Raw genomic sequence first — 57,671 nt, 5'->3', positions numbered from 1 at the left:
GCCTTTCAGGGCGACGCGCTCCGAGGCGATCTGTTTGCCGAGTTCGACCTCGCGGTAGGCGACCTTGTTGTCGCCCTCGACCACATAGACGAATTTCTTGCTCTGATCGAACCCCAGCGCGCGGGCCGGGATCAGCAGCTCGCTGCTTTCCCCGCCATTGGCCAGCTTGACCGAGACGAACATGCCGGGAACCAGCGCTCCGTCCGCATTATCGAATTTGGCCCGCGCCCGGATGGTGCCGCTGGCCGGATCGAGCCGATTGTCGAAACTGTCGATGGTGCCCTGGTAGAGATGTCCCTTGTCCCCCTGCACGGAGAGCTGCACGGGGATGCGTCGTTCCTGATCGCGGCCGCTGGCATAGTCCCGGACGCTTTGCATGTAGGTCTGCTCGTCGACGTCGAAATCGGCGTAGATGCTCTGGTTGCCGACGACCGTGGTCAGCAGGGGCGCGCCCGGACCGGCCTGGACGAGGTTGCCCAGGGTGATTTCGGCCCGGCTGGCCCGGCCGGCGATCGGCGCGCGGACATAGGCATGTTCGAGATCGAGGGAGGCCTGCTTGAGAGTGGCCTCGGCGGCCTGAACGTCGGCATTGGCGACGCGGGCGGCGTTCGCCCGCTCGTCATAGACCCGCTGAGCGATGGCCTGGGTTTCCTGAAGACCGTGGGCGCGGTCCAGTTCCAGCTTGGCGAAGGCGGCGTTGGTCCTGGCCGAAGCCAGGTTGGCTTCGGCCTTGGCCACGGCGGCCTCGTAGGGCCGGGGGTCGATGATGAACAGGACATCGCCGGCCTTGACGTTCTGGCCGTCCTCGAATTTCAAGGCGATGATGCGTCCGCCGACTTCCGGGCGAATTTCGGCGGAATCGACGGCGTGCAACCGACCCGAGAATTCGGACCAGGCACGGATTTTCTGTTCGGCCAGGGTCCGGACCACCACGGGAACGGCGGGGGAGCCCGCCGCCGTTCCGGGGCTGGCGCCGGTGCTTTGCGCCGAATAAACGCCGACGCCGATGACCGCGGCGACGATCGCGCTGGTCAGCAACAGGCGGCTACGAAAATAGATCCTTGTCTTCATGTGATATTCCTGTCGATCTGCGGCGGGATGTCCCGGCGACGCGGGTCATGATTTCCCGAAATATCGGACTTGATTTCAAATCGACAAGTACCTACCTTTTTGTAAGTGAAAAGAGCGTGGGTCGACGGCCAGGAAAACACCATGAAGAGAAAAACCTATAGTTGTGGTCTTGAGGCGGCTCTCGACGTCGTCGGCGGTAAATGGAAAGTGCTGATTCTTTGGGCCTTGCATGACGAGCGGCGCCGGTTTGGCGATCTGCGGCGGACGGTTTCGGGAATCAGCGAGAAAATGCTGATTCAAAACCTCAAGGAGATGGAGGCCGACGGCATCGTCATTCGCCATGATTTCAGGGAAATCCCGCCCCGGGTCGAATATGCCCTGACGTCCTTCGGCATTTCGCTGTCGGCGGCGCTCTCTCCCTTGTGCGAATGGGGGCAGTTGCACATGGCCCGGATCGGCGCGGTAAAGGAGGAAGAAGAAGAGGCTCGAGGTCGAATCGAGGCCTGACGAAGCATCAAGCCAATTTTATTATGTTTCTGTCGTCATAAAAAAGATGAATGTTTTTGCATATATCAATATATCAATCTAAAATAAGACGAATTCATATATAAATATCGACCGATTATCAGTCTATCGCTATCATCCGGTGCTTAACAGCGATATGAGCCCACCGGTATGACCGAACGGATGGCGAAAGCCTGGGATAATTCGGTGTGCGATGGCCTCTACCGTATAGGCGTCGGCATCGTCATTACTTTGACGGCTTTTGGGCTACAGGCGGCTTTTTGGGCCGATCTTTCGCCTTACGTTTGGCTGCCCCTCTATCCGGCGATTTTTTTCAGTTCGCGATTCGGCGGCTTCCTGGGCGGCATGACCTCGACCACGCTGGCCACGCTGCTCGGATGGTATTTTTTCGTGCCGGTGCGATTTTCCTTCGCTCTGGCCTCTCCCTCCGGACTGGTTTCGATCCTTCTGTTCTTCATCATGGGCGTGCTGCTCAGCCTGACCCATGAGCAATTGCGGCGTGCCAATCGCCGGACGGCCGACGAAAAAACCTCCCGCCAGACCCATGAGCGGACGCATCTCTTCATCGAGCAGGCGCCGCATTGCATCGCCCTGCTTGACCGCGATCTCCGCTATCTCGCGGTCAGCCGGCGCTGGCGTCTCGAATTGGGCCGCGGCTGCGACGACCTCGTCGGCCGCCGGCATTATGATGTGCATCCCGACATCCCGGAGGACTGGAAGCGGGGGCACCGCGCCGCCCTGGCGGGCGAGAGCCTGTCCAAGGACGAGGCGCGGTGGGTTCAGGCGGATGGTACGGAGCATGTCTACAGATGGGTGAGCTGTCCTTGGACCGAACAGAACGGGACGGTCGGCGGAATCATCTTGTCGGTCGAGGATATCACCGCCGATGACCGAGCCGAAAAAGAGGCGCGTTTGACCGCCACCATGTTCGACCACAGTATCGAAGGCATCACCATTACCGATGCCGAGGGTACCATCCTGGCGGTCAATCCGGCCTTTACCGCGATCACCGGCTATTCCGCCGAGGAACTGATCGGGAAAAATCCCCGCCTTCTGAAATCCGACCGGCACGACACCGCCTTTTACACACAGATGTTCAAAACGATCCTGAGCGAGGGCTATTGGCGGGGCGAGATCTGGAACCGGCGGAAAAGCGGCGCCATCTATCCGGAATGGATGACCATCAGCGTGGTGCGCGACGCCAAAGGCGATGTGGTCAATTACATCGGCACCTTCATCGACATTTCCCGCGCCAAGGAATCCGAGGAGCAGCTTTTCCATCTCGCCCACCACGATCCGCTGACCGGATTGCCAAACCGCCTCCTGCTGCTGTCACGGGTTCATCACGCCATGGCCTGCGCCGACCGCGATGGAGGCAAGGGCGCGCTGCTGTTTCTCGACCTCGACCATTTCAAGAACGTCAACGACAGCCTTGGCCATGCGGCGGGCGACGAGCTTCTGCAGGCGGTGGCCCAGCGCTATTCCAACCGCTTGCGCGAGGCCGATACCCTTTGCCGGATGGGTGGCGACGAGTTCATCGTTCTGTTGGAAAATCTTCGGGAGGCGGACCGCGCGGCCGATGTCGCCCGGTCCCTGATCGAGGAATTGAAGGTGCCTTTCCGGCTTTCCAGCGGCCGCGACGTCTTCATCGGCACCAGCGTCGGCATCAGCATCTTTCCCGACGACGGCAAGGATGCCGGCAAGGTTCTGAGCTGTGCCGACGCCGCGATGTATCAGGCCAAGAAGGGAGGCAGGAACACCTATCGCTTTTATACCGAATCCCTGACCGAGGTGGCCAATCAGCGGGTGGCGATGGAAGTCGCCCTGCGCCAGGGACTGGAGCGGGGGGAATTCCTGCTGCATTACCAGCCCCTGATCGACATGAGCAGCATGCGGCCGGTGGGGGTCGAGGCCTTGCTGCGCTGGCAGCGTCCCGGAGCGGGTCTGGTTCCCCCCGGTCAGTTCATCCCGTTGGCCGAGGAAACCGGCCTGATTCTTCCCTTGGGAGAGTTCGTCCTCGGCGCCGCCTGTTCGCAAATGAAGCGCTGGCTGGAGGCCGGGGCGGATATCGAGACGGTGGCGGTCAATCTGTCGGCCCACCAATTCCACCAGGCCGACATCGCCCAAAGGGTCGCCGCGATCCTGGAGGAAACGGGGTTGCCGCCCGGTTATCTCGAACTGGAAATCACCGAAAGCGCGCTGATGGATTTCGGCGAGGAGGCGGAAACCAGGCTGAGGGCCCTGAAAGATCTGGGCTTGCGCCTGGCCATCGACGATTTCGGCACCGGCTATTCCTCGCTCGCCTATCTGAAACGGTTCCCCATCGACAAGATCAAGGTCGATCAGAGTTTCGTCCGCGACATTCCCCACGATACCGCCGACATGGAAATTGTCGCGACGGTGGTGGCGATGGCCAAGAATCTGAATTTACAGGTTCTCGCCGAGGGCGTGGAGACGGAAGCGCAATTGGCCTATTTGCGGCATTTGAAATGCGATGCCGCGCAGGGCTATCTGTTCAGCCGTCCGGTGCCGCCCCTGGAATTTCCGCCGCTCTGGAATGCGGTCTTAGGGTTTGGGGTGGTTTAAATCCGAACCGACGCCCGGCCGCAAAGCCTGGTTGAGCAGTCGCTCCAGTTCCTTGAGGATGACTTCGTGATCGAAGAGCGGGTTCACCGCGCTTTGCACGGTGATGCCGTCGAAGATCAGCATCATCATGGTGCAGGCCACTTCGATCCGTGCGTCCGGGGCAATCACCCCCCGCTTGCGACCTGTTTCCAGGGCTTCGATGAAACTTCGGCGGATCGACGTCTCGCAGTCGTCCATGATGGCCGAGATCGCCGGATTGCGCGACGCCTCGGCCAGGATTTCCAGGGTCAAGGCCGGTTCGCTCAGTTTGTTGCGGTCGACGATGCAGTCCTTGGCCCCGTCGACGAGCATCTGGACGATGTCGTCGGCCTCCTTGAGGGATTCCATGAAGGTCATCCCCTCCTGGAGATCGCGCTTGATGATGGCCTCGACGATGGCTTCCTTGTTCTTGAAATAATGATAGATGTGGCCGGTGCTCATGCCGGCCAGAGCGGAAATCTCCGACATGCTGGCGCCCCGGAAACCGTTGCGGCGAAAGCAGATCGCCGCGGCGTCCAAGACCTGCTGGCGCCTCGATTCGCCGCGCGCCTCCCGGACGGGCGGCGCCTTTATGTCAGTCGCGTGTTTCGGTGTCTGATCCATTAAGGGCCTTGACAGGTCACATCGTTTCCGTGTTTTAGATTGAACGTTCGAACTAAGTCAATCCCCTCTCGCGACCGCCGAACGGGCGCGGTGCTTTCGAACGGGGCGTTTGGAAGGAATGAGCGTGACGTTTCACAAGATCTCCGGCGTTCCGGCGACCATGGCCGCCCTGCTGTTTCTGGCCGGCTGCGCCGTGGGTCCGGACTTTCAGGCGCCGCCGCCCCCCGATGTCACCGGCTTCACCCCCGAGCCGCTGACCAAGCCCACGGGGGCCGCCGACACCGTGGGCGGTGCCGCTCAATATTTCAATGCCGGCCAGGATATTCCCGGCCAATGGTGGGCGTTGTTCCACGCCCCGGCGCTGGACCGCCTGGTCACTCAGGCGCTGGCCGCCAATCCCGATATCAAGGCGGCTCAGGCGGCGCTCCGTCAGGCCCGCGAATTGGCGCTGGCCCAGGGCGGCGCCTATTATCCGTCGGTCGATGCGAGCTTTTCGACGTCGCGTCAGCGGACATCGGGGGCGCAACAGGGGCAGTCCGGAACCTCCTCGATCTATAGCGTGGCCACCAGTTCCTTAAGCGTCTCCTATGATCTCGACGTGTTCGGGGCGACCCAGCGCAGCGTTGAATCGGCAGAGGCGGAGGCTGAATATCAGCGCTTCCAGCTTGAGGCGACGGCGCTCACATTGTCCTCCAACGTGGTGAACGCCGCCTTGCAGGATGCCTCGCTGCGCGGCCAGATCGAAGCGACGCGCGAGATTATCGAGGCGCAAAGCGAGCAGCTCGACGTGGTACGCCGGCAATTCACCCTGGGCGGCGTCTCGCAAGCCGACGTGCTGGCCCAGGAATCGACCCTGGCGCAGACCCGCGCGACCCTGCCGCCTCTCGAAAAGCAACTGGCGTTGCAGCGCAATCTGTTGACCGCCCTTGCAGGGCGGTTCCCCAGCCAGGAAGTGGCCGAGACTTTTTCCCTGGCGAGCATCGACCTGCCGCAGGATCTGCCGGTCAGCCTGCCGTCCCAACTGGTGCGCAACCGTCCCGACGTGCAGGCGGCCGAGGCCACCTTGCATCAGGCCAACGCGCAATTGGGCGTGGCGATCGCCAATCAATTTCCGAAGTTCACCCTGAGCGCCGGCTGGGGCAGCGCCGCCGACGGCGTCGATGGCCTGTTCGGCTCGGCCGCCTCGGGATTGTGGAGCCTCTCTGCCGGCATAACCCAGCCGATTTTCCACGGCGGCACGCTCGAACATCAGCGTCGCGCCGCCGAGGCGGGTCTCGACAAGAGCGCCGCTCAATATCAAAGCACGGTCCTGTCCGCCTTCCGCGACGTCGCTGACGCCCTGCGCGCCTTACAGGCCGACGCCGAGACGCTGAAGGCTCAATTGGCCGCCGAGCGGTCGGCGGGGGCCAGCCTGGAGCTGTCGCGCCGTCAGTTCGCCGCCGGCGCCATCAGCTATCTGACGCTGCTCAATGCCGAGCGGACCTACCAGCAAAGCCGCATCTCTCTCGTCCTGGCCCAGGCCGCCCGTTACACGGACACGGTCGCGTTGTTTCAGGCTCTTGGCGGCGGCTGGTGGAACCGGACGGACGATACGGCGAACGACACCCTTCGCAAATAACCCGCGTCCGCCAAGGCGCGGACCCTATTCTTCGTGTGGAGACGAACCCGATGGTCAAACGCATGATCCTCATGCTGGTCCTGGTTGGCCTGGTATTCGGCGGTATTTTCGGTTTTGAGGCGTTCCGGGGCATCATGATCCAGAAGTTCATGGCCTCGATGGGCGGACAACCGCAGACCGTCGCGACCACCAAGGCCGAGGTGCAGGAATGGCAGCCTCACCTTGAGGCTATCGGCAGCCTGCGGGCCGTCAAGGGAGCCGACCTTTCCCTGGAGACATCCGGCGTTGTCGATGTGATCACCTTCAATTCGGGTGACGACGTGCCCGCCGGGGCGGTTCTGCTGCGTCTGCGCGACGCCGACGACGTGGCCAAGCTGCAATCGTTGGAAGCCACCGCCGAACTTGCCCAGATCACCTATCGGCGCGACGAGCAGCAACTCCAGGCCCATGCCATCAGCCAGGCGACCCTCGATTCCGACGCCGCCGCCTTGAAGAGCGCCAGGGCGCAAGTGGCGGAACAGCGGGCGGTCGTCGACAAAAAGGTCCTCAAGGCGCCTTTCGCCGGCCACCTGGGCATTCGCTCGGTGGATCTCGGCCAGTATCTGACGGCCGGCACCGCCATTGTCACGCTCCAGGCGCTCGACCCGATCTTCGTCGACTTCACCATGCCGCAGCAGGCGCTGGCCCAGCTTTCCGTCGGGCTGCCGGTTTCCGTCGCCATCGACACCTATCCCGACAAGCGCTTCACCGGCAAGATCGCGGCGATCAACCCCAAGGTCGACACCGCCAGCCGCAATGTCCAGATCCGGGCCACCCTGGCCAATCCCGCCCATAAACTGCTGCCCGGCATGTTCGCCAAGGTGACGATCGATACCGGAGCGCCGGAGCGCTACGTCACCCTGCCGCAGACGGCGATTACCTTCAGCCCCTATGGCGACACCGCCTATCTTGTGGAGAACAAGGGCCAGGACGAGAAGGGCCAGCCGCAGTTGATCGCCCATCAGACCTTCATCACCACGGGGGCCAAACGCGGCGATCAGGTGGCGGTGGCCAAGGGAATCAAGGAAGGCGATACGGTCGTCGTCGCCGGCCAGATCAAATTGCGCAACGGCAGTCCGCTGTTGATCGACAATTCGGTGCGGCCGGCCAATGAGGCCAATCCGGTACCGGTGGATAAGTAAGGCGGAGCGCTAAACGATGAAATTCACCGATCTTTTCGTCCGCCGACCGGTGCTGGCCACGGTGGTCAGCCTGATGATCCTGGTGCTGGGCCTCAGGGCCGGCTTCTCTCTGCCGGTCCTGCAATATCCGCGCACCCAGAACGCCGTGGTCACGGTGACCACGACCTATTACGGCGCGGCGCCGGACGTGGTCGCCGGTTTCATCACGACACCGCTTGAAAACGCCATCGCCCAGGCCAACGGCATCGACTATATGACGTCGACCAGCCAGACATCCGTGTCGACCATCACCGCCAATCTGCGGCTTAACTACGACTCCGACAAGGCGCTGACCGAGATCAACACCAAGGTCAATTCGGTGTTGAACCAGCTTCCGTCCGGCTCGCAGCAGCCGGTGTTGACCGTGCAGGTCGGGCAAACCATCGACGCCATGTATCTGGGTTTCAATTCCGACGTCCTGCCCTCCAACCAGATCACCGATTATCTCGTCCGCGTCGTGCAGCCGAAGCTGCAGGCGGTCGAAGGCGTGCAGACCGCGGAGATCCTGGGAGCCCAGAATTTCGCGCTGCGCGCCTGGCTCGATCCGGACAAATTGGCGGCCTACGGGCTTACCGGCAGCGACGTGACCGCGGCGCTGGCCGCCAACGATTACATATCGGGACTCGGCAATACCAAGGGCCAGATGGTCCAGGTCAATCTGACCGCCTCGACCAGCATTCATTCGGTGGAGGAGTTCCGCAACCTCGTCTTGAAACAAGTCAATGGCGCCAATATCCGTCTGGGCGATGTGGCCAATGTCACCCTGGGCGCCGACAGCTATGAAACCGAGGTCGGGTTCGACGGCAAGAAGGCCGTCTACATCGGTATCCAGGTGGCGCCGGCGGCCAACCTGCTGGATGTGATCAAGGGGGTCCGCAAGATCTTCCCGGACATCCAGGCGCAGTTCCCGCAAGGCCTGGAAGGCAAGGTCGTCTACGATTCGACCGAATTCGTCAACAGCGCCATCAACGAGGTGATTCATACCCTGGTCGAGGCTCTGCTGATCGTCACCTTCGTCGTCTTCGCCTTCCTGGGCTCGCCCCGCTCGGTGCTGATTCCGGTGGTGGCCATTCCGCTGTCGCTGGTCGGCACCTTCACCATGATGCTGATGTTCGGCTTCTCGATCAATCTGCTGACCCTTCTGGCGTTGGTGCTGGCCATCGGATTGGTGGTCGACGACGCCATCATCGTCGTCGAAAACGTTAACCGTCATCTCGAGGAGGGCGCCAAGCCGGTGCATGCCGCCATGATGGCGGCGCGTGAACTGGCCGGGCCGATCATCGCGATGACCGTCGTTCTGGTCGCCGTCTATGTTCCGATCGGTTTCCAGAAGGGATTGACCGGCGCTCTCTTCACCGAATTCGCATTCACCCTGGTGGGAGCGGTGACTGTTTCGGCCATCGTGGCGCTGACCTTGTCGCCGATGATGTGCTCGCTCTTCCTGAAGCCGCACAGCAAGGATCGCAGCGGCCTGGAAGCCCATGTCGTGGACTTCATCGACCGGACCTTCGAGCGGGTATCGCGCCGTTACAATCGTCTGCTGCACGGCAGCCTGAACTATCGTCCGGTGACCATGGTCTTCGCGTTGATCATTCTCTCCAGCATTTATTTCCTCTATGCGGGGGCCAAAAGCGAGCTGGCCCCGCAGGAGGACGAGGGCGTCGTCATCACCATGTCGACGTCGGCACCCAACTCCACCTTGCAGCAACGGCAGCTCTATTCCCGCCAATTGTTCGATATTTTCGCCTCCTATCCCGAGGAGGATCACGTCTTCCAGATCGACGCGCCTGGCCAGTCCATCGCCGGTCTGGTCTTCAAGCCCTGGGACCAGCGTGAACGGACCAGCAATCAGTTGCAGCCGATCTTACAGCAGCGGCTGAACGGGATCGCCGGGGCGAAGGTGGTGGCCTTCCAGCCGCCGCCGCTGCCGGGCAGCAACGGTCTGCCGGTTCAGTTCGTCATCAGCACCACCCAGCCCTACGGACAGCTTTACGGCATCGCGCAAAAATTCCTGCAGGAGGCGGTGACGAGCGGCCGCTTCATCTTCCTCGATTCCGATCTGAAGATCGACCAGCCGCAGGCGACGGTCGATATCGACCGCGACAAGGCGGCGCAGCTCGGTCTCAAGATGAGCGACGTCGGTGGCGCCATGGCGGCCATGCTGGGGGGGGGATACGTCAATTACTTCAGCCTGGATGGGCGGTCCTACAAAGTCATTCCCCAGGTTCAGCAGCGTTTTCGGCTGAACACCGATCAATTGCTCGACTATTACATCCGGACGAGCGATGGATCCTCGGTGCCGCTTTCCACCGTGGCGAAGATCACCACCAGCACGGTTCCGCAATCGCTCAACCATTTCCAGCAGTTGAACAGCGCGGTGATTTCCGGTGTCGCGGTGCCGGGCGTGGCGATGAGCGACGCGCTGGAGTATCTGCAGGGATTGGCGGCCAAGGAGTTACCGCAGGGTTATTCCATCGATTACGGCGGGACGTCGCGCCAGTTCATCCAGGAATCGAGCGGCTTCGCCACCACCTTCGGCTTCGCCCTGATCATCATCTTCCTGGCTCTCGCGGCCCAGTTCGAAAGTTTCCGCGACCCGCTGATCATTCTGGTCTCGGTGCCCATGTCTATTGCCGGGGCCTTGATCTTCATCAGTTTGGGCGTGGGTGGGGCCAGCCTCAATATCTATACCCAGGTCGGACTGGTGACCTTGATGGGCCTGATCAGCAAGCACGGCATCCTGATCGTCGAGTTCGCCAACGAACAGCAGCGCCAGGGCAAAAGCAAACGCGAAGCCATCGAGACCGCCGCGGCGATCCGCTTGCGGCCGATCCTGATGACCACCGCCGCCATGGTCCTGGGCGTTTATCCGATGCTGGTGGCCGCCGGCGCCGGCGCCGTCTCCCGCTTCAACATGGGTTTGGTGATCGCCACCGGATTGCTCATCGGTACGGCGTTCACCCTGTTCGTCGTCCCGGCCGTCTATATGCTGATTGCCGCCGATCACGCGGCGGACGAACCCCTTGAAGAGGGGGCTGCTCCCGATTCTCCGACACTTTCGGCCTGAAAGACCTAAAAAAAGACCCTCGACTTTATCGAGGGTCTGAGTCTTTGGGGGGATATAGGGGAGATAAAATCAGGAATACGTTCAAGCCCAAGTTGAATTAAACTTATACTATATCGACAAATCAGGTGGAAGCAAATTTATGTGAATGAATTGATTCAATTCGCGTCCAGACACCGCTTATTGTTAAAGGATCATTTACATAGCGCCCGGGAATTCATGACGAATTATATATGACCATACCCCGGAATGTGGGAGTACAGGTCATAGGGCCGTCATTGCCGCCAAAAGAGCGGATCGGACAACCCGTCCTCAAACGAAAAGAGGGCGGGTAAAAGCCCTTTTCCCTTCCGAGGGGGAGGAGTTGGGATGAGGAGGGGATCCCCGCCGGCAGGAGGAGGAGAATGCTTGGCGGTCGAGCCCTTCCTCAGGATCATCCTCGTCATTCCCGCTTTCGCGGAAATGACGAAGTGATGCGGATTTAACGCTTTCTGTAAGCTTTGTGCGGCTTTCCCCCTCACACTTCCGCCAGCTAGCGGACGGGTGGCGGCGGAATGGGGACGACGGGCGCGGGCGCGGGCGCGGGTGAGGGGACGGGCGCTGGGGCCGTGGTTGCCGGCACCATCTGCCACCCCGTCAGACATTGTGGCACGGCCGGGTAATAGCCGGACGGATTGGGGCAGTAATAGTAATAACCGGCGGGGACCTGCGGCGGCGGCGTCACCACCACGGTCGGCGGTTGCGGGAAGGGATAAACGGGCGCCGTATAGAAGAACCACGCGCCATCGATGATCCACCACCAGCCGAAACGCCCCTCGTGCCAGCCGTTGACCCAGCCGCCGCGGCGCCAGCGTTCCCAGTCATATCCACGAGGATGCTCGGGACGCCAATGGTCCCGATAATCCGGTCCATGATCCGGCCCGCGGTCCGGTCCGTGCCAGCGTTCCTGGGCAAGGCCGGGTTGGGCGGCCGTCATGGCGAGCAGGGCGGCGGAGAGAATTGTAAAAGTCAGTTTACGCATAGCCAGGGGCTCATCGACGATTCCTAAGGAAGCGCCATTCCTCCCGGAATGGCGCCGTCCCAGAAAATTCGGCTTAATCCGATCCAAGTCAAGATGACATTGGAGCCGGACTCCCAAGATTCCATATGACGCCTGCGCTCCGCTACGGCGGGCTTAAGGGCCCGTTGATTCGATAATTTATCAACGGGCCCTTGGTCACTTCTGTCCGTGTTCCATCGTCATGGGGCCATCCATCGGCCCGCCCATCGGCTCTCCGTGCCCGCCCATCGGTCCATGATGACCGCCATGGGGAAGAAACTCCCGATCGAAGAGGGATTTCTGCTCCGCCGAAAGCGTATCGTAAAAGCCTTCCAGAGCCGGCCGTGTCGCCTGCAAGCCCTGCAACTGGAGGCTCAGAATCTTCTCAAGGCGCGCTTCGCGCTCGGGCAAGCCCGGCTTGGCGTCGGCCTTCGGCGTCGCCTCCAGACAGGAAGACCGTTCCTTGGCGCCCTGTTCGAGAACCGCCTGGCGCCATTTGTCGAAGGCCGGGGCCTGTTGGTCGGATAGCTCGAGTCTGGCCTGCAGATAACCGAGATGCTCAGCCATCCGGGCAAAATGTTCGGTGCACATTTCCTTGTGCCAGGCGGCGAAGTCGCCATGGTGCCGGTCCGCGCCGCCGGCCGGAGCGGGACCTTCCGGCGCGTTCGGCGGTGCCGCCAAGGCCGCCGAACTCCAGGCCAGCGGGAGGAGTGTGCAAAGCACCAAGCTGATTTTTCCCATGAAATACCTCGATGTTTGGATCGAACAGCAACGCTACACCCGCTCTATTTCATTGCTGTGACTGTAGGCGAGGCGATTCGTTACACCGTGTTTCAACCTTCGGATCTCAAGACGGCGATCAATAGATCAGGATGTTGCGGATCAGCACATCACCGGTCCAAGGGCGGCCGATCGTGTGTTCGGCGGCGGCGTGGATAACCTCCTTGGCGATCTGGTCGCCGTCCCGTGCCGACTGCAAGGCTTCGAAGCCGCGGGTTCCCGGAAAGGCGTCCTTGCTTCGTCTGACGATGGCCGTCTTCTTGTCGTCCATGTCGTGGGCGGTGGCGACATCCTTGGGCGCCAGCCAGGCGTTGATGCGGATGTGGTGCCAGCCTCCATCCTCCTTGCGGATGGCGATGACGATGATCGGCAGTTCGATGATATTGGGGGCCAGCTTCGCGGGTGGCGGCGGTGGTGGCGCCGGCGAGGCATTGGTGCCGCCCAGCCGAATATCCTTGGCGTCCGCCGGATGGAAAGACAAAACTATGATCACGGCGAGAGCCAGAACATGCAATAACGCCTGTCCGGGCATTGTAAGACTTGAATCCGTTCTCCGATGTCTCTTCACGGGGCAGCCTTAATTTTTGAATAAAAATCGTTACAATTGTAACGCTGCTTTTCCAGCGGACAATGTCAGGCGATTCGGCGTATTTTACTTGAACGCTCGGCGTCACGCAAACGCCGCTATAAACCACGAGTCGAGGATCATACGATGTTTTGGCGATCGGTCTTTACCGTAGCGATAGTCGTTTTACTGACGGGCACCGGACAGCTCCATGCCGAAGGCAAGGAAAAGGAGGCCGCCGGCACCGGCGGCAGCCGCGAAATCCAGGCGAAGCTCGGGCCCGCCTATGTCGCGGTGCCCCGCCTGCATGTGGCCGTGCAAGTCGACCAGAACCGGGAATATCGCTCTTTGGATTTGGAAGTCTGGCTGTTCCAGGCCGATCCGGAAAAACATCAGATCCTCAACAGCAAAAAGAAACAGATCGCCGCGCAGATGAAAGAGGATTTCGCCGCCTTTAACTGGGAGGCGTTCGAAAATTCCGCCGAGGGGCCGCGCGTCGCCAAGCGCATGACCGCCGCCAGTGTGGAAAAAGCCAGCGGCGTCACGGTCGAAGACGTCATGATCAAAACGCTCATCTTGAAATAGCCCGTCCGGGGACCGCGCGCATCACTGGTTCGATATCGTAATAAAACAGCCGGAAGCCGTCCGGCCGACCTTGCATTTTCATTTGGAAACGCCAGCTTGAAAGCCGTCGGCAGCAATGGCGTCGCAAGCGCAAGCGAGGGGGGGAAGAGGGCATGGCTCAGCCGATCGATCATCTGAAGGATCGTCTCGTCGAACAGGTCGCCGCCTTGATCAGCGAACGGCTGGAACCGGCGGAACACCCCCTGGCGGAACGTCTTTTGCGCAGCAGCTACGCCAACGTGGCGCCGGAGGACGTTCTCGCCCGGGAGCCCGACGCCCTTTACGGGGCCGTCCTCTCGATGCTGGCTTTGGCCCGGCAGCGGTTGCCCGGACAGGCGAAACTGCGCGTTTTCCAGCCGCGCGCCGACGAGGGCGGCTGGGACAGCGAGCACACCGTCATCGAGGTGGTCAACGACGACATGCCGTTTCTGGTCGATTCGCTGACCGCCGCCGTGCAAAGAAGCGAACTGGCCGTTCATCTGGTGCTTCATCCCGTCCTGCCGATGGTTCGCGACGAGGCGGGACGCCTGCAAGACATTCCCGGCGATGCCGGCGCCGGGGCGCCGTTTGAAAGTCTGATGCATATCGAGATCGACCGGCTGACCGATCCCGCCCGGCTGCTGGCCTTGTCCGATCGTTTGGCCGCCGTGTTGGCCGATGTCCGGGCCGCCGTCGAGGACTGGCGGGCGATGCGCGAGCGGGTTGCAGCCATCCTGGCCGAACTCGCAGCCCCGGCGGAAAGCGGGCGGGCCCGGGAGATCGCCGAGGTCCGGGACTTTCTCGACTGGATTCACCACGACAATTTCACCTTTCTGGGATATCGCGATCTCCGCTTCGATCTGGACGCCGCCGCCGATGGGGCGATCGCCGTCGAACCGGGAAGCGGCCTCGGCATTCTGCGGGATCCCGATTTCCGCATTTTCGATACCGAGCGCGATCTGGCGACGATGACGGCCGAGGTCGTGGCCTTCCTGCGCCGGCCGGCCGTGCTTTTGTTGACCAAGGCGGATCGGGTCGCCGCCGTGCATCGTCCGGTGCCGATGGATATCGTCGGCATCAAACGCTTCGATGTCGAGGGGCGGGTGGTCGGCCTGCATGTGCTGGTCGGCCTTTTCACCCATTCGGCCTATGCCTTGTCGCCTTTGCAGATTCCCTTGCTGCGGGGCAAGGTGGGCCGCATCGCCGAACGGGCGGGCTTTCGCCCGAACAGCCATGACGGCAAGGCATTACAGGCGATCCTGGAGACCTATCCGCGCGACGAATTGTTGCAGGCCGGAGAGGCCGATCTCTATGACACGGCGATCGCCATCCTGCGCTTGCAGGAGCGCCAGCGGGTCGCGGTCTTCCTGCGCAGAGACGAGTTCGAACGCTTCGTCTCCATTCTGGTCTTCATTCCGCGCGACCGATACGACACCCGATTGCGCCTGAAGATCCAGCAGCTTTTCGAGGACGGCTGCGCCGGCCGGGTGACGGCCTGGTACACCCAGGTGGCCGAGGCGCCGCTGGCCCGGCTGCAGTTCTTCGTCAAGACGATGCCCGGACAGGCGCCCCTCATCGACCGGGCGGCCCTCGAGTCGCGGTTGGCCGATATCACCCGGTCGTGGACCGATCGCTTGCAGGAAGCGCTGATCGAAAGCCATGGCGAGGAACGGGGCCTGGCCCTGCACCGCCGCTGGGCGGCGAGTTTCCCGCTGGCCTATCGCGAGGACGTGGCGCCGCGCGCCGCCTGTCTCGACATCGCCCGCATCGAGGCGGCGCGGGACGGTTTCGCCCTGCATCTCTATCGTCCGGTCGAGGCTGCGGACAGCGCCTTGCGTTTCAAGATCTATCGCCAGGGTCAGCCGGTCGCCCTCTCCGACGTATTGCCCCTGTTCGAGCATATGGGATTCCGCGTCATCTCCGAGCAGCCGTACGAATTGCGCCGGCCGGCCGAGGAGCCTTTGTGGATCCATGATTTCACCATGGTTTCGCAGGATGGGCGGGCCGTCGAGATCGAGCGCCTGCGAGGCGGATTCGAGGATGCCTTCCGTGCCGTCTGGCTGGGGGCGGCGGAGGACGACGGCTTCAACCGCCTGGTGGTCAACGCCGGATTGACGTGGCGTCAGGTCATGGTGCTTCGCGCTTATGCGAAATATTTGCGCCAGGCCGGGTCGACATTCAGCCAGAGCTACGTCGAGCGCAGCGTGACGGGCAATCCGGCGGTGGCGGCGCTTCTCGTCGCCTTGTTCGAGGCTCGCTTCGATCCCGACGGGCCTTGCGGCGACGGCGATGTACCGGCCCGCATCCAGAGCGCCCTGGAGGCCGTCGCCAGCGCCGACGAGGACCGCATCCTGCGCCGTTTCCTCAATCTGATCGAGGCGACGCTGAGAACCAACTTCTTCCAGACCGCCTCGGACGGCACGCCGAAATCCTATCTGTCCTTCAAGCTGGACAGCCATCGGGTCGAAGGGTTGCCGCTTCCCCGTCCGATGGCGGAGATCTTCGTCTACGCGCCTTTCACCGAAGGCATTCACCTGCGCGCCGGCAAAGTGGCGCGCGGGGGAATCCGCTGGTCGGACCGGCCGGAGGATTTTCGTACCGAAACACTGGGATTGATGAAGGCCCAGACGATGAAGAATTCCGTCATCGTGCCGGTCGGCGCCAAAGGCGGCTTCGTCGTCAAGCGGCCGCCCCGGACCGGAGGCCGCGAGGCCTTCCAGGAGGAAGGCATCCGCTGCTATCGGACATTGATGCGGGGCCTGCTCGATCTGACCGACAATCTGGCGGGCGGACAAGTGGTGGTGCCGTCCCGCGTGGTTCGCCGGGATGGCGACGATCCCTATCTGGTGGTGGCGGCCGACAAGGGAACGGCGACATTCTCGGATATCGCCAACGAGATCTCGGCCGAGTACGGCTTCTGGCTGGGTGACGCCTTCGCTTCCGGCGGCAGCCAGGGCTACGATCATAAGGGTATGGCGATCACCGCCCGTGGCGCCTGGGAATCGGTCAAGCGCCATTTCCGCGAGATGGGTCGTGATATCCAGAAGAACGACATGACCGTGGTCGGCGTCGGCGACATGTCGGGCGACGTCTTCGGCAACGGCATGTTGCGCTCGCCCCATTTGAAGCTGGTCGCCGCCTTCGATCATCGACACATCTTCCTCGATCCCGATCCGGATCCCGAACTCTCCTTCGCCGAACGCCGCCGTCTTTTCGACCTGCCGCGCTCCAGTTGGTCCGATTACGACCGTGGCAGACTTTCGGCGGGCGGCGGCGTGTTTGCCCGCGATGCCAAATCGATCGCCCTGTCTCCCGAGGTCAGAAAACTTTTCGATATCGAAATGGAGTCCCTGCCGCCCAGCGACCTGATCACCCGCCTTCTCGCCGCGCCGGTCGATCTGTTGTGGTTCGGCGGTATCGGAACTTATGTGAAGGCGGGCTTCGAGACCCATGCCGCGGTCGGCGACCGGGCCAATGACGCGCTGCGCATCGATGCCCGCATGCTTCGCTGCAAGGTGATCGGCGAAGGCGGCAATCTGGCGATGACGCAGCATGGCCGGGTCGAGGCGGCGCTCGCCGGCATTCGTCTCAACACCGACGCCATCGACAATTCAGCCGGGGTCGATTGTTCGGATCACGAGGTCAATATCAAGATCCTGCTCGACGGCGCGGTGCGGGACGGCGATCTGACCGTCAAGCAAAGAAATGAGCTGCTTTCCTCGATGACCGACGAGGTGGGCCATCTGGTGCTGCGCGACAATTATCTGCAGACCCAGGCCTTATCCATTTTCCAGGTTCAGGCGCCGCAGATGCTCGATCAGCAGGACCGCTTCATGCGTCTGCTTGAACGCCAGGGCCGTCTCGACCGGCGCATCGAATTCCTGCCCGACGACGATGAGATCGCCCGTCGCGCCCTGGATGAAAAGGGACTGACCCGGCCGGAAATCAGCATTCTGCTGGCTTATGGAAAACTCTGGCTCTATGACGCGATCCTGGACTCCGATCTGCCCGACGATCCTTTGCTGTTGGACGAGCTGGTCCGCTATTTCCCCACCCTCGTGCGGGGCGAGAGCTGGCGCGCCCGGATGGACGGACATCGCCTGCGGCGCGAGATCGTCGCCACCGTCTCGGCCAACAGCATGGTCAACCGGGTGGGCGGCAGCTTCATTGCGCGCCTGATGGAACGGACGGGCACGCCGCCGGCCGACCTTGCCCGCGCCTATCTGATCGTCCGCGACGGTTTTTCGCTGCGTGACGTCTGGGAGGGGATCGAGGGCCTGGACACCCTGGTGCCGGCCGAGATCCAGACCGCCATGTTCATCGAGATCAATCGCCTGATCGAACGCGGCGTCGGCTGGGTTCTGGGGCATGCGCCCCGACCGCTCGATATCGGACGTTCGCGTGCCGAGCTGGAGCCCGGGATCGTCGCCCTCAGGGACTGCCTTGAGCGGATCCTACCGGCCGATACCCTGGCGGCGCTGACGGTGCGTGCCGCTGAATACCAGGCGTCGGGCGTACCTGAGGATTTGGCGCGACGGGTCGCCAGCCTGATCGTGCTTGCCTCGGCCAACGATATCGGACGTATCGCGGCGCGGGTTGGCCGGCCGGTGGAAACGGTCGGTCGGCTCTATTTCCTGATGACCGCCCGTTTCGGCATGGGATGGTTGCGCGCCGCCGCCGAACGGCTTCAGGCAAGCAGTCATTGGGAAAAGATGGCGGGGGAGGCGGTCATCGACGATCTTTACGTCCGCCAGGCCGAGCTGACCGCCAGCGTTGCCGCCATGGCGGGCGATCTCGATGCCGAGGCGGCGCTGGCCGCCTGGGCCGAAAGCCGCCGCGCGGCGGTGGAGCGGGCCGATCAGTTGCTTGTCGAACTGAAGGGCGCCACTAGGCTGGACCTGTCCACCCTGGTGGTGGCCAGCCATCAGTTTCAGGCCCTGATCGAGGGGTAACGGATCATCCGGCGGTAGCCAATCTGCGCCGCAGGCATTCGGCCGACAGCCGATGACAGGACGGGAAAATGCCAGTGGCACACTCCGCCATCTTGGTGTCTTGGTGCCTTGGTGGTTCATCAAAAGCTGGAGCGTACCGGAACGATCAAGAGGACGAACTCCATCCGGCCAATCGCCAATTGTCCACATGTCCTAGTGCATTGAATTATTTGAATGAATCAATGCGCTAGCCGCGCCGCCGGAACCAATCGGCGGTCGCCTGCAAGCCGGTTTCCATCGGCACCGGGGCCGTCCAGCCGAAGCGGCCGCGGAAGGCCCGGTCGTCGATTTGCAGCGAGCCGATCACCCGTTCGACGGCGCCCCGCCGGCCGAACAGTCCGCCCAGGGCCAGGAGGAGACGGGGGGCCACCGGCAGCAGCCGGGCCGGCCGATGAAGCGCCCGGGCGATCTCCCGAATCAGTTCCGCAGTCGAAACGTCTTCCCCGTCTTTCAGCAGAAAGGTTTCGCATTGCCCCGCCGGCTCGCGTAACGCCACGGCGACGGCATCGGCCAGATTGTCCACGCCGATCAGGCTTTGGCGGTTGTGGAGCGCGCCCAAGGGCAGGGGCCAACCGCGCGCCACCGCCTTCATCAGGCTCAGAAAATTGCCGCCGACACCGGGGCCGTAGACCAGCGGCGGGCGCAGGATGGTGGTACGCATGGCCGTTTCCGTAGCCATTTGTTGCAGTCCCTGCTCGGCTTCCCATTTGCTGACGTCGAAGGGGCGGACGGGGGCGGGATCGTCATCCTCGCGGAAGGGTTGCCCACCGGTTCGCTCGCCATTGACCCGGATGCTGCTCATGAACAGGAAACGCCGTACCCCGAGATGGGCCGAGGCGCGGGCCAGGCACAAGGTACCATCCCGGTTGGTGCGCCGGTACTCGGCCAGCGGATCGTTCGTGTGTTCCTTCAGCACGTGAACCCGGGCGGCCAGATGAACCACCGCGTCGACTCCGGCCAGGGTCTCGGTCCAGACGGTCTGCGGGCCGATGGCGTCGATGAGGCGTGGGATCACGCCATCGGGCAGTGTCGCCTCGCGCCGGATCACGCCCAGGACCTGCCAGCCTTCCCTTTGCAGGCGCCGGCAGACGGCGGCACCGACGAAACCGTTGGCGCCGGTGACCAGCACCTTCACCGAAGGATGCCTTGTCCAAGCCGGGAAAGATGGCGCAGCAGGAACCAGACATCGATGGCGGCGACCAGCAGGGCGGCGATGGGATGGCTTTCCGACAGCCAGGCCAGCGCCACGAGGACGACATTGGCGATCAGGATCAGCCGGGCGACGCGGGCGTGGCTGGCGCCGCCCTGCACGGCTTGCTGATAGAAATGCTGCCGATGGGCCTGGAACACCGGCTCGCCGCGCCGCGCCCGCCGGACCAGGGTCAGGGTTGCGTCGGTCAGATAGTAGGCGGGCAGGATCAGCGCGGCCGCCCAATGACCGTGCGCCGCCGCCGACAGGAGAAGCCAGCCCAGCAGGTAACCGATCGGCACGCTGCCGCAGTCGCCGAGAAAAATCTTCGCCGGATGCCAGTTCCAAAACAAAAAGCCCAGGGCGGCGCCCAGGATCGCGACGGCCAGGGGGCCATCGGGGCCGCCGTTCCCGCTCAACAGGGCGAGACCGGCCAGTCCGAAACCGATGGAAGCGGCTTCGACGCCGCTGATGCCGTCGATGCCATCCATGAAATTGAACAGATTAATGAACCAGACCCAGGCGCCCAGCGCCACCAGCCGGTCGGCCCAGAAGGGCAGCCATCCCTGGCAGAACGACAAATCGGCGGGCCAGGCCGCCAATCCGATGCCGGCCGCCAGAATATGCACGGCGAGTCGCAGGCGGGCGGACAGTCCGCCCTTGTCGTCCATCCAGGAAACCCCCAGCAGAACGATGGCCGCGGCGATCGCCGGCCATACCGGTCCGGTCCCCTCGGCGGGGACGCCCCTGCAGGCCACCACCAGCCAGACCAGCAGAACGACCGACGAGACGGCAAGTCCGCCGCCGCGCGGGGTCGGCCGGCTGTGACTGGAGCGTTCGTTGGGAAGATCGAGAATTTGCCGCTTTTGCAACCAGGCCAGGACGAGCCGGGTGGCGGCGATGGTTCCCAGCGATGAGATCAGGAGGCAGGCGAGAAGCGTGACCATTCTGATCGGACTCCTTTCCTCACAGGGGCTTCAAGGCTCGATACAACTCCAGATGCGGGGCGATCACCTGCCGGCTGGAGAATTCCTGTTCGGCCCGTTCCCGGGCGCGGCGGCCCAGTCGGGCCCTGAGATGCGGATCATTGGCCAGGCGCTCCAGGGCGTCGGCCAGCGGAGGAGCCTCGCGGACCGGCACCAGAAGACCGTTGTCGTCGTTGCGCACCAGTTCGTTGCATCCCGGCACATCGGTGGCCACCATCGGCCGCCCGCAGGCGCTGGCTTCCAGAAGCGCCTTGGGCAAACCCTCGCGGTAGGACGGCAGGACGGCGATATGCGCCTGGCGCCAAACCTCGCGCACATCGTCCTTGAACCCCCACCATTCGACCAGTCCTTCGGCGACCCAGCGGCGCACTTCCTCCTCGGCGATGGTGCGGGGATTGGCAGGGTCGGGTTTGCCGACCAGGGCGATGCGCAAATTCACGCCACGCGCCTTCAAAAGCCGCGCGGCTTCGACCAACTCGCCGATGCCCTTGTCCCACAGCAGACGGGAAACCGCCGCCGCCAATGGCGGTCCTGGAGGTTCCGGAAACGGAATGAATTTTTCGACATCGATGCCGGCGCCGCGGATAAGATGGACCCGGGCCGGCTCGACCAGAGCGTCGAAGAAAGCCTTGTCATAGGCGTTCTGGACGATGACGTGACGGTTGGCCCCGCCAAACAGGAAGCGGAAGGCGGCAATGAACAGCGGCCGCAGAAGACCGGCGACGCCGCCCCGGTTGATGAAGACGTAACCGAGGCCCGAGACGGCGTTGATCAGGCGGTCTACGCCGGTCAGGCGGGCCGCCAGCGAGCCGAACACCGCCGGTTTCAAGGCCACGTTGTGCAGAATATCGGGTCTGACCCGGCGCAACAGGCCGACCAGAACGGCGATTTCGCGCAAGGGATTGCCGATTCCCCGATCGAGATTGACTTCGTGCAGGACGAAACCGGCAGCCCGAATGGCGGCCTCGTGCTGGCTGATGCGCGTCGCCACATGGATTTCGAATCCGGCCTTCTGCGCCGCCTTGGCCAGATCCATCCGATGGCTGCAGAAATACCAGTCCTCGGTGACGAGGAACAGCAGGCGCGGAGGGCTCATGTGGGATCCTGACAGGCGACGACGCGGAGGCTGCCGCGCCAGGGTAGATTGAACCGGCCGCTGATTTCGATGATATGCAGTGGTTCGGTGACGCCGAAGCCGTTCCAGCGGCAGCCGTCCGAGATGCTCACCGGCTGATCGGCGATCAGCCGGAAACGCTGGCCGCCCCCTTCCAGACGGACGGTCTGGGGATCCTCGCGGCGCACCGTCAACGGGGTGAGGAAGCGGCGGGTCACCAGGGCGCGTCCGGTGCCGTTCAGCATCTCGTCGATGCCGAAGCCATCGCCGAGGAAATGCCAGCGCCGGCTTCCCTCCCTGAGACCGTTGCCCCCGCCCAGCTTGCCGAAGGTGAAGCTGGCGCCGTCGAATTCGGCCCGCAAGGAGGGAGCCGTTCCAACGATCTCGCGGCGGAAGGCCTCGCTGTAATCCGGATGATCGAGCGGATAGGGATCGCGGCCATTCAACTGAAGACCGCCGTGCGCCGCCGCGTGACGGCTGAGGCGGCCTCCATTGATGGCGCCCGTTCGTCCCCCGCCCGGATCGACGAAAACCGGAACACCGCCGAAATGAAGCTCGCAGGATCCCGCGTCCTGGTGGCCATGACCGTCGAAGGCCGGCCAGCCGCCGATGGCGCTGTGCCACAGCCCGCTCCACGGACCCAAATCCAGGCGCAACCAACCGTCGGCCCGCAGGGCTTCGAGATCGGCCAGCAGGCAATCGTCGCGCAATTCGCCGAGACGCGCCCGTTCGTTGGCGGGAAGACGGCCGGTCCAACCCTGATCCATGGGGGCGTTCCGCAGCAATCCCTTGAGCCATCCGACCGGCAGGTCTTCGACGACGTCGCCGATGAAGGGCAGGCCTCCCGGCAGGGTCAAGGGCGGCACGACCGCCATTGCCCGTCGCAAGACAGCCTCCAACGGCGCCGCTTGCGGCCGGTCATGGCGGATGGCGGCGAGCCAGGCGTCGGCCAACTCCTGGCAAAGACGCAGGTGATAATGGGTTGAATCGACATTGGCCACGCCGGAGGGCAGCATCAGCCGTTCGCTTTCGGCGAGCAGGGCGGTAAAGCCGAACTCCGCGGTTGCCGGCATGGCGAGTTCGAGGCCGAGGCGGATCAGGGCCTGCGCCCGGCGGGTCAAGGCCATGGCCGTCGCGGAGGTCTCGGCGAAGCTTGCCAGCAGGGCATGGGCGTGGCCCGTCAAGGCGGCCAGGGTGCGGTCCCTGGGACCGGGCAGGCCATGCCGGCGGATCATGTCGAGCAGGGCGAGCGAGCGTTCGGCGACGACGTCCGCATTCCAGGCCTGGGCCGGATGCCCCCCCGCGCCGTAGCGGTCGAGCCATGCCGGCCACAATGTGGCCAGCGCCGTTCCGTCGGTATCCTGGGCGGTCCAGGCGAATCCGTGAAAAGCCTTCGTCGTGGCGGGATCGTTCCAGTGGCGGTCGACCAGGCCATCGGGTTTGCCGGGAACCACCCTCAGGGCGTCACCGCCCGGCAGGGTCAGCAGGACCGTCGTCGGCTTGGCGGGAGTCAAATCGGACAGCTCCGTGCGTCCCGGAGCCTCCGCGGCGGGAATAGCGTTCCGATAGGCCGGAACGGATGTTTCCGGCGCGACCGGCCAACGGTTTCTTACGCGGCCCAGCAGCCAGCGCCGTTGCACGGGATCGGCCAGGGCTTGAATCCCTGCCAGCAATCCCCCCCTCATCATTGCCATTCGTTCGTTCGGTCCCTGCAAAATACCATCAATCCGGGCGGTACATTAGCCCGAGCGATCAGGATAAGGAACCGTCAAGTCGCCCGCATCGGGAATCACCGCGCCCCGCGATCGCCCGGGGAGGGGAGACGTTTGGCCCGGAATGAAGCCTCTGCGGGCCGGCAAAAGCCTCTGGTCTTTCCAAGATACCCCATGTATAGCCGCCCGGAGACAAATCGGGGGCCCAGTGTGACGAAGCAAACTATCGACACCCCGGAGGGTGCCGGGATCAGCCGTCTCGCCGAGGGGGTTCTTTTCCTGGCGCCGCTGCTGTCTTTGCAAAAAGCGTTGGTGATGGCGCCGCTGCTTTCCCTGCTCTCGATCATCCTGCTGTTCGGAATGGCCCGGGCGCCGTCGCGGTGGGCTCCGATGGGGGCCGCGTTCAGGTCGCAATGGCCGCTGACCGGCCTCTTCGCGGCCTTGGCCTTGTGGATCCTCGCCGCCTGTTTCTGGTCCTTCGACGCCTTGTTCAGCCTGAGAAGCCTGGCCATGCTGATCGGCACCACCGTCGGCGGATGGGTGCTGACGGTCCTGTTCGCCGAACTGCCGCCCGCCCGTCAGGCCCGGATGGTCGAAGCTCTGGCCGCCGGCTTGGTTTTAGCCGGCTTGGTTTTGCTGACACTGGGGGTAATCGAGCGCCTGTGCCGGATCGACATCGGTCGTCTGTTTTTGAATATGGACGCGGCGACCACCGTGATCGCCGTGCTGCTATGGCCCACCCTGGCCTGGCTGGTCCGCGGCGGTCGCCGCCCGGTCGCCCTCGTCTTGTTCCTGGTCTCGCTGGGTGGCGTCGGCCTCGCCCATGATCTTGCGGCCAAGGTCGCCCTGGCCGGTGCCGGGGTGACATGGCTGCTCGCCCGGTGGCGCCCGGGCGCGGTTTTCGGCGCGATCATGGTGTTCAGCGTCGCCGGCTGCCTGCTGGCGCCTCTGGCCGCCCTGCATCTGCCGCCGTCCCAGGAAAGCGCGGAATGGGAATGGTTGCCGTCCTCGGCCCATCACCGTCTGACCATCTGGTCCTTCACCGCCCGCCATGTCGCGGAACATCCTCTGTTCGGCTGGGGTTTTGACGGCGCCCGGGCTATTCCGGACGGAAAGACGCGTCTTCCGGTGGCCCGTTTCAAGGGATGCCCGGGTCATGGCGTTCCGGTCGAGATTCCCGGACTGTCCCGGCCGGCACCCGCGGATTGTGTGATTTGGGAAGAGCAGTTACCTCTGCATCCGCATGACGGCTGGTTGCAGATCTGGTTGGAACTGGGCGCCGTCGGGGCGGGACTGACGGCGTTTCTGCTGTGGCGGATCCTGGATCGGCTTCGCCGGCGGAAGGCGGAACCGATCGCCCGGGCGGCGACGGCGGCGGCTCTCGTCGCCGGGCTGGTGGTCAGTTCGGTCTCGTTCGGCATCTGGCAGAGCTGGTGGCTGTCGACCCTCTGGGGCGCCGCGGCTTTGACGGCGCCGCTTCTGGCGCCGGCAAAGCCGAAATAACAAGCGGGGCAGGCGCCGCCTTGGAAATCTGGGAATGCTGGTCTAATGTCTGCGCCCATGCGGAATTTACAAATCAATCGTAGTGCGGTCGCCTTTGCCCATGACATCGTCATGGCGGCGTTGTCCTTCCTTCTGTCCCTGTGGCTGCGCATGGGTGGCAGCCTCGGTTTGACCTGGGACGCCGACCGTCTGGCCATTGCCACCGGCTTGTTCGTTCTGGTGGCGGCACCGGTCTTCATGTCCCAGCGGATGTATCGCGGCATCTGGCGCTTCGCTTCGGTCGACGACCTGATCACCATCGTCCGGGCGGCGACCCTGACCATCCTGATCTTCCTGCCGGTGATGTTTCTGCTCACCCGCCTCAACGATCTGCCGCGCTCCACCCTGCTGATCAATTGGTTCGCCCTGCTGGTATTGCTGGGCGGCCCCCGTTTCACCTACCGCCTTTTCAAGGACCGCCGGCTCGGCGGTTTCAATCGGGATGGCGATCAACGGCGCATTCCGGTGCTGGTGGTCGGCGCCGGGAACGGCGCCGATCTGTTTCTGCGCGCCACCATGGGGCGCGACGCCCAGTATCGGGTGATCGGCTTGCTTTCGGAAAACCGGGGCCGGGTCGGACGGGGCATACACGGCGTGGAGGTGCTGGGCACGTTGGACCAGATGGAAGAGGTCGTGGCGGCGCTGAAGCAGAAGGACATGGCCCCGGAACGCCTGATTCTTTCCGAAGACGGTCTCAATGGAGGCTTGGTCCGCCAGTTGTTCGACCGGGCCGACGCGCTTGGCATGACGCTCGCCCGCCTGCCGCGGCTGACCGATCTCAAGGACGGTCTGGCCGATAAGCTGGAATTGCGGCCGGTGGCCGTCGAGGATCTTCTCGGTCGGCCCCAGACGGTGCTCGACCGCGGCGCCATGCACGATCTGATCAAGGGACGCCGGGTGCTGGTGACCGGCGCCGGCGGCAGTATCGGCAGCGAACTGGTCCGCCAGATCGCCGATTGCGCACCGGCGGCGATCAGTCTGGTCGAGGCTTGCGAATTCGCCCTTTACACCATCGACCGCGAGCTGTCCGAGCGTTTTCCCGGATTGCCGCGCCGGGCGCTGATCGCCGACGTCCGGGATCGCTTGCGCATCGATCAGGTGCTGGCCGAGGAGGGGCCCGAGCTGGTCTTCCACGCCGCCGCCCTCAAGCATGTGCCGCTGGTCGAGGCCAATCCGCAGGAGGGATGCCTGACCAACGCGGTGGGCACCCGGATCGTCGCCGATTCCTGTCTGGCCCACGGCGTGGCGCTGATGGTGCTGATTTCCACCGACAAGGCGGTCAACCCGACCAATGTGATGGGGGCGGCCAAGCGCATGGCCGAAACCTATTGCCAGGCCCTGGATTGCGAAACGGGGGAAATCCATCCGGGTAAGGCGCGCACGCGGTTCGTGACCGTTCGTTTCGGAAACGTATTGGGGTCCACCGGTTCGGTGGTGCCGCTGTTTCAACATCAACTCGCGGCGGGCGGCCCGATTACCGTGACCGATCCCGAGATGACCCGCTATTTCATGACCATCCGCGAGGCGGTGGAGCTGGTGCTGCAGACCTCCGCCCTGGGTTATGCCCATCCGCAGCGATATCAGGGGCGCATCTTCGTCCTCGACATGGGCGAACCGGTGAAGATTCTGCATCTGGCCCGCCAGATGATCCGGCTTGCCGGCCGGCGCCCCGACATCGACGTGAAGATCGTCTTCACCGGCCTGCGTCCCGGCGAGAAACTGTTCGAGGAGTTGTTTCACGGGGCCGAGGCGCCGGTTCCCACCGAACGGGACGGCATCCTGGTGGCGACGGTGCGCGCCACGGATTTCGCGCCGGTCGCCGCCGCCTTGGACGAGTTGGAGGCGGCTTGCCGCGGGCGCGACCACGCCGCGATGATGGGGGTGATCCATCGTCTGGTGCCCGAATACCGTCTCCCGTCATCCGAAGGGCAGCCGGCGACCGTCTGACGGGCCGAGCTTGCGATTTCCCTTGAAAGTCTCTGCCCGACGGGGTCCGTTCGTGCTATAGAGCCGCGCAAAACCGCATCGCCAACCTTCATTTGCAGCCAGGGGGCATTCACCCATGGACGAACCCGTCATTCGCCGGGCCCTGATCTCCGTTTCCGATAAGACAGGCCTGATCGACTTTGCCAAATTCCTCGTCGCGCGAGGCGTCGAATTGCTGTCCACCGGCGGTTCGGCCAAGGCATTGCGCGACGCCGGCCTTCCCGTCATCGAGGTTTCGGACCATACGGGCTTTCCTGAAATGCTCGATGGCCGGGTCAAGACCCTGCATCCCAAGATCCATGGCGGAATTCTCGGTATCCGCGGCAACGCCAGCCATGAGGCGGCGATGGCCGCCCACGGTATCGCTCCCATCGATCTGGTGGTGGTCAATCTCTATCCCTTCGAAGCGACGGTGGCTAAGGGTGCTCCCTTCGAGGACTGCATCGAAAATATCGACATCGGCGGGCCGGCCCTGATCCGCGCCGCCGCCAAAAATCACGATCACGTCGCCGTCGTGGTCGACGTCGCCGACTATCAGGCGGTGCGCGACGAAATGACCGAGACCGGCGGGGCGACCACCAAGGCGCTGCGCCGCCGTCTGGCCGCCACCGCTTACGCCCGCACCGGGGCCTATGACGCGGCTATTTCCGGTTGGTTCGCCGGACAGTTGGGGGATGCCTTCCCGCGTCGCATCGCCGTCGGCGCCGAACTGAAGCAGAGCCTGCGCTACGGCGAGAACCCGCATCAGGCGGCGGCGCTCTACGTCACCGGGGCCGTCAGGCCGGGGGTCGCCAGCGCCCACCAGCTTCAGGGCAAGGAATTGTCCTTCAACAATATCAACGATACCGACGCCGCCTTCGAACTTGTCGCCGAATTCGACGTGCCGGCCGTGGCCATCATCAAGCATGCCAATCCCTGCGGCGTCGCCACCGGCGAGAGCATGCTCGACGCCTATGCCAAGGCCCTGTCCTGCGATCCGGTCAGCGCCTTCGGCGGCATCATCGCGCTCAACCGGCCCCTCGACGGGCCGACGGCGGCGGAGATCGCCAAGCTGTTCACCGAAGTGGTGATCGCTCCCGAGGCCGACGAGGCCGCCCGGGCCGCCTTCGCGGCGAAGAAGAACCTGCGTCTGCTGGTGACCGGCGGCTTGCCCGACCCGGCCGAAAAGGCGATGACGTTGCGCTCGATCGCCGGCGGTTACCTGCTGCAAAGCCGCGATTCGGGCCGTGTCGCCATGGCCGATCTCAAGGTCGTCACCAAGCGTCAGCCGACGGAGCAGGAACTGGCCGATCTGCTGTTCGCCTTCCGCGTCTGCAAGCATGTGAAATCGAACGCCATCGTCTATGCCAAGAAGGGCGTCACGGTGGGGATCGGCGCCGGCCAGATGAGCCGCGTCGATTCCTCGCGCATCGCCGCGTGGAAATCCCGCGAGGCCGCCGAAAAGGCCGGCTTGACCCAGCCGGAGACGGTCGGTTCGGTGGTCGCCTCCGACGCCTTCTTCCCCTTTGCCGACGGACTGCTGGCCGCCGCCGAGGCGGGGGCGACGGCGGTCATCCAGCCGGGTGGCTCGATGCGCGACGCCGAGGTGATCGCCGCCGCCGACCAGGCGGGCCTGGCCATGGTCTTCACCGGCATGCGGCATTTCCGGCATTAACCGTCTCACCCGCCGGCCCGGGGCGTTTCTCGTCCCCGGCCGGCGGGGCCTTCAGGGGCTCCTCCTGCGGCCGCGGTTTATCGGATGCGACCTGGCCGGCGGGTCCGGTCACCACATCGAAATCGAACATCGTTCAAGACCTCCTCGTTGCGGGGAGACCGCCCGGTCCGTGCGGCGTTCGAATGATGGATGAGAGCCAAAAAAACGAAAGCCGCCTTGCTTTGGGGCGGCTCCGGTTCATTCGCGTGTTGATGCAGAAACGACCCTATGCCGCCAGAAGATACCGGCGGTACGAAAATCGTGCGGTGATGGGGCGAGGTATCTGCATAACGGCCGAAGAATAGATCCACGGGACGGATCGAGGCAAGGACATTGCCGGGATCGATCAGGGCAGGCGGGGTCCCCCGCTTGCCCTGTCTTAATTTTGTGCCCCTCACGCGTCGGGCAGCGGACATCCGTCCGCCCAATCAACCGAAATCGGCGAATTTCACCAGCGCCAGACTGAACAGCGCGATGAACAGCCAGGATGTCGCTCCCAGCAGGAATGGGCGGAATCCTTTCGCCTTCAGTTTCCGGATGTCGGTTTCCAGACCCATGGCGGCAAGGGCGACGGAGAGCAGGAATGACGTCAATTGGACCAGCCATTCCTTCGGTTGAGCCGGAATGGTGATGATACTGTTGAGCCCGACCAGGACGACGAAGCCCAGCACGAACCAGGGCATCGGCGCTTTTTTGCGGGAATGCCCTTGGGTCTGCGATATCCGGCGCCGGGCGCTCCACAGCCCCAGCGCGATGACCATCGGGGCCAGCAGCATGACCCGGCTCAATTTGGCGATGGTGCCGAATTCCCCCGCCTGCTGTCCGTCCTGGAAGGTGGCGGCGACCACCTGGGCGATCTCATGGATCGAAGCGCCGGCCCACAGGCCATAGGCATGGGGGTCGAGGTGCAGTGCCCCCGTCAGCGTCGGATAGAGAAACATCGATATCGAGCCGAAGACGGTCACGCAGGCCACCGCATAGGTAACATCCTCGTCGGGGGCCTCGGTTACCGTGTTGGTGGCGACGATCGCCGAGGCACCGCAAATCGAGGTTCCGGCGGCGATCAGTTCGACGAGTTTGCGCTCGACGCCGAGAAGCCGGCCGAACCATTGGGTGAAGAGAAACGTGGCGGCCAGGGTGGCGACGATGACGCCGATGCCCAGCGCCCCCACTTCGGCGACCTGAGCCGCGGTAAGCTGGAGGCCCAGCAGAATGATGGCCAGACGCAGGATCCGCCGCAGGCTGAAGGTGATTCCCGCCTTGGCCCGGCGCGGGGTTCCGATGATGTTGTGGAAACCCATGCCGATGATGATCGCCAGGATCATCGGACTGAAGGTGGCCACGCCGGGAAGCCGGCGAAGCGCGAAAGCCAGGCCGGCGATCAGCCCGGTCAGCAGAAGCCCCGGCCACAGGGAATTCTCATGGAGGGAATGGTTGCGCAGGGTGCGGGAGGGGACGCCCGTCGCCGAAGCGGCTGATGCGGCTTCGATGGATGTCATGATGAATGACCTTTCGTGAAGGATGCCGCATCATTTGCCCCCGGAGGGATCGATCGGTCCAACTCATTATATTGGTCGAATTGATCTATATTATTTATTGATTAAAGGAGGGATCAGGATGACGGGCATGGTCTGGGACGAGCGCTTCATGGGCGAGGAATACGTCTACGGAACGGAGCCGAACGTCTTTCTGACCGAGCAGGCGCCGCACCTGGTTTCCGGCGCGAGAGTTCTGGTTCCCGGCGATGGCGAAGGGCGTAACGGGGTGTGGCTTGCCGGCCGGGGAATGCGCGTGCTCTCGGTGGATGGCTCCACCGTGGGTCTGGCCAAGGCGCGGAATTTGGCCGCCAGCCGGGGGCTGGTCATCGAGACCGAAGTCGCCGATCTCGGTTCATGGGAGTGGCCGGTGGGAAAGGCCGATGCCGTGGCATCGCTGTTTCTGCATTTGCCGACGGCCGTTCGTCCGCAAATCCACGCCAAAATGATCGGGGCCTTGCGGCCCGGCGGTCTCCTTATCCTGGAGGCATTCCGTCCAGCGCAACTCGCCTATGCGAGCGGCGGACCGAAGGATCTGGACCTGCTTTACGCGGCGGATCAGTTAAGGTCGGACTTTCAGGCGATGGACATGCTTCTGCTTGAGGAGGTCCTGACCGAGTTGGACGAGGGGGCGCTGCATCGCGGGCCGGCCGCCACCGTTCGCATGGTGGCGCGCAAACCCTGAGCTTCCTATTTCGGCAGGGGCCCGGCGGCGAACAGGTCGGGCACCCCCAGTTCGGTGCTGCGGCGATGTTCCAGAGCCTGCGCATAACGGCGCAGCGCGTAGGCCTCGGTCAGATAACCGACGATATGGCGGTCGGTTTCGCTGGCGAGGACGGGCAGGGCTTCGGCTTCGGCCGTGGCGAAGCGGGCCATGGCGCTTCTCACGTCCTGGGAGGGGAGAAGGAAGTGCCGGCGGTCGGTGGCCAGGTCTCCCGCCACCAGACCGGCGGCGGCATCGTCCAGATCGCTGTCATGGGCCGTGGCGACGTCGATCATCCCGGCGTAGAAACCGTCGTCGTCGATGGCGAAGACGCGGCTGACGGCGCCCAGGGGCGTCATCTCCCGCAACTGTCTCAAAGGCACGTCCAGCCGGACCGTTTTGGGCGACCCCCGCATCATGCGGGCGACCGTCAATTCGGCGATCCAGCCGACGTCGTGCGCGCCGCGGATCGACACGCCCCGCTGGTGGAAGCGCCATGTCGAGAAGGAATAGCCGAAGGCGTAACGGGTGACGATGGCCGATGTCATCACGCCCGACAGCACGCATAAGGTCACCGCAAAATCGCCGGTGGCTTCCAGCACCAGCAGCACCATGGTCAGGGGAGCCCCGACGATCGAGGCGGCGACCGCCCCCATGCCGACCAGCATGAAGACCGTCTGGTGCGGCCCGCCCCACCATCCCAGCAGCCCGAACATCTTGGCGAGAACGGCGCCGAACAGGCAGCCCAGGAACAGGGACGAACTGAACAAGCCGCCGCGAAAGCCGGCGCCGATGGAAAGCGCCGAGGCGACCATCTTGGCCAGCAGCAGGCCGAGCAGCATCATTGGGGCGGGGGTTTCGACGAGCAGATCCTGGATGCCGCCGTGACCGCTGCCGAGAACCTGGGGGAAGGACAGGGCCAGCAGGCTCAATCCCGCCCCGCCGATGGCCGTGCGCAGCCAGTCGGGTGTCGGCAGCCGGCGCAATCCGGATTCGAACCAGGTCACCATCTTCATCGTGACGATGCCGACACCGCCGGCGGCCACGCCGAGCAGCCCGAATAGCGGATATTCCCAATGGTCGATCACCAGTCCGGGGGTGGCCACCGAGAAGATCGGCGCGCCGCCGGCGACACCGCGCGCCACCAGCGTTCCCGCCAGAGACGCCATCGCCACCTGGGCCAGGGTCGCCGTGCTGTAGGTGCCGAGGACCAGCTCATAGGCATAGAACGCGCCGGCCAGCGGGGCGTTGAAGGCGGCGGCGATGGCCGCCGCGGAACCGGCGGCGACGAATACGCGCAGGTCGACCCGGCGAAGATTGAGGAATTGCCCGGCGGACGACAGCAGGCCCGAGCCGAGTTGGGTATAGGCGGCCTCCATGCCGACCGAGGCGCCGGCGCCATTGGAGATCAAAGTAAAAAAGGCCAGGCGCAGGCTGTCGAGGAGGGACATGCGTCCCCCGTAAAGGGCGTTGGCCTCCACCGGATCGACGATCTGGTTGGAGCGCCATCGGTTGATCAGCAAAGCCATCACGCCGAGGAGAAGCCCGCCCAGGGCGGGGACTCCGATCATCCGAACGGGATCGATGCCCCGCCCGCCGCTGAGATAGGTGCCGGCGGCCAAGCCGAAATCATGGATATGCAGCCAGGTGACCAGTTCGTGGAGCGCGATCACCACCAGGCCGACGATCGCGCCCAGGGGAGCGCAAAGGGCGATCAGCGCCGGTTCGCTGTTGCGCAGGCTGTGCGGGTTGACGATGGCGAGCGCCCCGCGCCACCAGCGGCGCGTCCCGGCCATCCATCGATCATGCTGGTCCATGGGAATCGTCCCGCAGGCTTCGGCTAGGGGAAGATATGCCCGAAGCCGCCCCGTCCATCAATCACCTGCCACCGTTTCGGGGGTGGGCGTCCGTCACATTCAGAGGAATTTGGGCGGTTTGCGCCGAACGATCCGATAGACGGCGGCGGGAGGAATATTGAGATAGGCCCGGCCGACGCAGGTCGCCTTCAGTCCCAAGCGGTCGAGGATACGCCGGGAGATGGGGCAGCGCGGGCCATAGGTGAATTGATAGAACGCGCTTCCCGGCCGCATCAGACCGAAAGCGCCGGCGAGAATGGCGAAGACCTTCTTCGGTGGCATGGACAACAGCGGCAGACCGCTGACCACCGTACCGAAAGTGGAATTGTTGCCGAGATGACGGCGGTCCAGGCGCGCGGCATCCATGCGCAAAAGGCGGACCGTCGGAAAGCGGGTCTTCAAAAGTTCGGCGAATTCGGCGCCGTATTCGATCAGGGTCAGGTCTTCCGGCTTCAGGCCCCGTCCCAGCAACGCCCGCGTGAAAACGCCGGTGCCGGGACCCAGTTCGAGAACGGGGGCGCTGGCGGGCGTGATGTCGCGCGTGATCAGGTTGGCCAGGGCCTCGCCCGAGGGTGCGATGGCGCCGACGCGCAGCGGATCGAAGGTCCAAGCCTGCAGAAAGGACAGGACATCCGGCATCGTGATGTCACGCTTTTTCGGCCTGAGCATGAGTCGGGACGCGGCCTCATTGGCGCGAAACATCGTATGGTTCTCCATGCTGGGCACCTTCCGGTGGGACAATCGCGTTCGCGGAAGAAAATTGCGAAGGGGCCATGGTAGCGTCGAATTTGGCAAATGTGTGGCGCCGGGCCATCGTCCCTTCCCGCCGGGTTCAAGTTCGCCTTGCACATTCGCGAAGCCGCGGGCGCGCCGAGCCATACTCTTATCTCAGACGGGGCCGTCTGTCACCGGTCTCGTCCCCGGGGATGTGCGGGCCAGCAGGGCGCCTGCCGCCCCGATGACGGCATCGACGGTCAGGCTTCCCATCAGGCTGTCCTGCTTGCGGTGGTCGAAATCGGGGGCGGTGACCAGCGCCTGATGGCTTTCCAAGGTTCGCACCACGGCCGTGGCCTCTCCCCATGGGCGGTAACGCCATTCGGGGCTGGGGCCGAACAGGCCCAGGGTGGGAATGCCGGTGGCGGCGGCCAGATGCATGAGGCCGGAGTCATTGCCGATATAAAGGGTACAGCGCTTCAACAACGCGGCCGCATCGAGCAGATGGGCGAGGCCCACGATGTCGAGGCGTCGATCGGCCGGAATGGCCGACAGCACCGGCTGGGCCATGGCCCTTTCGCTTTCAGCGCCGAACACCGCGATGCGGGCACCGGGCAGGATGCCGTCGGCGGCGGTAAGACGTCTCACCAATTCGGCGAAGCGTTCGCCCGGCCATTGCTTGGCGCCCCAATTGGCGGTCGGTCCGATGGCGAGGATCGGCGATGTATCCGGGCCGAAACGTTCGGCGGCGCGGGCATCGCGTTCGGGGGCGATCCACAGGCGGGGGGAGGGGACCCTGCCCAGCTTCAACTGGCGTGCCAATTCCTCCACACGGTGTTCGTGGCGTTTGGCCGGACGGAACATCAGGCGCCGTTCGGCCCCAAGAGTGAGGCCGATCAGCGATCCCCGCAGATCGGCGACGACCCGCCATCGCCGTGACCGGACGGAACGCCAGAGATCCCACCAGTGACCGACGCGGCCCCGGCGGATCAGCGGATGGATGCGTTCGAGCCCGGGCAAATCGGCGAACAAGGGCGCCGTTACCGGACCGCAGGCCACCGTCACCGGTTCGTCCGGGTAGGTTTCGATCAGTTGCGCCAGGACGCCGGACGACAACACGGCATCGCCGATGCGATTGGCCGTGATGAACAGCAGGCCGGAGGGAGTGCTCAGAGTTGCCACCGCCGCAGACCGTCGGGGAGCGTGATGGATCGCCACATTCCCTTGATGTCGGCGACCAGACCGCCGGGACGGACCAGGGTGGCGAAGGTTTCCTCGGTGAATTCGACATAAGGCCGGTGTGGCACGGCGCCGATCACGCAGTCGTAATCGCCTTCATCGAAACGCGCCAACAGCGGGATTTCGTAAGCGCGCATGGCCTCGTCCGGATCGGCGAAGGCGTCGTGCACTTTGACCTCATGCCCTTTGGCCTGAAGCGCGGTGACGACGTCGACGACCTTGGTATTGCGCAGATCGGGGACGTTTTCCTTGAAGGTGAGGCCGAGAACCAGGATTTGCGACGGCTTGCCGCCGAGGACCTCGTCGATGCGCCCTGCAATGAAGGCGCTCATGCCGTCATTGATCCGCCGTCCGGCCAGGATGATTTCGGGGTCGTGGCCGAGGGCCTTGGCGCATTCGGCCAGATAGAAGGGGTCGACGCCGATACAATGGCCACCCACCAGGCCGGGCTTGAAGTTGAGGAAGTTCCATTTGGTGGCCGAGGTTTCCAGCACATCCTGTACCGAAATGCCGAGCCGCTGGCAAATCATCGTCACCTCGTTGATGAAGGCGATGTTGATGTCGCGCTGCGCGTTTTCGATGACCTTGGCGGCCTCGGCGACTCGGATGGAGCTCGCCCGATGGACGCCGCCGCTGGTGATGCTGCCGTAAACGGCGGCCAGCGTGTCGGTGACCTGCCGGGTCTGGCCCGCCACCACCTTGACGATGCGGTCCACGGTATGGTCGCGGTCGCCCGGATTGATGCGTTCCGGGCTGTAGCCCAAAAAGAAGTCGCGGCCGCAAACCGCGCCCGAGGCGAGCGCCAGCGCCGGTCCGCAGATCTCCTCGGTCAAGCCCGGATAGACGGTGCTTTCGAAGACGACGATGGCTCCGGTGCTCAAAGCCGTGCCCACCGTGCGGCAGGCCTTGAGCAGGGGCGTCAGGTCGGGCTTGTTGTCGGCGTCCACCGGGGTCGGCACGGTGACGATGAAGATGTCGGCGCCGCGCAGCTTTTCGGGATCGCTGGTCAGCCGCAGCGTGCTGCTGCGCAGCGTCGTCGCCTCCACTTCGCCGGTTCGGTCGTGTCCCGAAACCAGCTCGGCGATGCGTCCGGGATGGATGTCGAAGCCGGTCGTCGGAAAATGCCGGGCGATGGCGACAGCCAACGGAAGCCCGACATAGCCAAGACCGATGACCGCGATGCGGGGGTGGGACATGGGAAAACCTTGCAGACTGGAAAGGCTGCACTTTCCTCGGCTCCGGCCGGGCTGTCAAGCAAGGTGCCGACGGTTTGAAGAACCCGGGAGGGAATGCGACGGCGGACACCTCCGACATCGGGCAACGGAAAGGGGGGCCATTCCGGTAACTGTTTGTTAAAAAGATCGGCCCTCGTTTGCCTTCGCCTGCGTCAGGCTTTACCTTAAGATGGTCAACGTCTCGCTCTTGGGAATCTCGAGGTTCATGTTTTTCATCATGTCGGATCGGCTCGGTCCGTTCGGCTCCACAGGCTTCCGCCGCGCCATGGGGGGAGCCGGTGAGGGCTGAGGCTGATATTCACGTCGTCCATCTTATCACGGGTCTTGGCGGCGGCGGCGCCGAGCGCATGCTCTTGCGCCTGGTCAATCAGGGAGCGGACGGTATCCGCCATACGGTTATTTCCTTACAGGATGAAGGCGCTTATGGCGCGGCCATGAAAGCGGCGGGGATTACGGTCCATTGCCTGCGCATGCGGCGCGGATTGCCTTTACCGCCCGCTCTGTGGCGCCTCGTCGCGCTGCTACGCCGCGAGCATCCGGATATCCTGCAGACTTGGCTATATCACGCCGATCTCATGGGTCTGATCGCCGGGCGCCTTGTCGGCGTGCCGCGGATCATCTGGAGCATCCGCTGTTCGTCGATGGAAATGGCCTCCTATCGGCGATCATCCGGCCTGGTTCGCTGGGTTTTGGCAAAGCTTTCTCCGTTTCCCGATCTGGTGCTGGCCAATTCCCATGCCGGGATCGCCGATCATCGGACTTTGGGATACCGGCCCCGCGCCTGGGGCTATATTCCCAATGGCTTCGATCTCAAGGAATGGCGGCCCGATCCCGCCGCCAAGGAGCGGCTTCGCGCCCGGCTCGGGTTGCCGTCCGACCATTTGCTGGTCGGACTGGTCGCGCGGTTTGACCCACAGAAGGATCACCAGACCTTCATGACCGCCGCCGCCGAGGTGGCCGAGGAACGGCCTGACGTCGCCTTTCTCCTGGTCGGACGAGGTGTCGAGCCCGGGCGACCGCCGTTCTCCCTCGCCCGCGGCAAGGCGCCGTTGGCCGGGCGCCTGCATTTCATGGAAGAGAGCAAGGATGTCCCGCAACTGATGCCCGGCCTCGATCTTCTGGCGTTGAGTTCGGCCTGGGGCGAGGGATTCCCCAATGTGATCGGAGAGGCCATGGCTTGTGCGGTTCCCTGCGTGGTGACGAATGTCGGCGATGCCGCGGCCATCGTCGGTGATACGGGACTGTCCGTTCCCGTGGGCGATGCGTCCGGATTGGCGCGCGCCATGCTGAATTTGCTGTCGCTTGATGAGGGGGCGCGGTCTCGTCTGGGCGAAACCGCCCGCGACCGGGTCTCCCACCATTATTCGATCCAGCATGTGGTGGACGAATACAGCCGCCTCTACCATCATATGATCCATCTGACCGACGGTAAGATCCCATGTGCGGTCTGACCGGCTTTTTCGACACCGGAAGCCAGCGTTCCCGGGAGGAACGCCTGCGCATACTCTCCACCATGACCGAGAGTATCGCCTACCGAGGTCCCGACGCGCAGGGTTTGTGGATCAGCGAGAGCGGAACGGTCGGTCTTGGTCATCGCCGCCTCTCCATCATCGATTTGTCGCCGGCGGGTGCCCAGCCGATGACATCGGCCGACGGCCGGTTCATCATCGTCTACAACGGCGAAGGCTATAACGCCTGGGACTTGAAGAGCGAGCTGGAGGCGAAGGGGCATCGCTTTCGCGGCCATTCCGACACGGAAGTCCTGTGCGAGGGATTTTCCGCCTGGGGCGTCGAGGAATGCATCCGTCGTTTCAATGGAATGTTCGCCATCGTCGCCTGGGATACGGTGGAACGGCGGTTGTGGCTGGTGCGTGATCGTCTGGGCATCAAGCCGCTGCATTGGGCGAAATTCGGCGAACTTTTGATGTTCGGCTCCGAACTCAAATGTCTGCGTGCCCATCCCGGCTGGCAGCCGGAAATAGACCGTGACGCCGTTGCCGCTTATCTCCGGCACAATTACATCCCGGCCCCGCGCACCGTCTATCAAGGCGTGCGCAAGCTGGAACCCGGTCATCTGCTGACGGTTTCTGCCGACGGCGAGGTCAAGGACCTTTGCTACTGGAGCGCTCATGACGTTGCCCGGGCCGGCGTGGCCGGCCGGGGGGCGTTCGACGAAACCGAGGCGATCGACCGGTTGGAGGCCCTGCTCACCGATGCGGTCCATCGGCAGATGGTGTCCGATGTGCCGCTGGGCGCCTTTCTGTCCGGCGGCATCGATTCCTCGACGGTGGCCGCCCTGATGCGGACGAAGGCCGGCGCCACCGTGCGAACCTTCTCGATCGGCTTCAGCGAGACGGGATATGACGAATCCGCCCATGCGGCGGCGGTCGCCCGGCATCTGGGAACCGATCATACCGAACTGACCTTGCGGCCGGATGAGGCGCTGGCCCTGGTCCCCGGCCTTGCCGAATATTACGACGAGCCATTTTCGGATTCCTCGCAACTGCCGACCCTGCTGTTGTCGCGCCTGACCCGGCAGCATGTCACGGTGGCGCTGTCGGGCGACGGTGGGGACGAACTGTTCGCCGGATATAACCGTTATTTCTGGTCGCGCCGGCTGGAGCGTGGGATCGGCTGGATTCCACCGGGCCTGCGTCGTCTGGGTGGCAAGGCCTTGCGTTCGGTGCCGCCGGCGGCCTGGGACCGGATGGCCGGACTGCTGCCGTCCCGCCTTTGTCCGCCCCAGCCCGGAGACAAGATCCATAAACTGGCCGACGTGCTGGCGCTTGACGAGACCGCGCTTTACCGCCGCCTGATCTCACATTGGCCCGAGCCGGAACGTCTGGTGCCGGGGAGCCGCGAACCTCGTGGACCCGTCTGGGACGATGCCTTGACGAACGATTTCCCGCAAGGGGTCGATCGCATGCAATATCTCGATACCGTGACTTACCTGCCCGACGATATCCTGACCAAGGTAGACCGGGCCACCATGGCGGTTTCCCTGGAGGCGCGGGTGCCTCTTCTCGATCATCGGGTGGTGGAATTCGCCTGGAGCCTGCCGCTGTCGCTCAAGCTTCGGGACGGCGGCGGCAAGTGGATTTTGAAGCAGGTGTTGTATCGGCATGTGCCGCGCGAATTGGTCGAGCGGCCAAAGATGGGGTTCGGTGTTCCCATCGCGGCTTGGCTGCGTGGACCTTTGCGCGATTGGGCGGAAGATCTGCTCGACGCCCGTGGGCTGGCCGAGGGCGGTTTGGTCGATCCGGCACCGGTCCGCCATTTGTGGGCGGAACATTTATCGGGCCGGCGGAACTGGCAATATCTGCTGTGGGGCGTTCTCATGCTGGAGGAATGGCGCCGCCGCTGGATGGCATGATGGATTTCATTTCCGGAAACGGAATGAAACTTGGGATACCTTTGGGGGAAGGTAAATTTATCATGTCGTTAACTTTGAGAAAATTTCCTGAAATGGCGCCAGAGGTGCATCGGCCACGGTTCCGAAGTCGAATCTCTCTTCACATCATGTGCAAAATGACAGTCGGCGTCGCCATTACGACCCTACAGGCCTGAGCCGATGCTTTCGGTCAGTCGCAACGTTTTCGCCAGCATTTTCGCCCGGATCTGGTCGGGCGTCATGCAGTTCGCTTTCACGCCGGTCTATGTGGCCCTGCTGAAGCCGGAGGCCTATGGCCTGGTCGGCATCTACAGCACGCTCCTGGTCAGCACCCTTTTTCTCGACCAATGCGTGAGCCCGGTGCTTGCCCGGGAGTTGGGGCGTCTCGGCAGTCGGGAGGGTACGGCCTCGGAGATGCGCAACCTGCTGCGCAGTCTCGAAGTACTTTCCCTGGCGACCGGTTCTCTCGTCGGCGTGATGGTTTATCTCGCCGCGCCCTATATCGGAGGCCATTGGATCAATGCCGGTGGTCTGCCGCGGGACGAGGTGACAAGCGCCTTGCGGCTCATGGGGCTGGTCATCGCCTGCCAATGGCCGAACAATCTCTACTGCGCCGGCTTTATCGGCCTGCATCGTCAGGATCAGGCGACCAATCTCCGCATTCTCTTCACCACGCTGCAATGGGCCGGTGCCGCTGTCCTGTTGTGGGGTGTCGCTCCGTCCATCACCCTTCTGCTGTCCTGGCAGGCCGCCAATTTCGCCCTCTTCAGCGCCATGCTGGCCCGTCGGCTGTGGCGTCTGATGCCCAAGGCGTCCGCGTCGCCGCGTTTCGATGGAAGGAAATTGCGCTCGGTGGGACGGTTCGCGCTTGGCACGCTCGTCATCGGCATGCTGGCCTCCCTGTTGACACAGGCGGACAAGCTTCTGGTATCGAAATATATACCGCTTGATCAGTTTGCTGCCTACAGCCTGGCCTTTACGCTCGCCTCGCCGATTACCCTCCTGGTGGCGCAGCCCGTCGGCTCGGCCCTGATGCCTCATTTTTCGCGGTTGATAAGTGGGGGAGACAGATCCGGTCTGGCCCGTGAATATCATCGATGGGCCCAGACCATCTCCGTTCTGGCCTTGCCGATGGCGGGGGCCCTGGCCACCTTCGGCAAGCCTTTGACCATGCTTTGGCTGGGGAGGGGGTCGCCTCTCGTCGATCCGCTGGCCATTCTGCTGCCGTGGGTTGCCGCGGGCACGCTGGTCAATACGGTCCTGATGACCCCTTATGTTCTTCAGATCGCAGCCGGCTGGACACGACTCGCCATCTTCAAGAATGTCGTCGCTCTCACCCTGTTTCTTCCCACCCTGGTAATCGGCGTGCCGCGTTTCGGTCCCTTGATGGGGGTTTGGGGCTGGTTGGCGGTCAATCTCGGCTGCTATCTGATCGAAGCCCCGCTGATGCACCGGCGGTTGCTGACTGGCGAACTCGGGGCGTGGTGGGGTCGCGACACCTTGCTGCCCATGGTGGTCACCGCCTTGCTGTTCGGCGGTTCGGGGCTCTTGGCGGCCCCCGACCAGTCCGTCTGGTCGGGGTTGGCCCAGGCCACCAGCACCGCCGGATTGGTCCTGGCGGTGCTGGTGGCGTTGCTTCCCTATCCGCGGGCCCAGGCCGGCGCGCTGCTCAGGCGGTTGGCTGCGGCGCGGTGAGGCTTGCCTGGTTGTCGGCCATCAAGGCTTCGAACCCGGCGGCCGCGTTCTGCCACGTCCAGGATCCTTGCCGTTCAAGGGCGGCCCGGTGGAAACGCAGCCATAGATCGTCGTCCGAAAGGAGGCGGATCGCGGCGGCGGAGAAGGCGGCCTGGCCCTTGACGACGAATCCCGTCTCGTTGTCCACCACCCGCTCCTTCATGCAGGCGATGTCCTCGACGACGCCGGGAAGGCCCATGGCCTGGGGTTCGGCGGCGGCGTAGCAGAAGGTTTCGCCGATGTCGCCGCGATAGAGGAAGACGCGCGCCTGGGTAATCTCCTCGGCCAATTGGCTTTTGGAAATGGGGCCGCGCAATACGACCCCATGATCGGCCAGGTGCTTGGCTTTATCGAAGATCGGCGCCATGCGTTCGGCCTTGGCGGCGCCGGTCGTGCCGTAAATACTGCTGCCGGCGAAGATGTGCAACTCGGCGCCGGCAACCCTGGGCTGGATCCGTTCGGCCCAAACGTCGAGCAGCCAGTCGAGCGAGCGCAACGGATTGGACAGAAAGATGGCGCGCGGCGGTGGCGGCGTCTCGCGCCGGGCGGCGCCCAGAAACAGCGGTGTGATCCCGAGGGGAATCACCACCCGGGCTCCGCCGGCCGCCCAGGCGGGATAGGTCGACAGATGACTGGGGCCGGAAAACACGATGGTCGGGCGATAGCGCAGAAGCGGCCATTGGTAACGCCACTTCAGCAGATATTTCGCCGGGTTGTGAATCCAGAACACCCGATGGCGGGCTTCCTCGCAACGGCCGATCAGATGGTTCGAGCGGTTGGCGATATAAAGGTCGGCCGTTCTCGGAAGGCCCATGCTCCGGCTGGCGTCGTCCAGGGGCGTCCAGCGGACGCCCTTCCACATCAGGGGAGCCTCGCAACGGCAGAACACCGAGACGTGATGACCTCGCGCCGCCAGGGTTTCGGCCAATTCGGCGAAGGCGGTTTCGGCACCGCCCAAGGGGCGTTCGTCCTTCATCTTTCCATCGAAGGTGATGCCGTCGTCGGTCATCACGATGGTGGCCGGATGTGGGAAGGAGGGGGACGCCATCATTCTTTTTCGTGCTTTGCTTTGAGATAGGAGACAAAAGGATAGAGGGCCGCCAGCAGCGAGATCAGGAAGCCGTGCCCGCCTTCCCGCCATCCCTTCGCCCGGACGTAGCACCGCCAGAATCGGGAAAAGATCCGCCGGACATTGTTGAGGCCCGAACCGGCATTGCCCGAATCTCGCAGATCCTTGGCGCGGGCCGTCGTGTAGGCGTCAAAGCGCCTGATCATATCGGAAATGTTACGATCGACGTAATGTTGGACGCGATGGGTGAGCGCGGGTCCCTTGGCTCCGATCAGGGTCAGTTTGGGATGCACCCGCTCATTGCCCCAGCGCTTGGCGTCCTTGCGGAACAGTCCGGCATAGGCGGCTTTTCCAAAGGATGCGCCCCAGCCATGGCGGACCAGGCGATCGCCGATCCAATTGTCGACGAGCAGGATATGAAAGGCGAACGCGGTCCGTTCGATGACCTGGTGGATCTCGGTGGCGAGTTCGGGCGGAATATGTTCGTCGGCGTCGACTTCCAAAATCCACGCGCCCCGGCAGAATTCGATGCCGGCATTGCGCCGCGGACCCTCCAGTTCCCACGACCCCTCGACCAGACGGTCGGTGAAGCGTTGGGCGATGGCTTTGCTGCCGTCGGTGCATTTGTCGAGCACGACGACGATTTCATCGGCGAAGCCCAGCTTTTCCAGGCAGGCCTGCAGACGGGCCTCCTCGTTATGGACGACGACCAGGGCGGATAGTTTCATGATGCGGAAGTTTCCTTGGGTTTGGTCGTGCCGATCGATCGTTCGATCCAATCGGCGGCGCCAGCCAGGTCATCAAGAATGACCGCGGGCGCGCATTTCGCCTCGCGCTCCGCCTCGGCGCCCCATCCGGTCCGGACCAGGATGGGGGTGGCGCCCACCGCGTGGCCGAGATCGACGTCGACCGCCTTGTCTCCGATCATGAAAGCCTGGCGGGGATCGAAACCGTGTTCGGCGACGGCCTGATCGACCATGCCGGTCCGTGGCTTGCGGCAGGGGCAATCGTCATCCGGTCCATGCGGACAAAGATAGATGCCGTCGAGGGTGACGCCTTCGTCTTGCAGCATGGCGCGCAGGCGTTCATGGACCCGTGACACCGTTTCCAAATCGAAATAACCACGGGCGACGCCGGATTGGTTGGTCAGCACGACGAGGCCGAAGCCTAGCCTGCGGAGTTTCCGCAATCCTTGTCCGGCGCCGGGCAGCAGGACCAGTTGGTCGGGATGGGACAGATAGTCGCATTCGACATTCACGGTTCCGTCCCGATCGAGAAGGACGAAACGGCGGGAATTGGGCTTCGGAGGGCTCATAATCTTTCCAGGCGGGCCGCAAAGAACCCGTCCATACCACCTTTTTCACCAAGATGGCAGGGCAGGCTGCGAAGATCGCCGGCGGGCGTGATCAATTCCACGAGACCGCCAACCTCGGAGGGCGTGATCGGCCGGCGTCGGAGCGGAGCGCCGCCGGCCAGCAGGGCCTCGACTTGATCGATCCCCTCTTCCGGCTGCAGCGAGCAGGTGCAATAGACGATCAGGCCGCCGGGAGCCACCATCTCGACCGCCGCGGCGAGCAACCGGCTTTGGGTCGCGGTCAACTTGGCGACGTCCTCCGGCCGTTTCAGCCAGGAGGCGTCGGGATGACGGCGCAATGTGCCGGTGGCCGAGCAAGGAGCATCGAGAAGCACGCCGTCGACGGGTGTGTCGGGACGCCAGGACGTGGCGTCGGTGGTCTCGACGTCGGCCGCAAGACGCAGGCGGGCCAGGTTGGCCTGCAAGCGCTCCAGGCGTTTGGCAGACCGGTCGAGGGCAGTGACATGGGCCCCGGCCGCCGCCAATTGTGCCGTCTTGCCCCCCGGGGCGGCGCAGAGGTCGGCGATGCGTTTGCCCCGGACATCGCCCAGCAGACGGGCGGGAAGGGCGGCGGCGGCGTCCTGCACCCACCAGTCCCCCTCGTCGTAACCGGGCAGATGGGCGATTGCGCCGCCGGCCGGGCGGCGCAAGGTCCCGGTGGGCAAAATCGCGGCGTCCAGCCTTTCGGCCCAGGACTCCGGATCCCTGGACACGCTGATATCGAGCGGCGCTTCGGTCAGGTGGGCGATGGCGATGGCCCGGCAAGACGGCTCGCCATAGGCGGCGGTCCAGCTTTCCCAAAGCCAGGCAGGCGTATTGAGCCGCGCGGCGTCCTGTGCGGCGCTCAAGGCCGGGCCTTCCCGGCCCAGCCGGCGCAGCACGGCGTTGACCAGCTTCACATGGGCCGTCTGTCCGGCATCCTTGGCCAACCGGACGGCGGTGTCGACGGCGGCATGGGCGGCGACGTCGAGAAACAGCAATTGGGCGGTCCCCAGCCTGAGAATGTCCTGGACCGTTACCGCCTTGACCGGCAACGGATGCTCCAGGCAGTGGGCGATCAGCGCGTCGATCTGTCCCAGGCGTCGCAGAGTGGTGGCCAAGAGCAGCCGGGCGAAGCCCCGGTCCCGCTCTTCCAGGCCGTTCACATGCAAAGCCTCGTCGAGGGCGAGATTGCGGCGCAGGATCTTGCCAAGCGCATCGAGGACCGCATGGCGGGCATCGCCGGGGATTGCGGCGGCCGTGTTCATCTCTGCTTTCATCCGTTTAAATCTGCGTTCATCTGTGTTCTTTTGAATCCCGGTTCGGCATGGTCGCCGAAAATAAAATGGAGGCTTCTTGTGGCGCAGGAGAAACCCCGGCCATTGCCCTCGCCGGACAGGAAAACCCCGGCGGGGACGGCCGTCAATCCGTCACCCGTGGAGAAGATCGTCCCTGAACGCCCCGATCCGACCCGTTATCGGGATTGGGAAAAGAACGGGCGATGCATCGATTTCCGGTCGGGCATGTCACCTGAAAAGGAAGCGGGCCGGACGGCATCTTTCATTTAAGTCGAAAGGTGCCGCCAGTGGTGAAAATCCGAATGCACTAGACGTCGCGCCTGACCCGGCCGGCCTGTCCCGGCCCCTCGGCGTCGTCGCCCAGGCCGATGCGGCTGCGGATGATGAACAAGGGGCGTCCCTTGACCTCATTGAAAACGCGGCCGAGATAATGGCCGATGATGCCCAGCGTGATCAATTGCACGCCGCCCAGGAACAGCATGATGACGATGATCGATTCATAGCCGGGAACGTCGATGCCGTAGACGAGCGTCTTGATCAGCCGGATGACGATATAGAGGAAGGCGAAGCCCGAGATGACCGAACCGACCACGGCCCAGATGCGCAAGGGATAATCGGAAAAGGCGACCAGGCCGTCGAAGGCGAAGGACATCAGTTTCATCATGCCCCATTTGCTTTCGCCGTAGAGCCGTTCCTCCTGCTCATAGGGGATGCCGACCTGACGGAACCCGACCCAGGCGAAGATGCCTTTCATGAAGCGGGTCCGTTCGGGCATGGCATTGATGACGTCGACCACCTTGCGGTCGAGCAGCCGGAAATCCCCGACCTCGCGGGGCAGCGGGACGTCGGAAAGCTTGTCGAACAGCCAGTAGAACGCCTTGGCCTGGGCACGGCTGAGCAGGCTTTGCCCCGTCCGCTGGCGGCGTATCGCATAGACCACGTCATAGCCTTCGCGCCATTTCTCCAGGAATTGCGGAATGAGCTCGGGCGGATGCTGCAGATCGGCGTCCATGGGGATGACCGCGTCGCCCCGGGCGTTGCTCAGGCCGGCCGACAGCGCCTGTTCCTTGCCGAAGTTGCGGGAAAGATCCAGCACCTTGATCCTGGGTTCGTGCCGATGCGCCTCGATCAGCCGGTCCAGGGTGTCGTCGCGGCTGCCGTCGTTGACGCAGATGATTTCCCAGCTCAGGTCCTGGCTGGCGAGGACGGGCAGCAGGCGGTCGAAGAAATGCCCGACATTGAGCGATTCGTTGAAAAAGGGCACGACGATGGAAAGGCGGGGATGGCTGGGCACGGGCGTCCGTTCAGGTTGCGAGGGCGACGAAGAAAGTCCTTAAGTTTAAAGAAGCCCCCCTCTCGTGGAAAGGGCTAAGCAAAAAATCAGCAGGGCGCCGGTCCAATCAGGAATTCGCCGTCCGGGTCGTGGCCGCGCAAGCGGTCCTTGGCCCGATTGCGCGAGCCGACGGCATAGCAATAGACGCAGCCCTGCGGGCAACTGTCATAGGCGCCGATGTCGCGGCTTTCGGAGCACAGGCAGCCGGGTCGATTTCCCTTGGTCTTGGCCTCGATCGGCCGGCCGGACAGGTCGGCGAGACGCTGGGCGTCGATGCAGCGGGCGCCGGCGACCGCGTCACTTTCCAACTCGGGCTGGGTGCACAGGCGCAAAGCCATGCCATGCGCCTGGGCGATGCCGGCCAGGCGGGCGATGGCTTGGCGTTTTTCCCAGGCCGGCGGAGTCCACCAGGAAAAGTGCCGGGCGCGCGCGGCGGCGGCGAGATTGCGATCGGTCTTGCGATAGGGCTGAACGAAGCTGGCCACCACTTCATCGACGGCGCCGGCCAGCCGGCTGGCCAGCCGGGAAAAATTTTGCACATGCCATTCGGGCGGCGTCAGTTCGGTCAGCAGAATCGGGTCGTAGCGCCAGACCACGGCGCGGCTGCCGTATTCATCCGACAGGCGGCGGATCAGGGCCAACGACGTCGCCTCGTCGATGACGCCTTCTTCCAGCGCGCGCGGATAACCGGTCAGGGTGTATTGAACGATGAAAGGCAATCCGGCCCGCCGGACCTCGGCCAGGGCCGGCAGGAAGGGGCCCGCGTGACGGGTCCAGAAAACGTAGCCGTCGACGCCCTCTCTCATCGCGACGCGGGCCGGAGGCCCCCCGTAGGGATTGACCACCCGGCAGAAACCGGCGCGGAAGCGGTTTTCGAACCATTGGCCGTAAAAAGCCGGGATGTCGGTGCGGTAGCTTGCTGAAACGATCATGTCTTGGCACTCGTCCATCTTGGATGCTAGCATCCCGCCCGCCGCGCGTGGCCCGACATACGGTTGCGTCTGTTTGGGGTGCGTCTTATATAACCGCATGTGATCGAGACCCGGAGATCGAAGAACGATTTCCAATGGTGACAACCGAAGGGGGTCCCCGCGGTTGCTGCGAGCAGGACTGTGGGCACCCGCCGCAAGAAAAGAGGATGCAATGAGCAAAGTTATTGGTATCGACCTGGGCACAACCAACTCCTGCGTGGCCGTCATGGAAGGCAAGTCCACGAAGGTGATCGAGAATGCCGAGGGTGCACGCACGACGCCGTCGATGGTTGCTTTTGCCGATTCGGGCGAACGGCTCGTCGGGCAGGCGGCGAAGCGCCAGGCGGTGACCAATCCGACCGACACTTTGTTCGCCATCAAGCGTTTGATCGGACGGCGCTTTGACGACCCGATGACGCAGAAGGACATGAATCTCGTCCCCTACCACATCATCGAGGGCGACAACGGCGACGCTTGGGTCGAATGCGAGGGCAAGAAGCACAGCCCCAGCCAGATTTCCGCCTTCATCCTGCAGAAGATGAAGGAGACCGCCGAGAGCTATCTGGGCGAGAAGGTGACGCAGGCCGTGATCACCGTCCCCGCCTATTTCAACGATTCCCAGCGTCAGGCGACCAAGGACGCCGGAAAGATCGCCGGGCTCGAAGTCCTGCGCATCATCAACGAGCCGACAGCCGCCGCGCTCGCCTATGGCATGGAAAAGAAGGGCACCGGCATCGTCGCCGTTTATGACCTGGGCGGCGGTACCTTCGACGTGTCGGTCCTGGAGATCGGTGACGGCGTCTTCGAAGTGAAGTCGACCAACGGCGACACCTTCCTGGGCGGCGAAGACTTCGACGCCCGCATCATCGATTATCTGGCCGACGAGTTCAAACGCGAGCAGGGTATCGACCTCCGCAAGGACCGCCTTGCGCTGCAGCGCCTGAAGGAAGCGTCGGAAAAAGCCAAGATCGAACTGTCCTCGGCGATGCAGACCGAAGTCAATCTGCCCTTCATCACCGCCGACGCCTCCGGTCCGAAGCATCTCAACATCAAGCTGACCCGCGCCAAGCTGGAAGCCCTGGTCGAGGATCTGCTGCAGCGGACCATGGAACCCTGCCGCGCCGCTCTGAAGGATGCCGGTCTCAAGGCCAGTGAAATCGACGAGGTGATCCTGGTCGGCGGCATGACCCGCATGCCCAAGGTCGTCGAGAAGGTGAAGGAATTCTTTGGCCGCCAGCCGCACCAGGGCGTCAACCCCGACGAGGTGGTGGCCATCGGCGCGGCCATTCAGGCCGGCGTGCTGAAGGGCGAGGTCAAGGACGTTCTGCTCCTCGACGTTACCCCGCTGTCGCTCGGCATCGAGACGCTGGGCGGTGTGTTCACCCGCCTGATCGATCGCAACACCACCGTGCCGACGCGCAAGAGTCAGGTTTTCTCGACCGCCGAGGACAATCAGACGGCGGTGACCATCCGCGTCTTCCAAGGCGAGCGCGAGATGGCGGCCGACAACAAGATGTTGGGGCAGTTCGATCTGGTCGGCTTGCCGCCGGCCCCCCGCGGCATGCCGCAGATCGAGGTCACCTTCGACATCGACGCCAACGGCATCGTCTCGGTTTCGGCCAAGGACAAGGCGACCGGCAAGGAGCAGCAGATCCGCATCCAGGCCTCGGGTGGTCTGTCGGATACCGACATCGAGCGGATGGTCAAGGACGCCGAGGCCCATGCGGCCGACGACAAGAAGCGCAAGGAAGCGGTCGAGGCGCGCAACCACGCCGATTCCCTTGTGCATACCACCGAGAAGAACCTGGCGGAATTCGGCGACAAGGTGCCGGCCGATCAGAAAGCCAAGATCGAAGCCGATCTGAAGGCCCTGAAGGACGTCCTTGAGGCCGGCGACGCCGAGACCATCAAGGGCAAGACCGACGCCCTGATGCAGTCCTCGATGAAGTTGGGCGAAGCCATGTACAAGGCCCAGCAGGAAGGCGCGCAGGCGGCTCCCTCCGGCGAGCAGCCGGGCGCATCGGCCAGCGGCCAGGCGCATGGCGGCGAAGGGGTGGTCGACGCCGACTTCGAGGAAGTGGACGGCGACAAGAAGGACAAGTAATCCTTCTCAAACATCATGTGGTGACACTCCGCCCCAAGCACGCTTAAGCCGTCTTGGGGCGGCGGCCCCTCGGGATCGATCGACGACCGATGAGCAAACGGGATTTTTACGACGTTTTAGGGGTGAGCAAGGGCGCCGGCGCGGAGGAGGTCAAAAAGGCCTACCGCAAGCTGGCGATGCAGTTTCATCCCGACCGCAACCCTGACGATCCAACCGCCGACCAGAAGTTCCGCGAAGTCAATGAGGCCTATGATGTCCTCAAGGACGAGCAGAAGCGGTCCGCCTATGACCGTTACGGTCATGCCGCCTTCGAGCAAGGACGCGGTGGCGGAGGACCGGGCGGCGATTTCCATTTCGCGTCGGGTTTCGCCGATATTTTCGACGAGATGTTCGGCGAGTTCATGGGTGGCCGTCGTGGCGCCGGAGGCGGTGCGGCACGCGGCGCCGATCTGCGCTATGACATGGATATCACGCTCGAAGAGGCTTTCGCGGGCAAATCCACGCAGATCAAGGTGCCGAGTTCGGTCGTCTGCGAGGAATGCAAGGGAACCGGCGGCGCCGGCGGCGCCCAGCCGGTCGATTGCACCACCTGCCGGGGTGCCGGTAAGGTGCGCGCCACGCAAGGGTTCTTCACCATTGAGCGGACCTGCCCGACCTGCCATGGACATGGCAAGGTGATCAAGGATCCCTGCCGCAATTGCGGCGGATCGGGCCGGGTGCATAAGGAAAAGACCCTGGCGGTCAATGTCCCGCCGGGTGTCGAGGACGGGACCCGGATCCGTCTGGCCGGAGAAGGCGAGCCGGGAATGCGGGGCGCTCCCGCCGGCGATCTCTATATTTTTCTCTCGGTGCAGGGTCACCGCCTGTTTCAGCGGGAGGCGGCCAACATTCACTGCCGGGTGCCGATCCCCATGGTCACAGCCGCCCTGGGCGGGACCATCGAGGTTCCTTCCATCGACGGCAGCCGCGTGAAGATCTCCATTCCCAACGGAACGCAGTCCGGTCATCAGTTCCGCCTGCGCGGCAAAGGGATGAGCGTGCTCAGAAGCCCGGCGCGCGGTGATATGTTCGTCGAGGCGGTGGTCGAAACGCCGGTGAACCTCAGCAAGCGGCAGGAAGAACTCCTGCGCGAGTTTGAGAAGGAAAACGGCGGCGGTAAGGAAACCAGCCCGGAATCGGCCGGATTCTTCGCCAAGGTGAAAGAGCTTTGGGAAGATCTGAAGGATTGATCCCAGTGTCCGTCATGGCCGAACGCTGGTCCGGCCATGACGGCGGCGCCTTTGATGTCATAATTTTTTCTGTGAGCGGAACCTTGTCATGACCAAGATCGGAATCGTCGGCTGCGCCGGCCGCATGGGACAAATGCTGGTGGCCGAGGTGCTGAATGGCGAGGGCCTGGCTTTGTCCGGAGGAACCGAACGGCCCGGTGGCGATGCCGTCGGGCGTGACCTTGGGGAACTTCTCGGCCGTGGACGGCTCGGCCTGCCCGTCGGCAGCGATGCCAAGGCTCTGTTTGCCGCTTCCGACGTGGTGATCGATTTCACCTCCGCTTCGGCGGCGGCCATCCATGCGCAGCTGGCCGCTGAGACACGAACGGCCTATGTGGTGGGCACCACCGGCCTGGCGGCCGATCAGGAGGCGTCTCTGCGGCAGGCCGCCACCCGTACGGCGGTGGTCTGGGCGCCAAACATGAGCGTCGGCGTCAATCTGCTGTTCTCGCTGGTCGAGCAGGTGGCGGCTTTGCTCGATCCGGCGACCTACGACATTGAAATTCTTGAGATGCATCATCGCCACAAGGTCGACGCTCCCTCCGGTACGGCGCTCGGCCTGGGTCAGGCCGCCGCTCGCGGTCGTGACGTGGCGCTCGATTCGGTTTGGCAGAAGACCCGCGATGGCCTGACGGGGCCTCGCAAGGCGGGCGATATCGGCTTTGCGACCTTGCGGGGTGGCGATGTGGTCGGCGATCACACCGTGGTGTTTGCTGCGGACGGGGAACGTATCGAGCTCAGCCACAAGGCTTCGTCGCGCCAGATCTTCGCCAAGGGGGCGATCCGTGCCGCCCGGTGGGTCATCGGCCGTCCGCCGGGCCTTTATTCCATGAAGGACGTGCTGGGTCTGGCCTAAGGGCTTGTCGCGACAAGCCCTTAGGTTCTCTATATGACGCTTTCGCTCCGCTTCAGCGGGCTCAAACGCCGCTCGGGCTCAAGGGCCTGTTGATTCGGTAATTTATCAACAGGCCCGAAGCCTATTTCCCGGCCAGGGAGTTGGCTTCGGTCAGGACGCCGGCGACGACCCCGATGACAAGGATCGCCGGCGCGTAAGGGTAGCGTTCGCTGAACGACGGCCCTTCCGAGTCCGGCATGTCGCGGCGATTTTTCAAGCTATCCTGAGCATTGTAAAATGCCCATAGACGGGCGGCGGAGTCGTGGCTTTTTCGGTCATAGGTGATCCCGCTGCCCGCCGTGCCGTCGGGTTCCTCGGCGATCGTCTGGAAGCCCAGCACGGCGGCCCGCGTCGGCAGGGTATTGGCGTAATCCACCTTGGCCTTGAAGAAGTCGGCCTGCCGCCGGCAGGCCTGATCGCCGCCGGCCTGACAGATCTCGGCCAACGCCTGCCAGGCGCCGGGATCGGCCGGCCAGGCGTCGACCGCCGCTTCCGCCTGACGGCGGGCCTCCGGCAATTGGCCGGCTTGGCGGGCGGCTTGGGCGGCGCCGAGCGATTGGCGGGCGCGATCCTGGTCGAATGTGCCTTCTGGCAGAACCGGTGCCGGCACCGCTGGCGGCGAGACATGCCGGCTTTGCGTGGCGATGGCTTTCGGCTGCGGGTCGTCGGCGCAGGCGGAGAGCAGCGCCAAGGCGCCGAGACAGCTCATCCATCGCCTAATCCAACCGTTGACCGTCACCGTTCCCTCCTGTCTCTTGGCGTCGGCGATGCTACCATGTCGTCCTTCCAGGAGGTAGCCGCCGAATGACCCCGAAGCAAATCGACCAGTTCTTTGCGCGCCTCGCGGCGCGAAATCCCGAGCCGAAAAGCGAACTCGCCTACGCCAATCCTTATACCCTGCTGGTCGCCGTCGTCTTGTCGGCCCAGGCGACGGACGTCGGCGTCAACAAGGCGACGGGGCCGCTTTTCGCCGTCGTCGATACGCCGGAGCAAATGCTGGCCCTCGGCGAAGAAGGGCTCAAGCGCTACATCAAGACCATTGGCCTGTTTAATACCAAGGCCAAGAACGTCATCGCTCTGTCGCGCCTTCTGATCGAACGACATGGCTCGCAGGTGCCGCCCGACCGCGCCGCCTTGGAGGCCCTGCCGGGGGTTGGGCGCAAGACGGCCAATGTGGTGCTGAATGTCGCCTTCGGTCAGCCGACCATCGCCGTCGACACCCATATTTTTCGCCTCGGCAATCGTACGGGGATGGCGCCGGGCGCGACGCCGGAAGCGGTCGAACGTGGTCTTGAGCGGGTGGTCCCGGATAAATGGAAGCGGCATGCGCATCACTGGCTGATTCTTCAGGGGCGCTATATCTGCAAGGCGCGCAAGCCCGATTGCGAGGTTTGTCCGGTGCGCGATCTTTGCGACTATGGCAAGGTGACCGGGTGAGAAAGACCGGCAAGCAAGAGCGATTTGCGACCAGGTTGGATCACTTACCCTTTCGTCATTGCCGGGCTTGACCCGGCAATCCATGGACCCCCGGATCAAGTCCGGGGGTGACGGAAAAAACGATGTTTCAATGCACTAGCGCCCTTACGGTCGATGGCCAAGGGCCTGAGAGATCTCCCGGGCGACCGCGCAGACCCGTCCGGCCAGTTCTTCGAAGCGATCGGCCCCAAGTTCGAGGACGGTGCCGACAATGCTCAGGGCGGCGATCACCTCGCCTTGCGCGTTGGTCACCGGCGCGGCGAGGCACCGGATATTCTGGATGTCCTCCTGGTCGTCAATGGCCCATCCGCGCCTGCGGACCTCGGCCAGATGCGCCTTGAAGGCCTGCGGCTCGGTCAGGGTGTTGGGGCATTTCCTGGTCCAGTCGAGGTGCTGAAGGATTTCCTCCAATTCGGCCTCGGGCAGCCAGGCCAGCAGGACCTTTCCCAATGACGAACTGTGCAGCGAGATCCGTTTGCCGACCCAGGTGTTGATCATGATCTCGCGCTCGCATTCGACCTTGGCCAGATAAACGGCCTTCAGTCCCTCGCGCACGCCGAGATGGCAGGTCAGATGCACCTCCTGGGCGAGGCGGCGCAAAAGGGGTTGGGCCTCGCGGTCGATGGGCCGCTGATTGGCGGCCAGGGCGCCCAATTCGAACAGACGCAGCCCCAGGACATATCCGCGGTCCGCCTGACTCTGGATCGCTCCAAGGCGGCAAAGGGTGGCGATCAGGAGATGACAACTGCTTTTCGGCAGGTCCAGACGTCGCTGTATGGCGGCGAAACCGAGCCCCGGTTCGTTGGCGAGCAGGTCCAGAATCGCGAAACCCTTGAGCAGGGCCGGTACCCCGCCTTTCTCCTCATCGACGGTTTTTTTTTCCATCTTACCAGAGCTTCAGGGGCGGGCTGCGCCGCCGCGCCATAACGGGAACGAGAGGGCCCCCTCGTCTTGTCAGAGGGAAGGTCGGTATGATAGCATTTCCAGCATATTGAACAAATAGTTCATTACAGTGAACCATATACAGGGCTAGGACATGCGCAGGATTGCATTGAAGGGCGTCATTCCGCCGGTGCCGACCATCGTCGACGGGCAGGGAAACCTCGATGAGACCGGAATGGGAAAGGTCATCGACAGATTGGTGGCGTCGGACGTTCAGGGACTTCTTTTTCTGGGCAGTGGCGGTGAGTTCTGCCACATGGGCACGCCGCTCAGGAAAGAGGTCGCGGAGTTCGTCATCTCCCACGTGAATGGCCGTCTGCCGGTTCTGATCGGGGTCGGGGCGCCCGGTACCGCGGAAGTCGTCGACCTGGGCCGACACGCCCGGGAAAACGGTGCCGACGGTGTTCTGGTCATCAATCCCTATTACGCCCTGCTCAGCCAGGAGCATCTGGAATATCACTACAGGACCATTGCCGAGCGTTTGGATCTGCCGATCTTTTTGTACAATTTCCCGGCTCTGACCGGACAGGACATCAATATTCCGCTTATTCAGTCCCTGGCGAAATCCTGCCCGAATATCGTCGGCATCAAGGATACGGTCGATACCATCAGCCACACCAGGAGCATCATCACCACCGTTAAGGCCGAACGTTCCGATTTCATGGTATTCGCGGGCTTCGATGAATATCTTCTCGACAACCTGATCCTGGGTGGTGACGGGGCCATTCCGGCGAGTTCCAACATCGCTCCGGAAATTTGCTGTGGGATCCACCGCGCGGTCGAGGCCCGTGATATGGAGACGGCCATCACCCTGCAGCGGCGTTTGGCGCAACTGGTGCGCCTTTATGCCTTGGAGCCCGCGCATTTCGGCGTGATCAAGGAAGCCATGCGGATGATGGGTCTCGATATTTCGACGGCGCCGCTTCCGCCCATCACGGTCCTTTCCGAGGAGAAAAAGACCATACTGCGGACGATTCTGGAACGTAGCGGTCTTTCACCCCATCCGGCCTGATACCCATGTGGGGGTAAGGAAGGGGACTCTAACTGTCGGCGTCGCCCCGCCTGCCTTCCAACAGTTGCGCAAGGCAGGCCGCCTGGCCGTTGGCCGTGAGATTTCGGCTGCGCAACTCGGCATGGGCGACCCGCTGCGTTCCTTTTTCTTCATAAAGAAACAGGTCGAGGACGCATCCGGGGCCGAAATATTGCCAGACTTCAGCCGGCGTTTCGTGGCGCCGGAAACTGGGAGCACCCAGTTTCGCGGTAACGTCGGCCGCCGCCAGACCGCGCAGGCCGGCGGGATCGTCGCGGGATTGGCTTTCCCCCGGAACGGAGGGGGCGCCATCCGGTGACAGCGAGGTCTCGGCCGGTCCCTGGGGGGTGGAGCGAACGCCAGCCGGTTGGCGCATGCCCGCGCAGGCGCTCAGCGAAAGAATGAAACAAAGGATGGCGAAAAGCGGCAGGCGACGGCGGATGTGGCGCATGAATTCGGTTCCGGCAAGCGAGACTGGCGCGAGGATAGCCGCACCGATGGTTTTGGCAATCATCGATTAACCGAGCCTCGTTCAGGCGGGTGCTCCGTCGCGGCTTCGCAATTTTTCCACCTCATGAACCATGGCGGCCGTGGAAATCAGCGGGGCCAGCAAATTGATCAGCGGCAAGGTCGAAATAAAAGCCAGGATCGCTCCCAGAAGCCAGAGACGCAGCCAGTGTTTGCGCCGTAACGCGTCGGCCACCCGGGGTTCCAACCGCCGGCCGGCCATCATCTCGAAATAGTCCCGCGATAGCAGATAGCCGTTCACCAGGTAGTAAAGACCGATCCCGATGCCGGCGAACAACAGGAAGAGATAGGCGGGGAGGGCCAGCATATTGATCAGCAGCGCGACGGCGGCAAAGCGAAGGGCGGCCCACAGCCCTTCAAGCCAGCCTTGACGACGTGGCGCCGGGAGCGAGGGATAATATTTCCCCTCCACCGCCTCGGCGATGGTTTCCTGGAGAAAGCTCATCAGCAGGGTGGCGATGGATGGAAACAACAGCAGGGTGACCACGAAGACCGCCAACCCGCCCAGCACCTCGGCCAGGGAATCGGCCCAGCCGACCCCGAACAGCTGCAGTTTGGTCAGACCCCAGCCGACGGCGAGATAAACCAGGATATAGAGGATGACGGTGCCGGCCAAACTGGCCCACAGAACGCGGCGGAAGCGCGGATCGGGAAGCTGGAGGACGGCTCTGGTAAGGGATGTGATCATCGTCCCATTAAAGCACAGGCCGCGCACCCCGCCCAGGCGCTTGTCGACGTCCGCCTGTGGGAATGCCGCGAGAATCGGCGCCGGAGAAATTATGTCGATGCATTCCTTCCATCGCCGTCTGTTGAGGGCGGGGCTTCATCACCGAGGCGATCTCCTCGGCGGCGACGGCGGGATATCCGTTCTCCACATGGCGAATGGCATGCAGCAGGAAATGTGCCTCCCACTCGGTCGGCGCACAGATTTCGAAGACCTCGATCATGTCCTCGATCACAGCCCGCAAGGCCAGGCGTCGCGCCTTGGCGTCGGAAATCGTCTGTGCGCGGGATAATTTCTGACGAATCTCGGACCAGTCGGGTGCCGTCTCATTCATCGTCATTCGCCTCCGGTGGGGCGTCCCGTCCATTGGCAAGGTCGGAGGCGCATCCGCATAATTTGTGGGCAGGAGAAAATTCGCTCCCGCGGCGGCTCGCGGCGGCGCGAAAAGCAGCGGCGATCGGAACGACGAGTGTTCTCCTAACAGTTGAATTCACAAAGCAAATCCGGTGCCATATTTTTTGTTCGTCCACGATGGGACCTGTCTGGGGGAGGCATTCGGCCCAGGATGCCAGCGTTCGCCGGTCGTTGCGGGATAAGGGGGCAAGTGCCGGCAAAGGGCGCATGCTTAAACACAATGCTCTTTTTGGGTGAAGGGATGATTTTGTGCCTATAAATTAGGCTTTAACGGGAATTTTATGGATATTGCGAATTGAGGGGATCTGTCCAGGCTTGCCGATTCCTGGCCTTTTCCGAGGATTGGCATGGAACTTGATATTCCTGGGTCGGCCAACCTTGTGTCTAACCCAGGGGAACTCGATGAAATACATCGTTGCCATCATAAAGCCGTTCAAGCTGGACGAAGTCCGCGAGGCGCTGTCCGCTATCGGCATTCAGGGCCTGACCGTCAGCGAAGTCCGGGGATTCGGTCGCCAAAAGGGGCAGACCGAGATCTACAGGGGCGCCGAATATACGGTGAACTTTTTGCCAAAAACCAAGATTGAAGTGGCTGTGAACGACGATGTCGTCGATTCCGTCGTGGAGGCGATTCGGACCTCGGCCAACAGCGGTAAGATCGGCGATGGCAAGATCTTCGTCAGCGATCTGGCGACCGTGGTGCGTATTCGTACCGGCGAGACCAATGAATCAGCGCTCTAATCCATTCGGACCTTCGGGGGTGACCATGAAGAGTATTACGAGGAGTTTGGTATTTGGCGGGAGCCTTGCGTTAGGGCTGACGGCGCTGTCCGGCTTGGGCCTTGCGCAGGAGGCTGCTCCTGCTGCGGACGCGGCGGCTGCGGCGCCTGTTTTGGACAAGGCGGACACGGCGTGGATGCTGACGTCGACGGCCTTGGTCCTTCTGATGACGA

The 57,671-nt window shown here is 63.5% G+C and carries 46 protein-coding genes and 1 pseudogene (1 of these 47 running past the window's edge); 22 read left to right on the top strand and 25 right to left on the bottom strand.

The genetic code is table 11. The features are described 5' to 3' along the window. A protein-coding gene (locus CWS72_RS15915; RefSeq protein ID WP_101251615.1) for an efflux RND transporter periplasmic adaptor subunit crosses the window boundary here: on the bottom strand, positions 1–1,071 show its 5' portion. It extends 117 nt beyond the left edge of the window; only the first 1,071 of its 1,188 coding nucleotides appear in the window; the start codon lies at positions 1,069–1,071; the stop codon falls past the left edge of the window. A 141-nt stretch (positions 1,072–1,212) separates the two neighbouring features. Here CWS72_RS15915 and CWS72_RS15910 point away from each other — a divergent pair, with 141 nt between their 5' ends. Next, a complete protein-coding gene (locus tag CWS72_RS15910) occupies positions 1,213–1,578 on the top strand; it encodes a winged helix-turn-helix transcriptional regulator (RefSeq protein WP_101251663.1) in 366 nt (121 codons plus the stop codon). Positions 1,579–1,746: 168 nt separating this feature from the next. Beyond that, complete coding sequence (locus tag CWS72_RS15905; RefSeq protein ID WP_101251614.1) at positions 1,747–4,182, top strand: EAL domain-containing protein; 2,436 nt, start codon at positions 1,747–1,749, stop codon at positions 4,180–4,182. Here the strand turns inward: CWS72_RS15905 and CWS72_RS15900 are convergent. Further along, positions 4,162–4,824 carry a TetR/AcrR family transcriptional regulator gene (locus CWS72_RS15900; protein WP_101251613.1) on the bottom strand — a complete coding sequence of 221 codons (663 nt, stop codon included), beginning with the start codon at positions 4,822–4,824 and terminating at the stop codon, positions 4,162–4,164. The genes CWS72_RS15905 and CWS72_RS15900 overlap by 21 nt on opposite strands. Before the next feature lie 124 nt (positions 4,825–4,948). Between CWS72_RS15900 and CWS72_RS15895 the strand changes: the two genes are divergently transcribed. From CWS72_RS15895 to CWS72_RS15885, 3 genes are read left to right on the top strand one after another with little or no spacing between them, the layout of a single operon-like run. Beyond that, on the top strand, positions 4,949–6,442 hold the full coding sequence (locus CWS72_RS15895; protein WP_241911755.1) for an efflux transporter outer membrane subunit: 1,494 nt from the start codon (positions 4,949–4,951) through the stop codon (positions 6,440–6,442). 50 nt (positions 6,443–6,492) lie between these two features. Further along, positions 6,493–7,623, top strand: coding sequence for an efflux RND transporter periplasmic adaptor subunit (locus tag CWS72_RS15890; protein WP_101251611.1), 1,131 nt, complete (start codon positions 6,493–6,495; stop codon positions 7,621–7,623). Between the two features lie 16 nt (positions 7,624–7,639). Continuing rightward, entirely contained in the window at positions 7,640–10,729 is a 3,090-nt protein-coding gene (locus CWS72_RS15885) for an efflux RND transporter permease subunit (RefSeq protein ID WP_101251610.1), read from the top strand. 529 nt (positions 10,730–11,258) lie between these two features. Here the strand turns inward: CWS72_RS15885 and CWS72_RS15880 are convergent. The 3 genes from CWS72_RS15880 to CWS72_RS15870 form a co-directional block, all read right to left on the bottom strand. Further along, a complete protein-coding gene (locus CWS72_RS15880) occupies positions 11,259–11,747 on the bottom strand; it encodes a hypothetical protein (protein ID WP_101251609.1) in 489 nt (162 codons plus the stop codon). 195 nt (positions 11,748–11,942) lie between these two features. Beyond that, positions 11,943–12,506 carry a Spy/CpxP family protein refolding chaperone gene (locus CWS72_RS15875; RefSeq protein ID WP_101251608.1) on the bottom strand — a complete coding sequence of 188 codons (564 nt, stop codon included), beginning with the start codon at positions 12,504–12,506 and terminating at the stop codon, positions 11,943–11,945. A 118-nt stretch (positions 12,507–12,624) separates the two neighbouring features. Further along, a complete protein-coding gene (locus CWS72_RS15870) occupies positions 12,625–13,077 on the bottom strand; it encodes a hypothetical protein (RefSeq protein WP_101251607.1) in 453 nt (150 codons plus the stop codon). Between the two features lie 180 nt (positions 13,078–13,257). Here CWS72_RS15870 and CWS72_RS15865 point away from each other — a divergent pair, with 180 nt between their 5' ends. Together CWS72_RS15865 and CWS72_RS15860 are read left to right on the top strand one after the other, a co-directional pair. Then, a complete protein-coding gene (locus CWS72_RS15865) occupies positions 13,258–13,695 on the top strand; it encodes a hypothetical protein (RefSeq protein WP_101251606.1) in 438 nt (145 codons plus the stop codon). A gap of 152 nt (positions 13,696–13,847) precedes the next feature. Continuing rightward, on the top strand, positions 13,848–18,665 hold the full coding sequence (locus CWS72_RS15860; protein WP_101251605.1) for an NAD-glutamate dehydrogenase: 4,818 nt from the start codon (positions 13,848–13,850) through the stop codon (positions 18,663–18,665). A gap of 226 nt (positions 18,666–18,891) precedes the next feature. Here the strand turns inward: CWS72_RS15860 and CWS72_RS15855 are convergent, their stop codons facing one another. From CWS72_RS15855 to CWS72_RS15840, 4 genes are read right to left on the bottom strand one after another with little or no spacing between them, the layout of a single operon-like run. After that, positions 18,892–19,839 (bottom strand): NAD-dependent epimerase/dehydratase family protein, encoded by a 948-nt coding sequence (locus CWS72_RS15855; protein ID WP_101251604.1) that lies wholly within the window; start codon positions 19,837–19,839, stop codon positions 18,892–18,894. Further along, entirely contained in the window at positions 19,836–20,840 is a 1,005-nt protein-coding gene (locus tag CWS72_RS15850) for an MraY family glycosyltransferase (protein ID WP_101251603.1), read from the bottom strand. Before CWS72_RS15850 ends, CWS72_RS15855 begins: the two co-directional genes overlap by 4 nt. Positions 20,841–20,859: 19 nt before the next feature. After that, positions 20,860–21,975, bottom strand: coding sequence for a glycosyltransferase family 4 protein (locus CWS72_RS15845; RefSeq protein WP_101251602.1), 1,116 nt, complete (start codon positions 21,973–21,975; stop codon positions 20,860–20,862). Then, the gene (locus CWS72_RS15840) at positions 21,972–23,687 is read right to left on the bottom strand and encodes a heparinase II/III domain-containing protein (protein ID WP_101251601.1); all 1,716 of its coding nucleotides are present in this window, start codon (positions 23,685–23,687) and stop codon (positions 21,972–21,974) included. Before CWS72_RS15840 ends, CWS72_RS15845 begins: the two co-directional genes overlap by 4 nt. A 228-nt stretch (positions 23,688–23,915) precedes the next feature. On the opposite strand from CWS72_RS15840, the gene CWS72_RS15835 reads away from it, so the two are divergent. The 3 genes from CWS72_RS15835 (at position 23,916) to purH (ending at position 28,887) form a co-directional block, all read left to right on the top strand. Next, on the top strand, positions 23,916–25,208 hold the full coding sequence (locus CWS72_RS15835) for an O-antigen ligase family protein (protein ID WP_146002775.1): 1,293 nt from the start codon (positions 23,916–23,918) through the stop codon (positions 25,206–25,208). Positions 25,209–25,265: 57 nt separating this feature from the next. Next, positions 25,266–27,194, top strand: coding sequence for a polysaccharide biosynthesis protein (locus CWS72_RS15830; protein WP_101251599.1), 1,929 nt, complete (start codon positions 25,266–25,268; stop codon positions 27,192–27,194). A 115-nt stretch (positions 27,195–27,309) separates the two neighbouring features. Then, the gene (purH, locus tag CWS72_RS15825; protein WP_101251598.1) at positions 27,310–28,887 is read left to right on the top strand and encodes a bifunctional phosphoribosylaminoimidazolecarboxamide formyltransferase/IMP cyclohydrolase; all 1,578 of its coding nucleotides are present in this window, start codon (positions 27,310–27,312) and stop codon (positions 28,885–28,887) included. Positions 28,888–29,354: 467 nt separating this feature from the next. On the opposite strand, the gene CWS72_RS15820 is transcribed toward purH, so the two are convergent. Then, a complete protein-coding gene (locus CWS72_RS15820; protein WP_101251597.1) occupies positions 29,355–30,425 on the bottom strand; it encodes a YeiH family protein in 1,071 nt (356 codons plus the stop codon). Positions 30,426–30,543: 118 nt separating this feature from the next. On the opposite strand from CWS72_RS15820, the gene CWS72_RS15815 reads away from it, so the two are divergent. Then, positions 30,544–31,146: an SAM-dependent methyltransferase gene (locus CWS72_RS15815; RefSeq protein ID WP_241911754.1), complete on the top strand. Its 603-nt coding sequence runs from the start codon at positions 30,544–30,546 to the stop codon at positions 31,144–31,146. A gap of 5 nt (positions 31,147–31,151) precedes the next feature. Here CWS72_RS15815 and CWS72_RS15810 read toward each other — a convergent pair whose 3' ends face one another. From CWS72_RS15810 to CWS72_RS15795, 4 genes are all read right to left on the bottom strand, one after another. Then, positions 31,152–32,981: a chloride channel protein gene (locus CWS72_RS15810; RefSeq protein WP_101251596.1), complete on the bottom strand. Its 1,830-nt coding sequence runs from the start codon at positions 32,979–32,981 to the stop codon at positions 31,152–31,154. A 99-nt stretch (positions 32,982–33,080) separates the two neighbouring features. Continuing rightward, positions 33,081–33,722: a class I SAM-dependent methyltransferase gene (locus CWS72_RS15805; protein WP_241911753.1), complete on the bottom strand. Its 642-nt coding sequence runs from the start codon at positions 33,720–33,722 to the stop codon at positions 33,081–33,083. A 186-nt stretch (positions 33,723–33,908) separates the two neighbouring features. After that, a complete protein-coding gene (locus tag CWS72_RS15800) occupies positions 33,909–34,916 on the bottom strand; it encodes a glycosyltransferase family 9 protein (protein WP_241911752.1) in 1,008 nt (335 codons plus the stop codon). Further along, positions 34,904–36,169: a nucleotide sugar dehydrogenase gene (locus tag CWS72_RS15795; protein WP_101251595.1), complete on the bottom strand. Its 1,266-nt coding sequence runs from the start codon at positions 36,167–36,169 to the stop codon at positions 34,904–34,906. The genes CWS72_RS15800 and CWS72_RS15795 overlap by 13 nt, the downstream gene beginning before the upstream one ends. A gap of 317 nt (positions 36,170–36,486) precedes the next feature. Here CWS72_RS15795 and CWS72_RS15790 point away from each other — a divergent pair, with 317 nt between their 5' ends. From CWS72_RS15790 to CWS72_RS15780, 3 genes are all read left to right on the top strand, one after another. After that, the gene (locus CWS72_RS15790) at positions 36,487–37,659 is read left to right on the top strand and encodes a glycosyltransferase family 4 protein (protein WP_146002774.1); all 1,173 of its coding nucleotides are present in this window, start codon (positions 36,487–36,489) and stop codon (positions 37,657–37,659) included. Further along, entirely contained in the window at positions 37,647–39,581 is a 1,935-nt protein-coding gene (gene asnB, locus CWS72_RS15785) for an asparagine synthase (glutamine-hydrolyzing) (protein ID WP_101251593.1), read from the top strand. The genes CWS72_RS15790 and asnB overlap by 13 nt, the downstream gene beginning before the upstream one ends. Positions 39,582–39,779: 198 nt before the next feature. Beyond that, positions 39,780–41,294, top strand: coding sequence for a lipopolysaccharide biosynthesis protein (locus tag CWS72_RS15780; protein ID WP_101251592.1), 1,515 nt, complete (start codon positions 39,780–39,782; stop codon positions 41,292–41,294). On the opposite strand, the gene CWS72_RS15775 is transcribed toward CWS72_RS15780, so the two are convergent. The 4 genes from CWS72_RS15775 to CWS72_RS15760 are packed head-to-tail and all read right to left on the bottom strand — an operon-like array spanning position 41,269 to position 45,003. Continuing rightward, positions 41,269–42,384: a glycosyltransferase family 4 protein gene (locus CWS72_RS15775; RefSeq protein ID WP_241911751.1), complete on the bottom strand. Its 1,116-nt coding sequence runs from the start codon at positions 42,382–42,384 to the stop codon at positions 41,269–41,271. The two genes, CWS72_RS15780 and CWS72_RS15775, sit on opposite strands and share 26 nt — an antisense overlap. Then, positions 42,381–43,130 (bottom strand): glycosyltransferase family 2 protein, encoded by a 750-nt coding sequence (locus CWS72_RS15770; RefSeq protein ID WP_101251591.1) that lies wholly within the window; start codon positions 43,128–43,130, stop codon positions 42,381–42,383. The genes CWS72_RS15775 and CWS72_RS15770 overlap by 4 nt, the downstream gene beginning before the upstream one ends. After that, on the bottom strand, positions 43,127–43,717 hold the full coding sequence (gene gmhB / locus CWS72_RS15765) for a D-glycero-beta-D-manno-heptose 1,7-bisphosphate 7-phosphatase (protein ID WP_101251590.1): 591 nt from the start codon (positions 43,715–43,717) through the stop codon (positions 43,127–43,129). Before gmhB ends, CWS72_RS15770 begins: the two co-directional genes overlap by 4 nt. Further along, positions 43,714–45,003 (bottom strand): RsmB/NOP family class I SAM-dependent RNA methyltransferase, encoded by a 1,290-nt coding sequence (locus tag CWS72_RS15760; RefSeq protein WP_101251589.1) that lies wholly within the window; start codon positions 45,001–45,003, stop codon positions 43,714–43,716. Before CWS72_RS15760 ends, gmhB begins: the two co-directional genes overlap by 4 nt. On the opposite strand from CWS72_RS15760, the gene CWS72_RS15755 reads away from it, so the two are divergent. After that, on the top strand, positions 44,965–45,303 hold the full coding sequence (locus CWS72_RS15755; protein WP_101251588.1) for a succinate dehydrogenase assembly factor 4: 339 nt from the start codon (positions 44,965–44,967) through the stop codon (positions 45,301–45,303). The genes CWS72_RS15760 and CWS72_RS15755 overlap by 39 nt on opposite strands. A gap of 37 nt (positions 45,304–45,340) precedes the next feature. Here the strand turns inward: CWS72_RS15755 and CWS72_RS15750 are convergent, their stop codons facing one another. Then, a complete protein-coding gene (locus CWS72_RS15750) occupies positions 45,341–46,327 on the bottom strand; it encodes a glycosyltransferase family 2 protein (RefSeq protein WP_101251587.1) in 987 nt (328 codons plus the stop codon). Between the two features lie 86 nt (positions 46,328–46,413). After that, complete coding sequence (locus tag CWS72_RS15745; protein WP_101251586.1) at positions 46,414–47,298, bottom strand: DUF1848 domain-containing protein; 885 nt, start codon at positions 47,296–47,298, stop codon at positions 46,414–46,416. Between the two features lie 211 nt (positions 47,299–47,509). On the opposite strand from CWS72_RS15745, the gene dnaK reads away from it, so the two are divergent. From dnaK to dapB, 3 genes are all read left to right on the top strand, one after another. Beyond that, positions 47,510–49,441 carry a molecular chaperone DnaK gene (gene dnaK / locus CWS72_RS15740; protein ID WP_101251585.1) on the top strand — a complete coding sequence of 644 codons (1,932 nt, stop codon included), beginning with the start codon at positions 47,510–47,512 and terminating at the stop codon, positions 49,439–49,441. Positions 49,442–49,530: 89 nt separating this feature from the next. Beyond that, positions 49,531–50,670, top strand: a complete 1,140-nt coding sequence (dnaJ, locus tag CWS72_RS15735) for a molecular chaperone DnaJ (RefSeq protein ID WP_101251584.1) — start codon at positions 49,531–49,533, stop codon at positions 50,668–50,670. An 88-nt stretch (positions 50,671–50,758) separates the two neighbouring features. Continuing rightward, the gene (gene dapB / locus CWS72_RS15730) at positions 50,759–51,565 is read left to right on the top strand and encodes a 4-hydroxy-tetrahydrodipicolinate reductase (RefSeq protein WP_101251583.1); all 807 of its coding nucleotides are present in this window, start codon (positions 50,759–50,761) and stop codon (positions 51,563–51,565) included. A 121-nt stretch (positions 51,566–51,686) separates the two neighbouring features. Here the strand turns inward: dapB and CWS72_RS15725 are convergent, their stop codons facing one another. Further along, positions 51,687–52,313 carry a tetratricopeptide repeat protein gene (locus CWS72_RS15725; RefSeq protein WP_101251582.1) on the bottom strand — a complete coding sequence of 209 codons (627 nt, stop codon included), beginning with the start codon at positions 52,311–52,313 and terminating at the stop codon, positions 51,687–51,689. A 95-nt stretch (positions 52,314–52,408) separates the two neighbouring features. Between CWS72_RS15725 and nth the strand changes: the two genes are divergently transcribed. Continuing rightward, a complete protein-coding gene (gene nth, locus CWS72_RS15720; RefSeq protein ID WP_101251581.1) occupies positions 52,409–53,041 on the top strand; it encodes an endonuclease III in 633 nt (210 codons plus the stop codon). A gap of 144 nt (positions 53,042–53,185) precedes the next feature. On the opposite strand, the gene CWS72_RS15715 is transcribed toward nth, so the two are convergent. Continuing rightward, positions 53,186–53,965 carry an IclR family transcriptional regulator gene (locus tag CWS72_RS15715; protein ID WP_101251580.1) on the bottom strand — a complete coding sequence of 260 codons (780 nt, stop codon included), beginning with the start codon at positions 53,963–53,965 and terminating at the stop codon, positions 53,186–53,188. 151 nt (positions 53,966–54,116) lie between these two features. Here CWS72_RS15715 and CWS72_RS15710 point away from each other — a divergent pair, with 151 nt between their 5' ends. Next, positions 54,117–55,034, top strand: a complete 918-nt coding sequence (locus CWS72_RS15710) for a dihydrodipicolinate synthase family protein (protein WP_101251579.1) — start codon at positions 54,117–54,119, stop codon at positions 55,032–55,034. Positions 55,035–55,062: 28 nt separating this feature from the next. Here the strand turns inward: CWS72_RS15710 and CWS72_RS15705 are convergent, their stop codons facing one another. From CWS72_RS15705 to CWS72_RS15695, 3 genes are read right to left on the bottom strand one after another with little or no spacing between them, the layout of a single operon-like run. Then, positions 55,063–55,566: a hypothetical protein gene (locus tag CWS72_RS15705; RefSeq protein WP_101251578.1), complete on the bottom strand. Its 504-nt coding sequence runs from the start codon at positions 55,564–55,566 to the stop codon at positions 55,063–55,065. A gap of 18 nt (positions 55,567–55,584) precedes the next feature. Continuing rightward, positions 55,585–56,268: an EI24 domain-containing protein gene (locus CWS72_RS15700; protein ID WP_101251577.1), complete on the bottom strand. Its 684-nt coding sequence runs from the start codon at positions 56,266–56,268 to the stop codon at positions 55,585–55,587. A gap of 7 nt (positions 56,269–56,275) precedes the next feature. After that, positions 56,276–56,638 carry a hypothetical protein gene (locus CWS72_RS15695; RefSeq protein ID WP_146002773.1) on the bottom strand — a complete coding sequence of 121 codons (363 nt, stop codon included), beginning with the start codon at positions 56,636–56,638 and terminating at the stop codon, positions 56,276–56,278. Between the two features lie 482 nt (positions 56,639–57,120). Here CWS72_RS15695 and CWS72_RS15690 point away from each other — a divergent pair, with 482 nt between their 5' ends. Together CWS72_RS15690 and CWS72_RS28425 are read left to right on the top strand one after the other, a co-directional pair. Further along, the gene (locus tag CWS72_RS15690; protein ID WP_101251575.1) at positions 57,121–57,459 is read left to right on the top strand and encodes a P-II family nitrogen regulator; all 339 of its coding nucleotides are present in this window, start codon (positions 57,121–57,123) and stop codon (positions 57,457–57,459) included. Between the two features lie 25 nt (positions 57,460–57,484). Further along, a pseudogene (locus CWS72_RS28425) lies at positions 57,485–57,671 on the top strand (ammonia channel protein); the annotation flags it as partial.

It is taken from the genome of Telmatospirillum siberiense, from assembly GCF_002845745.1.
Taxonomy (GTDB): Bacteria; Pseudomonadota; Alphaproteobacteria; order Rhodospirillales; family Magnetospirillaceae; genus Telmatospirillum; species Telmatospirillum siberiense.
Note: the sequence above shows the minus strand (reverse complement) of the source record. Positions and strands in the feature narration are given on the sequence as shown.

Excerpts from the sequence above, each read along its gene's own strand:
- CWS72_RS15705 (WP_101251578.1), bottom strand. The coding sequence starts at position 55,566 with ATGATTGCCAAAACCATCGGTGCGGCTATCCTCGCGCCAGTCTCGCTT.
- CWS72_RS15795 (WP_101251595.1), bottom strand. The coding sequence starts at position 36,169 with ATGTCCCACCCCCGCATCGCGGTCATCGGTCTTGGCTATGTCGGGCTT.
- CWS72_RS15860 (WP_101251605.1), top strand. The coding sequence starts at position 13,848 with ATGGCTCAGCCGATCGATCATCTGAAGGATCGTCTCGTCGAACAGGTC.
- nth (WP_101251581.1), top strand. The coding sequence starts at position 52,409 with ATGACCCCGAAGCAAATCGACCAGTTCTTTGCGCGCCTCGCGGCGCGA.
- CWS72_RS15865 (WP_101251606.1), top strand. The coding sequence starts at position 13,258 with ATGTTTTGGCGATCGGTCTTTACCGTAGCGATAGTCGTTTTACTGACG.
- CWS72_RS15770 (WP_101251591.1), bottom strand. The coding sequence starts at position 43,130 with ATGAAACTATCCGCCCTGGTCGTCGTCCATAACGAGGAGGCCCGTCTG.
- gmhB (WP_101251590.1), bottom strand. The coding sequence starts at position 43,717 with ATGAGCCCTCCGAAGCCCAATTCCCGCCGTTTCGTCCTTCTCGATCGG.
- CWS72_RS15710 (WP_101251579.1), top strand. The coding sequence starts at position 54,117 with ATGCGCAGGATTGCATTGAAGGGCGTCATTCCGCCGGTGCCGACCATC.
- CWS72_RS15820 (WP_101251597.1), bottom strand. The coding sequence starts at position 30,425 with ATGACATCCATCGAAGCCGCATCAGCCGCTTCGGCGACGGGCGTCCCC.
- asnB (WP_101251593.1), top strand. The coding sequence starts at position 37,647 with ATGTGCGGTCTGACCGGCTTTTTCGACACCGGAAGCCAGCGTTCCCGG.
- CWS72_RS15745 (WP_101251586.1), bottom strand. The coding sequence starts at position 47,298 with ATGATCGTTTCAGCAAGCTACCGCACCGACATCCCGGCTTTTTACGGC.
- CWS72_RS15900 (WP_101251613.1), bottom strand. The coding sequence starts at position 4,824 with ATGGATCAGACACCGAAACACGCGACTGACATAAAGGCGCCGCCCGTC.
- CWS72_RS15700 (WP_101251577.1), bottom strand. The coding sequence starts at position 56,268 with ATGATCACATCCCTTACCAGAGCCGTCCTCCAGCTTCCCGATCCGCGC.
- CWS72_RS15755 (WP_101251588.1), top strand. The coding sequence starts at position 44,965 with ATGGCGGGCATCGCCGGGGATTGCGGCGGCCGTGTTCATCTCTGCTTT.
- purH (WP_101251598.1), top strand. The coding sequence starts at position 27,310 with ATGGACGAACCCGTCATTCGCCGGGCCCTGATCTCCGTTTCCGATAAG.
- CWS72_RS15810 (WP_101251596.1), bottom strand. The coding sequence starts at position 32,981 with ATGGACCAGCATGATCGATGGATGGCCGGGACGCGCCGCTGGTGGCGC.
- CWS72_RS15690 (WP_101251575.1), top strand. The coding sequence starts at position 57,121 with ATGAAATACATCGTTGCCATCATAAAGCCGTTCAAGCTGGACGAAGTC.
- CWS72_RS15870 (WP_101251607.1), bottom strand. The coding sequence starts at position 13,077 with ATGCCCGGACAGGCGTTATTGCATGTTCTGGCTCTCGCCGTGATCATA.
- CWS72_RS15780 (WP_101251592.1), top strand. The coding sequence starts at position 39,780 with ATGCTTTCGGTCAGTCGCAACGTTTTCGCCAGCATTTTCGCCCGGATC.
- dnaJ (WP_101251584.1), top strand. The coding sequence starts at position 49,531 with ATGAGCAAACGGGATTTTTACGACGTTTTAGGGGTGAGCAAGGGCGCC.
- CWS72_RS15910 (WP_101251663.1), top strand. The coding sequence starts at position 1,213 with ATGAAGAGAAAAACCTATAGTTGTGGTCTTGAGGCGGCTCTCGACGTC.
- CWS72_RS15760 (WP_101251589.1), bottom strand. The coding sequence starts at position 45,003 with ATGAACACGGCCGCCGCAATCCCCGGCGATGCCCGCCATGCGGTCCTC.
- CWS72_RS15875 (WP_101251608.1), bottom strand. The coding sequence starts at position 12,506 with ATGGGAAAAATCAGCTTGGTGCTTTGCACACTCCTCCCGCTGGCCTGG.
- CWS72_RS15905 (WP_101251614.1), top strand. The coding sequence starts at position 1,747 with ATGACCGAACGGATGGCGAAAGCCTGGGATAATTCGGTGTGCGATGGC.
- CWS72_RS15805 (WP_241911753.1), bottom strand. The coding sequence starts at position 33,722 with ATGTTTCGCGCCAATGAGGCCGCGTCCCGACTCATGCTCAGGCCGAAA.
- dapB (WP_101251583.1), top strand. The coding sequence starts at position 50,759 with ATGACCAAGATCGGAATCGTCGGCTGCGCCGGCCGCATGGGACAAATG.
- CWS72_RS15880 (WP_101251609.1), bottom strand. The coding sequence starts at position 11,747 with ATGCGTAAACTGACTTTTACAATTCTCTCCGCCGCCCTGCTCGCCATG.
- CWS72_RS15725 (WP_101251582.1), bottom strand. The coding sequence starts at position 52,313 with ATGAGCTGTCTCGGCGCCTTGGCGCTGCTCTCCGCCTGCGCCGACGAC.
- CWS72_RS15815 (WP_241911754.1), top strand. The coding sequence starts at position 30,544 with ATGACGGGCATGGTCTGGGACGAGCGCTTCATGGGCGAGGAATACGTC.
- CWS72_RS15715 (WP_101251580.1), bottom strand. The coding sequence starts at position 53,965 with ATGGAAAAAAAAACCGTCGATGAGGAGAAAGGCGGGGTACCGGCCCTG.
- CWS72_RS15890 (WP_101251611.1), top strand. The coding sequence starts at position 6,493 with ATGGTCAAACGCATGATCCTCATGCTGGTCCTGGTTGGCCTGGTATTC.
- CWS72_RS15830 (WP_101251599.1), top strand. The coding sequence starts at position 25,266 with ATGCGGAATTTACAAATCAATCGTAGTGCGGTCGCCTTTGCCCATGAC.
- CWS72_RS15695 (WP_146002773.1), bottom strand. The coding sequence starts at position 56,638 with ATGAATGAGACGGCACCCGACTGGTCCGAGATTCGTCAGAAATTATCC.
- CWS72_RS15850 (WP_101251603.1), bottom strand. The coding sequence starts at position 20,840 with ATGGTCACGCTTCTCGCCTGCCTCCTGATCTCATCGCTGGGAACCATC.
- CWS72_RS15840 (WP_101251601.1), bottom strand. The coding sequence starts at position 23,687 with ATGGCAATGATGAGGGGGGGATTGCTGGCAGGGATTCAAGCCCTGGCC.
- CWS72_RS15775 (WP_241911751.1), bottom strand. The coding sequence starts at position 42,384 with ATGATGGCGTCCCCCTCCTTCCCACATCCGGCCACCATCGTGATGACC.
- CWS72_RS15845 (WP_101251602.1), bottom strand. The coding sequence starts at position 21,975 with ATGAGCCCTCCGCGCCTGCTGTTCCTCGTCACCGAGGACTGGTATTTC.
- CWS72_RS15885 (WP_101251610.1), top strand. The coding sequence starts at position 7,640 with ATGAAATTCACCGATCTTTTCGTCCGCCGACCGGTGCTGGCCACGGTG.
- dnaK (WP_101251585.1), top strand. The coding sequence starts at position 47,510 with ATGAGCAAAGTTATTGGTATCGACCTGGGCACAACCAACTCCTGCGTG.